This window comes from Serratia sp. (in: enterobacteria) (genome assembly GCF_051654945.1).
Taxonomy (GTDB): Bacteria; Pseudomonadota; Gammaproteobacteria; order Enterobacterales; family Enterobacteriaceae; genus Chania.
Genome location: NZ_JBOFZA010000043.1, coordinates 229550 through 285859, shown reverse-complemented (window position 1 = coordinate 285859; position 56310 = coordinate 229550). Strand labels below are relative to the sequence as shown.

The following is a 56310-nucleotide window of genomic DNA, read 5'->3' as shown; positions in this document are numbered from 1 at the left end:
CAGGAACAGAATGTTGCGGCCCGGCACAAAGGTGCTTGGCAAGGCATCCGTCTGCGAACTGTCGTAGGCGGGCACCGGAATGTTATCGCGAGTCAGGCTGCTAATCGCCAACTCATTGAGCAGTCCCACGTCCAACACCTTGTGCGCCTTGGCTCCCAGGGTTTGGCACAAAGCCTGGGCCACCTCGATTTCGGCACGATGACGCTGGCCATAATCGAACGTGATGCAGTGAACTTCATCATACTGTTGCAATGCCTGGATCAAGCAGGTCGTGGAGTCTTGTCCACCGCTAAAAACGACGACTGCGCGCTTCATAAATCTACCTTTTCTGTTGGGCCACTCCCGATGCACACTCGGGCGGCCGGTTTATGCCAGGCTACGGCGTGACTTGCCTGAACCTGACGCTACGGAGGGGATGCTATCAGAAATGGCAGATAGAACGTAGAGCAACCTAATCATCCAGCGGTGGGGGCAACCAGGCCTGACAAAAATCAAACCAGCCATAGGCGGTGAGCATGACGCCATGTATGCGGGGAGGGGCGCTGACCTGATATTGATAATTGAATAAGGGGGTGAGGATCGCGGCCCCCATCAGCTGTTGATAATACCCTTTTAGCTGGCTGTAACGCTGTTGCGGCGCGGGGTGCTGCTGGATCTGCCGCAGGATCCGCTGTTGCAGCTGCCAGTCCTCTTCCCGCAAGATCCCCCGCCACAACAAATCGCGCCGCAGCCAACTCTCCAACGTCGCCTCCGGGGCCTCACCAATCAGGTTATCGGCCAGCAACAGATCGGCTTGGGCTATCTGCTCGGTACTTTGCCAACGTTTGCCGGAATAATAGCGGATCTCCAATTGGCAGCCATGCTCGGCCAGCAATTGCTGCAAAGCCTGCGTGACGCTCTCCAGTTCGATCGGTGGATGGTACAACAGCGTCAATCGAGAGGGCAGCTCAACGTCCTGGTGTACATCATGCTCGGGGATCGCCCAGCCGGGCAGCATTTCGTGGCTTGGCGTGATCACCCCTTGTTGGATTGGCAGACTGGCCAATAATCCTGAGCGCTGGATGAGCATCAGCAACTTTTGCCCCTGAGCTTCACTCAGTACGCCACGGCGCTGGTTAATTGCCAGATAGCACCATCCCAGGCTCATACTGCGTTGTACCGGCCGCGCCTGTGCCAGCTCTTCCTGTTGGCCGATGGTGATACGAACCGGGTGCAGGCAGCTGGTGTCGCTACTGTTAGTTGGCAACTCCGGTGTGATCCAATATTCGATGCTTTCCAGATAAGGATGTTGCAGATGGTAATAGGGGTGTTGTTCCAGCCTTACCATATGCGGTTCGTTGAGCACCAATTTAAAGGGGCCAGCGCCGCTGGCCGGTAAATCCGGATGTGTTATCAGGCAGGGCAGCTCTGCCAGCCGATGTGCTAGCCAATAGTCGGGTATATGCAGATCGAACTGGATACATAGCGCATGCGGCAGGCTGATTGCCGCTACGCTGCTCAATAAGGGTTGGCTGCGTGGATGCTGGCGCAGGGTGTTGAGGGTTTGCAACAGCTGTTGGCCGGTCAGGGCTTCGCCGTTATGCCAGCGTAATTGGCTGCGTAGGAAAAACTGCCAACGCAGGCCGTCCTCGCTGATTTGCCAATGATGGGCCAGATCGGGCTGTGGCTCGGGGCAACCGGTATTGAAGCGCGTCAATCCGGCATACACGGTCGCCACCAAATGTTGTTCCGCACGGCCGCTTAGCGTCAGCGGATCGAGCTTTTCCAGCGTGCGGTAATAGGGAATACGCAGAGTTGGGCTGCCTTCCTGCCATTGCCCGCCGAGGTGGGGGCTAAGCAACTCTTGCAGATGCTGTGGCGCAAGCTGCGCCATTTCCAATGCCCCCTGATGATCGCCCAGTTGCAGTAAGCGCTGGAGATGCGCTGCTCGCAGTTCATCGGGGGTTTTCAGGCATTGCAGCTGCGCGCGTTTACCTCGGCCAGCCTGGGAATGCCAACTTAGCCAACCTTGTTCCTGCAACTGCTGCACCAGTGTGCGGGCATGCCGTTCACTGCAATAGAATATCGCTGCCAACTCACCGATAGTGATCGCCACCGGGGCGCTGCCTAGCTGGTGGTACAAACGTTGATACTGACCGAGACGGTGAACCAGACGCATAGCGTTATCCCAAGTGCTGCAAGCGATGAAGTTTAAATCAGGAAGTGTTTATGCAAATTGTTCACTATTACTTCCGTAAATACCACCCCATACTGCGTTGATTGCCATTGTGCTCACAGTTACGAGGTTTCTATGTACCGCCTGGCCGCTTTCGATATGGATGGCACCCTGCTGACCCCCGATCACCGTGTCGGATCGGAAACGCTGAGCGCGTTAAATCAGCTGATCGACCGGCAGATGGTAGTGACCTTTGCCACCGGACGGCATTACCTCGATGCCCAGCCAATCATGGCTCAACTGGGTTTGCAGGGTTATCTGATCACCGGTAACGGCACTCGCGTTTATGACCTGCATGGGCAGCAACTGCACGCCACGGACTTACCCGCGGAGATTGCCGAAGAGGTTTTGCATACCCATTGGCGTACCTCTGCCAGCATGCACGTGTTTCGTGATGAAGGGTGGTTGACCGAACATGCGGTACCGGAAATGCTGGCTGCCCATCATCTAAGCGGTTTTCATTTCCAACTGACCGACCTGCGCCGCCTGTCCGCATTGGGCAACAGCAAGGTCTGTTTCTGTGCCCCCCATGAAGAGTTGGTTGAGTTGCAGTCACAGTTGAGTGAGCATTTTGGGACTCGTGCCGATCTGTGCTTCTCGGCCTACGATTGTCTCGAAGTGCTGCCAAAAGGCTGCAACAAGGGGGCGGCATTGGAGCGGCTCAGCCAACATTTGGGGCTGACGCTGGCGGATTGTATGGCCTTTGGCGATGCGATGAATGACAAGGAAATGCTGGCAGGCGTCGGGCACGGCGTGGTGATGGGCAATGCCTTGCCACAGTTGAAATCCCTGTTGCCGCAACTACAGATTATCGGCCGCTGCGAACATCAGGCGGTGGCTCACTATTTGCAACATTGGCTGCGTTCACCACACCTCACCTATTCCCCCGAATTCTGAGGTATTACTATTACAGCCGGCCGGGTATGACTACCCGGCTTTTTTTATTCCCTGAGTCGAATGATTACTCGCTCCGTAGGGCGCTGCACGCTGCGCCCTTCTGGATAATCCTACTAACTTAATAAGTTATTCACCTGACAAGTTAGCCAGTTGAGCGCGGTAAGGCGTCAAATCACCGATATTATTGCTGACCCAGTCGCTATTGTAATAGGTATCCAGATAGCGCTCGCCGCTGTCGCATAGCAGGGTGACGATAGCACCTTGCTCGCCTTTTTCCCGCATCTGCTTGGCTAATTGCAGCGCTCCCCAGACGTTAGTGCCGGTAGAGGCTCCTACCTTGCGGCCCAGAATGTTTTCCAACCAATAAATGGTGGCAATACTGGCGGCATCGGGTACGCGCAGCATGTTGTCGATCACCGAAGGGATAAACGATGGTTCAGCGCGTGGGCGGCCAATACCTTCAATGCGGCTGCCACAGCTGCCGATGATGGTGCGATCGCCATGATGGTAACAGTCGTAGAAGACCGAGTTTTCCGGATCGACCACGGTGAGCTGCGTATCATGGCCTTGATAGCGAATGTAGCGTCCCAGCGTGGCCGAGGTGCCACCGGTGCCTGCACTCATCACGATGTGTTTCGGGATCGGGTGCGGTTCGCGTTCCATCTGGCGGAAAATGCTGTCGGCGATGTTGTTGTTGCCGCGCCAATCGGTAGCACGTTCGGCAAAGGTGAACTGATCCATATAATGTCCGTTCAACTCTTTGGCCAACTCCTCCGATACCGCATAAATCTGTGCCGCATGATCGACAAAATGGCTGCGGCCACCGTAGAAGGCGATCTGCTCCACCTTACGCTTGGCGGTGCAGGAAGGCATGACCGCGATAAACGGCAGGCCGAGCAGGCGGGCAAAATAGGCCTCAGATACCGCCGTGCTGCCCGAAGAGGCTTCAATAATCGGCGTATTCTGGTTGATCCAGCCGTTGCATAGCCCATAAAGGAACAATGACCGCGCCAGACGATGTTTCAGGCTACCGGTGGGATGGGTGCTCTCATCTTTCAGGTAAAGATAGATGCCAGGGAATTCCGGCAGGTTTAAGCGGATCAGGTGGGTATCGGCGGAGCGTTGGAAATCCGCTTCTATTTCACCGATAGCATATTTTACCCAAGCGTTTGTCATATTCTGGCCTCAATATAGGGGGCTTAAACCCGCCGCCTTGCAAGCCGTAGCTTGAAGTTCAGCAAGGTTGTTTGAGGTGTAGCATAGCGTTTCGCTGAGAAAAAAGGATTGCCATTTTTCCTGTTTAATCGCCTAATGAGAGAAATATTTTCTATGAAAACCCCCTATGCTGGATAAAACTGACCGTAAACTGCTGTGCATGCTGCAACAGGACTGTACGCAATCGCTGCAAGTGCTGGCCGAAGCGGTGAACCTGACCTCAACGCCCTGCTGGAAACGGCTGAAAAGGCTGGAGGATGAAGGTTACATTCGTGGGCGTGTGGCGCTGCTGGATAATGAAAAGCTCGGGCTTGGCCTGACGGCGTTTGTGCTGATAAAAACCCAGCAGCACAGCAGCGAGTGGTATCAGAAGTTTGTCGACCTCACCGCGCAGATGCCGGAGGTGTTGGCGTTTTACCGCATGGCGGGGGAGTACGATTACCTGATGCAGGTCGAGGTGGCGGACATGAAAAGCTATGACAATTTCTATAAACGCCTGGTGACCGGCGTGCCGGGGCTGATCGATGTGACTTCCAGCTTCGCCATGGAAAAAATCAAATACACCACGGCGCTGCCCGTGCCAGAGTGACATCTTCACTCTACTGTTGAATGTTAAGGTTGCAGGGCCGCAACCGGTAATTTGTCGGATACTGTCTGGAATAAAACTGCGTGAGACTCTTTGCTCAAATCGGCTGGTACTTTCGCCGCGAGTGGCGCCGCTACCTAGGGGCCGTGGTGCTGCTGATCGTCATTGCCATACTGCAACTGCTGCCGCCTAAGCTGGTCGGCATCATTGTCGACGGCGTTACCAAGGAACAGATGTCCAGCAAGGTGCTGATGGCCTGGCTGGGCTTGATGCTTGGCACCGCCATTGTGGTTTATCTGCTGCGCTATGTGTGGCGAGTGCTGCTGTTTGGGGCCTCCTATCAGCTTGCGGTCGAACTGCGGGAAAACTTCTATCGCCAACTCAGCCGCCAGAATCCGGCCTTCTATCTGCGCCACCGCACCGGCGATCTGATGGCCAGGGCGACCAATGACGTCGATCGCGTGGTGTTTGCCGCCGGTGAAGGCGTGTTGACGCTGGTGGATTCTTTGGTGATGGGGCTGGCGGTGCTGATTGTGATGAGCACCCAGATCAGTTGGCAATTGACCCTGCTTTCCCTGATCCCGATGCCGATCATGGCGATCGTCATCAAATACTACGGCGATCAGCTGCATCAGCGGTTCAAGTCAGCGCAGGCGGCGTTCTCCAGCCTCAACGATCAGGCCCAGGAGAGCATGACCAGCATCCGCATGATCAAGGCATTTGGCCTGGAAGATCATCAGTCCAACCAGTTTGCCGACGTGGCGGCACAAACCGGCGCCAAGAATATGCACGTGGCACGAGTCGATGCGCGCTTTGATCCCACCATTTATATCGCCATCGGCGCGGCCAATCTGTTGGCGATCGGCGGCGGTAGCTGGATGGTGGTGAATGGTTCCCTCACGCTGGGCCAACTGACCAGCTTTGTCATGTACCTCGGCCTGATGATTTGGCCGATGCTGGCGCTGGCCTGGATGTTCAACATTGTCGAGCGCGGCAGTGCGGCCTATGGCCGTATCCGCAGTTTGTTGGAAGAGGCTCCTGCCGTGAAAGATGGTGAGCTCGATCTGCCCGCAGGGCGCGGTAGCCTGAGTGTGGCAATCAACGCCTTCCATTACCCGCAAACCAACAAGCCAGCGTTACATGATGTGGCGTTGCAGTTGCAGCCGGGGCAGATGCTGGGGCTATGCGGGCCAACCGGTTCGGGTAAATCGACGCTGCTCTCGTTGATCCAACGCCAGTTCGATATTGATGACGGCCAGATCAGCTATCACGGTTTGCCACTCAGCCAAATCAAGCTCGACGGCTGGCGTTCCCGTTTGTCGGTCGTCAGCCAGACGCCGTTCCTGTTTTCCGATAGCGTGGCCAGCAACATCGCGTTGGGCAATCCGGCGGCCACTCAGGAACAGATTGAACAGGCTGCGCGCCTGGCCAGCGTGCATGAAGATATTCTGCGCTTGCCGCAGGGTTACGAGACTGAGGTAGGAGAACGTGGCGTGATGCTTTCTGGTGGCCAGAAGCAGCGTATTTCCATTGCGCGGGCGCTATTGATGGAGGCAGAAATACTGATCCTCGACGATGCCCTGTCAGCGGTGGATGGGCGCACCGAACACCAGATCCTGCATAACCTGCGCAGTTGGGGGCAAAACCGCACGGTGATCATCAGTGCGCACCGCCTTTCGGCCCTGACCGAAGCCAGTGAAATCCTGGTGATGCAACATGGCTCGGTGGTACAACGCGGGCAACATGGGCAATTGGCAACCGAGCCAGGCTGGTATCGCGACATGTATCGCTATCAGCAGTTGGAGGCGGCGCTGGATGAGGCTCCCGAAAACAGCGAAGAGGTTTTGGCCGATGAGTAAGTTACAAAACATGTGGCCAACGCTGAAGCGCTTACTGGCCTATGGCTCTCCTTATCGTAAACCGCTGGGGTTGGCGGTATTGATGCTGTGGGTCGCGGCGGCGGCAGAAGTCGCCGGGCCGATCCTGATCAGCTACTTTATCGATAATTATGTGGCGAAAGGGCAATTGCCGCTGATGATTGTCAGCTCCCTGGCGGTGGCTTATATCCTGCTGGAACTGCTTGCTGCGGCGTTGCACTATTTTCAGGCCATTCTGTTTAATCGGGCTGCGGTTGGAGTGGTCCAGCGTCTGCGTACCGACGTAATGGATGCTGCTCTGCGCCAACCGCTAAGCGCCTTTGATACCCAACCGGTCGGGCAATTGATCTCGCGGGTAACCAACGATACCGAAGTGATCAAAGATCTGTATGTGATGGTGGTATCGACGGTACTGAAAAGTGCGGCGCTGATCGGGGCGATGCTGGTGGCGATGTTCAGCCTGGACTGGCGTATGGCGCTGGTGGCGATCTGCATCTTCCCGGCGGTGCTAGTGGTGATGGGGATCTACCAATATTACAGCACGCCGATTGTGCGGCGAATGCGTGGCTATCTGGCGGATATCAACGACGGTTTCAATGAAGTGATCAGCGGTATGGGCGTGATCCAGCAATTCCGCCAACAGATCCGCTTTGGTGAGCGCATGAGCGCGGCCAGCCGCTCGCATTATACTGCCCGCATGCAGACGCTGCGCCTGGACGGTTTCCTGTTGCGGCCGCTGCTTAGCCTGTTCTCTGCCTTGGTGCTCTGTGGGCTGTTGATGCTGTTTGGCTTCAGCGGCGAGGGCTCGATTGGCGTGGGGGTGCTGTATGCCTTTATCAACTATCTTGGCCGGCTGAACGAACCGCTGATTGAACTGACCGCCCAGCAATCGATTTTGCAGCAGGCGGTGGTGGCCGGTGAGCGTATTTTCGAGCTGATGGATCGCAGCCAGCAGAGCTATGGCAGCGACGATCGCCCGCTGACCAGTGGCCGTATCGATATCAACGACCTGAGCTTTGCCTACCGCAGCGACAAAAAAGTGCTGCAACATATCTCTTTGCAGGTGCCGTCGCGGGGTTTTGTTGCCCTGGTGGGGCATACCGGCAGTGGCAAGAGCACCTTGGCTAACCTGCTGATGGGCTATTACCCGCTGAGCGAAGGTGAAATTCGTCTCGATGGCCGCCCGTTGTCCAGTCTTTCACACCGCACTTTGCGCCAAGGCATCGCCATGGTGCAGCAAGATCCGGTGGTAATGGCGGAGTCGGTGCTGGCAAACGTCACGCTTGGCCGGGCAATCGGCGAAGAGGCGGTCTGGCAGGCGCTGGAAACGGTGCAACTAGGTGAACTGGTGCGTGGCTTGCCTCAAGGGATCCATACGCGTCTGGGGGAGCAGGGGAACAATCTGTCCGTCGGCCAGAAACAGCTATTGGCCTTGGCTCGCGTGCTGGTACAGGCACCGCAGATCCTGATCCTGGATGAAGCGACCGCCAATATAGACTCTGGCACCGAGCAGGCGATCCAACGTGCCTTACGCCTGATCCGTGAGCAGACAACGCTGGTGGTGATCGCCCATCGCCTTTCAACCATTGTTGATGCCGATTCTATCCTGGTACTCCATCGCGGCCATGCGGTGGAGCAGGGGAACCATCAGCAACTGTTGGCGCAGCAGGGGCGTTATTATCAGATGTATCAGCTACAGCTGGTGGGGGAAGAGTTGGCCGCCACCACTCGTGATGAGACTCAACCCGCATAATAGTCAGTAAGGGCTCCGTTCATTCCCGGAGCCCGCACCACCAACAGGCATTCACGCTTTTCAATTCCCTCCTGCTGCACTTTCCCAACGCGCACTGCACCAAAAAAGTGCGGGATCTCTGGGCCGCAATCTCGGCTTTCGCCCGGTATCGGCATTCGATCCCACGAATCCCCACGTAATCTATTGAAGTAAAACAGTTTATAATTTATGGCACAGCCTTTGCTTTATATGACTCGTAGCGGGGGTAGGTTTTTTGGCTTAATCGTGGAGAGGCAATATGAAGCTGGTTACCGTGGTGATCAAACCATTCAAGTTGGAGGACGTGCGTGAAGCCTTATCCTCTGTAGGTATTCAGGGACTGACCGTAACCGAAGTCAAAGGATTTGGCCGCCAGAAGGGTCATGCCGAGCTCTATCGCGGGGCTGAGTACAGCGTCAACTTCTTACCCAAAGTGAAAATTGACATCGCGATTGCCGATGATCAACTGGATGAAGTGGTGGATGTGATTAGCAAGGCGGCCTACACCGGCAAGATTGGTGACGGCAAAATTTTCGTTGCCGAATTGCAACGGGTGATCCGTATTCGCACTGGCGAAACCGACGAAGCGGCTCTGTGATTGCAGGCTCAGTCAACTGAATGGGGATGGATTGATAATGAAAAGACTGTTATCCACGTTAGGCCTGAGTTTGGTAACCCTGGTTCCTTCTTTGGCGTTGGCCGCTCCGGCGGTGGCAGACAAGGCGGACAACGCCTTTATGATGATTTGCACCGCGCTGGTGCTGTTTATGACTTTGCCGGGTGTCGCCCTGTTCTACGGCGGCCTGCTGCGCTCCAAGAACGTCCTCTCAATGTTGACACAGGTGACCGTCACCTTTGCCCTGGTCTGCGTGCTGTGGGTACTTTACGGCTACAGCCTGGCCTTCAGCGAAGGTAACGCCTTCTTCGGTGGCTTCCAGACGGTGATGCTTAAAGGGATCGGGATCGATAGCCTGACCGGTACCTTCAGCCAGATGATCCACGTCGCGTTCCAATGCTCCTTCGCCTGTATCACCGTGGCGCTGGTGGTCGGGGGCTTTGCCGAACGCATTCGCTTCTCTGCGGTGGTGATATTTGCGGCCATCTGGTTCACGATTTCCTATCTGCCGATTGCGCATATGGTGTGGGGCGGTGGTTTCCTGGCAACCGACGGCGCGTTGGACTTTGCGGGCGGTACCGTGGTGCACATCAACGCCGCCAGTGCGGGTCTGGTAGGGGCTTATCTGCTGGGTAAACGTGCCGGTTATGGCAAAGAAGCCTTCAAACCACACAACCTGCCGATGGTGTTTACCGGTGCCTCTATCTTGTATATCGGCTGGTTTGGTTTCAACGCCGGTTCGGCCAGTGCGGCCAACGGCATTGCGGCGCTGGCGTTCCTCAACACGGTGATAGCCACCGCCGGTGCGATCCTCTCCTGGGCCTTCGCCGAGTGGGTGGTACGCGGTAAGCCTTCCTTGCTGGGCGCGTGCTCGGGCTGTATCGCCGGTCTGGTTGCGGTTACCCCAGCTGCGGGTACCGTTGGTGTGGGTGGCGCGCTGATTATCGGCCTGGTAGGCGGCGTCGCTGGCCTGTGGGGTGTGGTGACGCTGAAGAAATGGCTGAAAGTGGATGATACCTGTGATGTGTTTGGCGTACACGGCGTGTGCGGTATCGTTGGCTGTCTGTTGACCGGCGTATTTACCGCCTCATCCCTGGGAGGCACTGGTTATGCCGCTGGCGTCACTATGGGGCACCAAGTGTGGATCCAGTTGTTGAGTGTGGTCGTCACGCTGGTATGGTCGAGCGTAGCGGCGTTTATCGCCTTTAAAGTGGCCGGAGCGGTGGTGGGGCTGCGAGTACCGGAAGAGCAGGAACGCGAAGGTCTGGATGTGAACAGCCACGGCGAGAATGCTTACAACCAGTAAAATGGCTTGAGTCGAAAACGGGGGCGATGGAGACATCGCCCCTTTGCTATTTAAACATCGCGCTTGCGGATCACACCTTCCTGCACCGTAGTGGCTACCAGTACGCCGTCGCGGGTATAGAACTGGCCGCGCACAAAACCACGGGCGCCAGATGCGGAGGTGCTCTCTACCGCGTACAGCAGCCAGTCGTCCATGCGGAACGGACGGTGGAACCACATTGAATGGTCGATAGTGGCGACCTGCATGCCCGGTTCGAGAAAACCGACGCCGTGCGGCTGTAACGCCGTCAGCAGGAAATGGAAGTCAGACGCATAGCCAAGCAGATATTGGTGGATACGCAAGTCGTCCGGCATGGTGCCGTTGGCGCGGAACCAGACGTGGCGATAAGGCTCTTCTACGCTGCCCTTGAGCGGATTGTGGAATTTCACCGGGCGCATTTCGATCGGTTTTGGGCCAATGAACTTGTCGCGCACTTTTTCCGGCAGCATATGCGACAGCTTTTGGGCAATTTCCGACTCTGACATCAATCCTTCCGGCGGTGGCACGTCCGGCATGGTGTTCTGGTGTTCAAAACCTTGCTCTGGGCTTTGGAAAGAGGCCGTCATGTAGAAAATGGGTTTGCCGTTTTGAATGGCGCTGACGCGACGTGCGCTAAAGCTATTGCCATCGCGCAGCGTTTCTACGTCATAAACAATTGGTTTACTGCTGTCCCCTGGGCGCAGGAAATAGCTGTGGAAGGAGTGAACGATACGCTCCGCAGGAACGGTCTGCTTGGCGGCATACATTGCCTGGCCAACGACCTGACCGCCAAATACCTGGCGTAAACCCAGGTCTTCGCTTTGGCCACGAAATAAACCTTCTTCAATTTTTTCCAAATCCAGCAGTTCGAGGAGGTTGTGCAGTGCCTGGCTCATAAAGTGGCGATCCTTTTAGTCATCATGTTGCGCAGTGTGCTGAATATGATGGCAGGACGTCAATATATTGCGTGATCCTTGCTGAGTAGTTAACCATCAACCCAGGCGGGTTTATTGATGCATGAGGTTATTTAAGGCTAGTCTGATAGGGTAAAGTCGGTGTTTTGTGCTAGGTTTAATAGGAGTAGTGGTTTAAGCCACCGATATGTTACTAATAATAAAGGAGACCGACCCATGAAACTCTGGCAAATGGTAGGGGGAGCAGCCGCATTGACGATCACTCTGGCAGGTTGTGCCCACAAGAACGCAGATGTGCCAACGCAGACGGCCAACGCTGCGGCTTCACAGACGCAAATCCAGGGCCCGGTGGTCAAAGGTTCAGTCAATATTCGCCAGCGTATCGCGCTGCCGCCGGATGCCGTACTGACCGTCACCCTGTCTGATGCTTCATTGGCTGATGCTCCTTCGCGAGTGATTTCACAGCGAGCAATCCGCACCGAAGGCCAACAGGCTCCTTTCCAGTTCGTACTGCCTTATAACCCCGCGGAAATTCAGCCCAATGCGCGCATTATCCTGAGCGCCGCGATCACGGTTAATGGTCAGTTGATGTTCATCACCGACACCATTCAGGAAGTGATCAACCGTAACGGGACCCAGGCCGATCTGCTGCTGGTACCAGTACAAAACGTTCCGGTTCCGGTGCAGGATACGCCAGCGCCTGCAATGTAAATATCGTTGCCCGCGCCTAACAGCCTTTGCGCCTTTGGCCAAAGGCTGTTTTTTTACCAGTGCCAGCCGTAAAGCTCAAAATCAACCGTGCTTTGCGGGCCAAAGATAATTCCCTCCGCCAGTAATGCCTGCCGTTGGCGCTGAAAATCTTCGCCTTGCTGTGAGATCTGCCCGTGGCGGTTAATAACCCGGTGCCAGGGTAGGGTGCTGCCCTCCGGTAAACGCCGTAATACGCCACCAACCTGACGTGCCGCACGTGGTGAACCAGCCAGCCGTGCCACTTCGCCGTAGGTGGTGACCTTACCGGCAGGAATGGCGGCCACGATATGGAACACACGCTGGCTGAAGCTGGCATCTTCTGGTTGCATGACTGTCTTCCTGTGCGAGAAAAATCAGACAGCTAGTGTGCCACAGGCGAGATGGGTAAGAAAACAGCGGTTGAGCCCGGCTGGCTTGCTATTTGGTTAGCCATCACCGATAATGCCCACCGCTTCGCAATTTAAGAAGCCGTCAATGGGGGCCCTGTTGGTTCTCCCGCAACACTAACTTGTGAACTCGGTCAGATCCGGAAGGAAGCAGCCGTAGCGAGTGACGTGTGTGCCGGGATGTAGCTGGCAGGGTCCCCACCAATTTCTAGCTCCCCCCCAAAAAAAAGCACCGACCAACTGTCGATGCCTTCTGCTATTGATGTTACTTATGCCGGGGTTTCCCAGCAGGCTACCAGCGGATCGACGATCTGGCGTGTTGTGCCGTCGGTCAGGCCAAGATCGGTTAAATGCGGCCCGGCATTACATGCCAGGCAGGTGCCTTCAATCGCTTTGAACACCCGGTAGGGCGGTTCCCAGTCTGCAACTTTGGCACTCAAATCGCGCAGGTTTTTAAACTGCTGTGCCAACTGTGCGGCAGGGAGATCGGAAAGCATACCGGCGATCGGCATAGCCACCTGCGCCAATATTTCACCGTTCTGGCTGAGGGCCATGCCGCCGCCAGTGGCGATCAGCGCGTTGGCGGCCAGCGCCATATCATGAGGATCGCGGCCCAGCACCACCAGGTTATGTGAATCATGAGAATAACTGGTGGCGATCGCCCCACGCAATTCTCCCCAACCTTCCAGTAATGCCAACTGTGGCCTGGCCGGGTGGCGGGCGTGGCGATGCTGTACCCAGATCAGGCTGAAACCCGGCGGGAGCTGCACCTTGCCATCGCGTACTTCCACCGTGGTTTCATTCCATTGGGTGAAGCGCGCGCCTTTGATATGGCGCAACGTAGCCTGGCCGTGACGAATGGCAGCAATGCGCATGATGAAATCGTCTGCGGCCAATGGCGGCAGGTGTAGCGTGTCACGCGGTGCGGATACGCCTGGCGTCGCTTGCACTGGAGCCAGCATTTTGCCCTGTTCTGCCAGACACTGGCCAGCAACGTAAACCCGCTGGGCCTGAAGGTGCTCCAGAGAGTCAAAGACTACCAAATCGGCAATCCGTCCTGCGGCAATCAGGCCCAGATCGTTACGTTGCAAGCGAATGGCGGCATTGAGCGTAGCCATGCGTAGCGCATCGGTGGCTGGCAATCCGTGTTCGATCAACAGATTGAGCAGGGCGATAATGCCGCCTTTCTCCAGCAGTATATCGGGTGGTACGTCATCGGTGCAGATGGTGATTTGAGAGGAGAAGTGCGGCAGCGATTTTAAGGCCGCAACGATTTCAGGTAACAGGTAAGGATGGGAACCCCGGATCTCCAGCGTCAGCCCGGAGCGTAATTTTTCCAGGGCATCGGCAGCAGAGGTCAGTTCATGATCGGAAGTCACGCCAGCAGCCAGATAGGCTTGCAGCTGCGGGCCGCTCAAACCACGCGCATGACCTTCAATCAATTTGCCGCTGTTCAGCCCAGCGTTGAGGATTTCCTGCATTCGCTCACTGCCGTGCAGCACACCGTGCATATCCATCACTTCCGCCACGCCGCCCACTTCGGGCCAAGCCAACATAGTGTCCATCTCGCAGCCACCAAACTCGGCACCGGACATTTCCAGCCCTGGCGTCGAAGGTACGCTGGAGGGAGCCGCGCAGATCACCCGTAAAGGCAGGTTACGGCTGGCATCCACCGCGTAGCGCACTCCGGCAACGCCAAGTACGTTTGCCAATTCATGCGGATCCCAGAAGATGGTGGTGGTGCCCTGTGCGACGACGATCTCGGCATAGCGTTCTGGCAGCAGGTGGGAACTCTCGACGTGCACATGAGTATCGATCAGACCCGGGCTGAGGTAGGCCCCTGCCAGATCTTGCGTTTGATGGGCCGTTGGCAAAGTGCCACAAGGGTGAACGCTGGCGATCAGTGGGCCGACAATACCAATATCAACCAGACGGATTTCCCCGGTGACCATATCGACCAGATTGGCATTGATCAGCAACAAATCAAACGGTGTATGGCCTGACGCAGCCTGTACGGCACGTTGGCGTTCGTCGTTCCTGACAGAAAAGGTAGCCATTATAATCCCCGTAACAAGAGTAAGGGAGTTACTGTAGGCGGGGGCACAAGCTTTGCACAGATGATTTAATTTATTGTGTGATAAGAAACAGTTATGCTGTGGCAAACGTTTACTTCTTTTCCAGGCAGGTGAAGCTATGTCCGAGCCATGGCGACGATTACCGGCGCTTTCCCTCAAGCAGATTCAGTATTTTGTTACCCTGGCACAGCTACGACATTTCACCGATACCGCCAGCCGTCTGGCGATCAGTCAGCCTGCGTTAAGCAGCGCACTACGGCAAACCGAGGCCGTGCTCGGCGGGAAGTTAGTTAATCGAACGGCCTCGGCGGTTACCCTGACGGAGCTAGGCGCTGCTATCCTGCCGCATGCGCAACGGTTGCTGAATGTGGCTCATGCTAGTTTTGATGATATGCAACGCGTCATGTTGGCCGGAGGAGATGGCACGCTACGCATCGGCCTGGTGCCTTCGGTGAGCAGCCTGCTGTTTCCTGCGGTGCCGCAATTGCTCATGCAGCATTTCCCACGTTTACGCATCGAGTTCCACGATCAAACCAATGATTCCCTGCTGCGGCAGTTGGAAAATGGGCTGATAGACTTTGGCATCGGGGCGCTGGACAGTTCGGTACCAGATACAGTGGAGATCTATCCGTTGCAGGAAGATCCGTTTGTGGCGGTGATGCGCCGTGACGATCCCTTGGCGGATCCCCATCATCTGCCTTGGCGGCAATTGGCTAACCGGGATATTGCGGTATTTTCGAAAGGGAATAGCAGTAGATTGGTGTCGGCATTGGCGGAAAGCCATCGGCTGAACTTGGCAGCTCGCTATCAGGTCGATTTTCTCGAAACGCTGTATGGTTTGGTGCGCTCACAATTAGCGGTGGCTATTTTACCGCAGCTTTATACCACGCATTTAAACGATGAAGAATTAACCGTTATTCAATTACAACAGCCACTGCTTAGCCGCACTGTGGCGCTTATGCGCAGTGCAAAACAAAATCACTCGCCGTTAATTGAAAATTGTTTCCAATTACTACTGCACGATTTTCAGCTCAGAGGCAAGCTAAGTTGATTTTTTAAGATAATGCTTAATTTGAGTTGCCATTGAAGCCGATAATATTATCGGCTCAACGCAAGGCTACTTTGATTATCTTACAAATTTCCAAACGGCGACCGGAATTTTATCGTACAGCTTGTTCATAGTCAGTTCGGCCAGGCGATGATCGGCAGCAGAGTAGAACAGCTCTAGCTCATCGTCAGAGAGTTCGTACTTATTTTTCTCGATCACGCGCTCTAGGGTTTCAATCGTGGTGCATTTACGCAAACGCATCAGATAGTCAATTTTTGTCATGATAACCTTTAGTCTTATTAACCATAAAATTATTTGAGGATAATTATCCCCTAAGTTTTCATCGTGGTACAGATGTCCTCTCCTGAGAACAATCTGAATGTGCGCGCCTTGGTTTTTTGCCAGCGACGCAGATCGGAGTCATTAATACCGTAGCTGCTAAACAGCGTGTAGGTATCGTCGAGGTACTCTTCGACCAGTTCCGATAAGTCACTTTCGTCCATGTATTTAATTTTAAAACTCATTACAAACGAAGCAATATGTTCGATCAGCTCATTAAGCTGAAGATTGACGGCGGACGTTGGATCGTTCACCCAGCCGTGGTGGCTGTCACCCAAGGTGGCTATGCCTTCGTCATACAGATTTTCACACAAGAATTTGAGTTGAGCAATATCGTGCCTTTTAGGCGAATACTCATCCATATCATCCCCCGTCAGTCTTAATTTCGGTGTTGATAACACTCTGTGAGTACACTGATTTAACATCATATACAGTCAAGCTTAGCTCAGGCTTAATAAACTTTCTGCATAATTAATATAAATCATTTTATGCCATCTAGCTGATCACTATTACCGAAACTTACAATTCGTCAGCGGTTGACGGACGCGAGTTGTCGATAACCTCAAACAGCAAACCCTTTTCAGTTACGGAAAATGTGACAGAATCATTTATGTATTCGTCACTGCTGAGATCCAAACATGCGTTAAAAATTGACCATTGATAGCGGTAACTCATTGAATACTCGTTACTACTGATGCAGTTAATCTCAACGATTTCTAATGAACCTTCCGTATAGCGTGCATTCTCGGAGTAAAAGCTTAGCCCACTGGTGAGCGCCGGTACCAATTCAGATAATTGATTAACGATCACTTTCCTTAATTGCTTCACAGAAAGTGTGCCTACTTCGGAACCACGGCTTAGTGTCACTAGCATTTGGATATCTGGTTGTATCACATTCTATGCCGCTATCTTACTCCTTTTCCAGCCTGGGTGGGCAAACTTTTCGTGGAATAACGCTTTTTTACCCAGCTTTGAGAGTTTTACCCTTCAAAAGCTCTGCCAGCCATCCAGTATTCTCGGCTCGATAGCCTGGGAGTGTTACGTTCTGTTGCATTATTCACCCAGGGCGGCTTGAGGTTTGTCAATTTATGTGATGTTATATTATTACAATAACTCCTGTGCTTATCGGCGATAACCATGCTGCCTAACCTCTCCATTACCCTGTTTAGCTCAGCCGCGCTGGTGCGCTGTGCTGCCGTTACCGTACTGCTGCTATTGCTTTGGCTAGCCATTGCCTGGGCGGTTGCGCTGCCATGATAACGCTGCAAAACGCCGTAGTCGGTTATGACCGTACCCCTTTGTTTCCAGCGCTAAGTGGTCATTTTGCCACTGGCTCATTAACGGCAGTGATCGGCGTTAACGGTGCCGGTAAATCTACGCTGTTAAAGTCGTTAGCCGGATTGCACCCGTTGTTGGCAGGCAAACTGAATTTTACGGGGGGTAAAGCACCGGCGATGGCCTATCTGCCACAGTTGGCGGAGCTGGATCGCCAATTTCCTATTCTGGTTCAGGATCTGGTCGCCATGGGCTGTTGGCCGCAAAGCGGTCTGTTTGGCGGCGTTAATAATCGCTCCATGCAGCAAATAGCCAACGCGTTAGCTACCGTGGGCATGAGTTCGCTGGCCCGTGAGGCGGTGGGGGAATTATCCGGCGGGCAACTGCAACGCGCGCTATTTGCCCGTTTACTGGTCCAGCAGTCGCCATTGATTTTACTGGACGAGCCTTTTACTGGCATTGATGCGGCCACCACTCAGCTGTTATTGCAGGTGATTGCGCAGTTGCATCGGCAGGGAAGGACGGTGATCGCCGTATTGCACGATATGTCTACCGTGGCCAACCATTTCCCCGCAGCGTTGTTGCTTACCCCGGAAGGCTGTCATTGGGATCATGCCGAGCGGGTGTTAGCGCATTATTCGACGGCGACTCGTCAGAAAGGAGCTGCGTAATGACGTTACTCCAACTATTAGTCGATCCTTTTGTCTCCTTTGGTTTTATGCGCCGGGCATTGGTTGCCTGTCTGGCAATTTCTCTGAGCGCCGCACCACTCGGGGTCTTTTTACTGTTGCGCCGAATGAGCCTGGTGGGCGATGCGCTTTCTCATGCGGTATTACCCGGTGCGGCAATCGGCTATCTGATTTCTGGCATGTCGCTGGTGGCTATGGGCGTAGGGGGATTTATTGCCGGGTTGGCCGTTGCCATGCTTTCCGGGGTGGTGAGCCGCAAAACCCCGTTAAAAGAAGACGCCAGCTTTGCGGGTTTCTATCTGGGGTCGCTGGCCTTGGGCGTCACGCTGGTCTCTTTACGTGGCTCTAGCGTCGATTTGCTGCACGTACTGTTTGGCTCGATCCTGGCGGTAGATGCGCAAGCGATGGTGATGGTCGGCATTATCGCCAGTGTTTCGCTGGTGATGCTGGCGGTGCTATATCGCGCGCTGGTGATTGAATCTTTTGACAGCACTTTTCTGCGCGTCAGTGCTCCACGCTGGCTGGCGTGGATCCACGGACTTTTTCTTGCGTTGGTAGTGATCAACCTGGTGGCTGGATTTCAAATCCTTGGCACCTTGATGTCGGTAGGGCTGATGATGCTACCAGCGACCTGCGCCCGCTTCTGGGCACGAGATTTACCACAGACATTGGCCGTGGCAATGGGGATTGCGTTGCTCGCCAGCCTGGTTGGTCTGGAGTGGTCCTACTATGCGTCACTCCCCGCTGGCCCCGCAATTGTGCTCAGCGCCAGCGTGATGTTTTTACTGTCGATTTTGTTTGGGACGCGTGGCGGGATGTTGCGCCGTGCGCGTCATTAAGAAGTGCTATCTGCAAGGAGAAATCATGAAATCTTTACCCATTACGCTGGTGGCAGCTGCTCTGCTTGCCAGCCCGTTTGTGCAGGCAAAAACCGTTGAGGCAGTGGCCAGCTTTTCGATTCTGGGTGATATCGTCAAACAGGTGGGGGGCGAACATGTGAAAGTCAGCACCCTGGTTGGCCCGGATGGCGATCCTCACAGTTTTGAGCCATCACCGCAAGACAGCAAGCAGCTGGCTCAGGCAGATGTGGTGTTTGTCAGCGGGTTGGGGCTTGAGGGGTGGATCGACCGATTGGTTAAAGCGTCGGGCTATCAAGGGGAGGTGATCACCACCTCCAAAGGGATCGCGTCGCGCAGCATGGAAGAAGAGGGCAAACAGGTCACCGACCCACACGCCTGGAACAGCATGAAGAATGGCGTGCAGTATGCGACTAACGTGATGAATGCGCTGATCGCCGCCGATCCTGAAGACGCAGCCTATTTCCGCCAACGGGGTGGTGAATACATTCAACAGCTTCAGCAGCTTGATGGTTGGGCCAAAGCCCAGTTCGCTGAGGTGCCACAGCAAAAGCGCAAGGTGCTGACCAGTCATGATGCCTTCGGTTATTTTGGGCAAGAGTACGGCGTCACCTTCCTTGCCCCGGTCGGTTTTTCTACCGAGGCCGAAGCCAGCGCCAGCGATGTCGCCGGGCTGATCAAACAGATCAGGCAGGAAAAGGTCAACGCCTACTTTATTGAGAACCAAACGGATCCGCGTCTGGTGAAGCAGATCGCGGCGGCAACGGGGGCAAAAGCAGGGGGCGAGCTGTATCCTGAAGCGCTATCCAAGCCACAAGGCCCGGCAGCCAGCTACGTTCAGGCGTTCAAGCATAATGTCGAGGCCATTGCGGGCAGCATGAAGTAGCTTTTATCCCCATCGGTTGCGGTGGGGCTTTCTCTTGATGATGGCACCGGGCAATAAAAAGCCCCGTTGAGCAGCAACGGGGCTTTGGTTAGTTATGACACTGTGGTTTAACGCTTCTTCTTACGTCCCTGTACCGCTTTAAAACGCGGGTTGGACTTACAAATCACAAAGACGCGGCCATGACGGCGCACCACTTTGCAATCTGGATGGCGGCCCTTCGCCGAACGTAGTGAACTCAATACTTGCATTATCAACCCCGATTTTTTCTACTGTTAACCAAATGACCAAACCGCTGCTGGAAGCGCGCGGTACTGCCTTCTTTTGAGAACTCCTTCTGCTTACCGGTGTAGTACGGGTGTGAAGCGGAAGAGACGTCTATGGTGACGTAGGGCCAGCTTTTGCCCTCAAGTTCGATGGTGCGATCGGTTTTGATGGTCGATCCCACCTTGAAGTAGGTATCGGCACTGAGATCGTGAAATACCACGGTGCGGTAGTCTGGATGGATGCCTGCTTTCATGATGACCCTAATTGTTATGTTATACTATAACATTTATTATACACCTCTCCGGGATCGGGATCAACCCCAAATTGGCGTTAATCCTGGTTGGGGTTGTTGGCTGGATAACAGGCAAAAAAAAGGCCGCTTGCGCGGCCTCAGACGATTGATGAACCTCATTGGGTTCACAAAACGTTGGGGCGCAGCATGCTGCGCCCGTTTGGAGCATCAGTGATGCTTAACCGGATGGGTATGTTCCAGATCTTCAGTCTTTTTGCTGAAGCGGCGGCGAACCACCACGAAGAACACCGGTACAAAGAAGATTGCCAGGACGGTTGCTGTCACCATCCCGCCCATTACGCCGGTACCTACCGCGTTCTGTGCGCCGGAGCCTGCACCGCTGCTGATAACCAGCGGCATAACCCCGAGGATAAAGGCCAGTGATGTCATCAGGATTGGACGCAGACGCATACGCACCGCTTCCAGAGTTGATTCAACCAGCCCTTTACCTTCTTTATCCATCAGGTCCTTGGCAAATTCCACGATTAATATCGCGTTCTTCGCCGACAACCCAATGGTTGTCAACAGGCCCACCTGGAAGTAAACGTCGTTTTCCAGCCCACGCATGGTCGCGGCCAACAGGGCGCCTATGACCCCCAATGGTACAACCAACATAACGGAGAATGGAATCGACCAGCTCTCGTACAGAGCAGCCAGACACAGGAACACCACGATCAGTGAGATGGCGTACAGTGACGGAGCCTGGTTACCGGACAGACGTTCCTGATAGGACATACCGGTCCAGTCATAGCCCACACCGTTTGGCAGTTTCGCCGCCAGTTGCTCCATCATGTCCATCGCTTCACCGGTACTCTTACCTGGTGCCGCCTGGCCGAGGATTTCCATCGATGGCAAGCCGTTGTAACGTTCCAGACGCGGTGAACCGAATTCCCATTTCGCCGTAGCGAAGGCGGAGAACGGTACCATCTGCCCGGTGCTACCACGCACATACCAGTTATTAATATCCTCCGGCAGCATACGGAACGGGGCTTCAGCCTGTACGTAAACCTTCTTCACACGACCGCGGTCGATAAAGTCGTTCACGTAGGAGCCGCCCAGCGCGGTGCCGATGGTGGTATTAATATCGCTCAGGGAAACGCCCAACGTCTGTGCTTTTTCCTGATCGATGACCAGTTTGAACTGAGGTGTATCTTCCAGACCGTTAGGGCGCATACCGGTCAGCAAATCAGAGTGTTCTGCCGCCATGCCCAACAGTTGGTTACGCGCTGCGGTCAGTTTTTCGTGACCAAGGTTAGCCTGATCGATCAACTGGAAGTCGAAGCCGGTCGCCGTCCCCAGTTCCACAATCGCTGGCAGGTTAAAGGCGAAAACCAAACCGTCTTTAATCTGCGAGAAAGCGCCCATGGCACGGGCTGCAATCGCTGGCACCTTGTTCTCTTCGCCTTTACGCTCAGACCAGTCTTTCAGGCTGACAAACGCCAAACCGGTGTTCTGACCCTGGCCGCTGAAGCCGAAGCCATTAACGGTAAACACCGAGTTGATGTTGTCTTTTTCGTTTTCGTGGTAATAGCGGTTAACTTCATCCAGGACTTTCTGGGTACGTTCCTGTGTGGCACCCGCTGGCATTTGTACCATGGTCAGCAGGATGCCCTGGTCTTCGTCCGGCAGGAACGAGGAAGGCAAGCGCATGAACAGCACGGCCATACCAACCACAATCAGCAGGTAGATCACCAAGTAACGCCCGGTGCTACGCAGGATGTTCGCTACGCTGTCGGTATAGTGGTGGGTGCTCTTGTCAAACAGGCGGTTAAACCAGCCGAAGAAGCCGGTCTTGATGCCATGATCGCCTTTCGGGATCGGTTTGAGCATGGTGGCACACAGCGCCGGCGTCAGGATCAACGCCACCAGTACGGACAGCACCATGGCGGAAACGATGGTGATCGAGAACTGACGATAGATGGCCCCGGTTGACCCGCCAAAGAAGGCCATCGGGATAAATACTGCCGACAGCACCATGGCGATACCGACCAGTGCGCCCTGGATCTGTTCCATCGATTTCTTGGTGGCTTCTTTCGGCGGCAGGCCCTCTTCGGCCATGACGCGCTCGACGTTTTCTACCACCACGATGGCGTCATCCACCAGCAGGCCTATCGCCAACACCATGCCGAACATCGTCAGGGTGTTTATCGAGAAGCCAAACGCTGCCAGGATAGCGAACGTCCCCAGCAATACCACCGGTACGGCGATCGTTGGGATCAGCGTAGCGCGGAAGTTCTGCAGGAACAGATACATCACCAGGAATACCAGGATGATTGCTTCGATCAGCGTTTTGACCACTTCGTTAATAGAAATCTTAACGAACGGTGTGGTGTCGTAAGGATAAACAACCTTCAGGCTTGCAGGGAAGAACGGTTCCAGCTTGGCCAGTTCCGACTTGACTTCCGCCGCCGTGTTCAGGGCGTTGGCACCGGTTGCCAGCTTGATGCCGATACCGGCAGCAGGTTTACCGTTATAACGGGCAATGATGTTGTAGCTCTCACCGCCCAGCTCAACCCTGGCCACGTCTCTCAGGCGTACCTGCGAACCATCCGGGTTAACTTTCAGCTGGATTTTGCTGAATTCTTCCGGTGAGGTCAGACGGGTTTGCGCGATGATCGAGGCGTTCAACTGTTGGCCTTTCACCGGTGGGGTACCACCGAGCTGGCCTGCAGCAACCTGGTTGTTCTGCACTTTGATCGCGGCGATAACATCGCCTGGGGTCAGTTGGTAGTTGTTCAGTTTGTTGGGATCGAGCCAGATACGCATCGCGTACTGGGAACCAAACAGCTGAACGTCACCCACACCAGAAGTACGGCTGATAGGATCCTTGATGTTGGAACCGACATAGTCCGCGATATCTTCCTGCGACATGCTGCCGTCGTCGGAGATAAAGCCCGCTACCATCAGGAAGCTGCTGCTTGATTTCTCGACGCTGACGCCCTGTTGCTGCACTTCTTGCGGCAGCAGTGGCATGGCCAACTGCAGCTTGTTCTGCACCTGCACCTGAGCGATATCAGGATCGGTACCGGAGTTGAAGGTCAACGTAATCTGAACGTTACCGGACGAGTCACTGTTGGAGGACATGTACAGCAGGTTATCGATACCGTTCATATTCTGTTCGATAACCTGTGTCACGGTATCCTGCACCGTTTTGGCGTCAGCGCCCGGGTAGTTGGCGGCGATCGTGACTGCTGGTGGCGCAATGGTCGGATATTGCGCAATAGGCAGCTTCATAATCGACAAGATGCCCGCCAACATAATGATGATGGCGATTACCCACGCAAATATGGGGCGATCTATAAAGAACTTAGCCATGTATTACCGGCTCCTTTTTATGACTTCTTCTCGGGTTCAGACGCCGTCTGCGGCTTGCTATCCGCTTCTTGCGCTTTCACCTGAACGCCAGGTCTGATTTTCTGCAGGCCGGTAACAATGACGCGATCGCCCGGTTTCAAACCAGCCGTCACTAACCATTTGTTGCCAATGGCCTGTGCGGCGGTCAGCGTACGAACTTCCACTTTATCGTCCGCACCGACAACCATCGCGGTAGCTTCACCACGTGGGTTACGGGTGATACCTTCTTGTGGCACCAGCAGGGCATCGCTACGCACGCCTTCGTCCAGACGGGCACGTACGAACATGCCTGGCAGCAAGGCATCGTTCGGGTTAGGGAAGATGGCGCGAATAGTGATAGAACCGGTGGTTTCATCAACGGTTACGTCGGAGAACTCCAGCGAACCTTCCTGTGCATATTCCTGACCGTTTTCCAGCAGCAGCTTCACTTTAGCCTTGCCGTTTTCCTGTTTCAGGGTGCCGTTAGCCAGCTCCTGTTTCAGGCGCAGGTAATCGTTGCTTGACTGGGTCACGTCGACATACATCGGGTCCAGTTGCTGCACCGTAGCCAGCGCGTTGGCCTGACCGGAAGTTACCAGTGCCCCTTCGGTTACCGATGAAAGCCCGATACGGCCGCTGATCGGTGAAGTGACCTTGGTGTAAGCCAGGTTGATACGCGCGGTTTCCACAGCGGCCTTGGCCGCTACCACGGCGGCGTTAGCCTGCAGCAGGGTAGAGTTGGCGTTATCGAAGTCTTGTTTACTGATGTAGTTGGTACCCAGCAAAGGCTTGTAGCGGTTAACCGTCAGACGCGCAATTTCTGCCGCGGCCTGGGCTTTGGCCAGATCGCCTTTGGCACTGTCGTAGGCTGCCTGATAGGTCGCTGGATCGATTTGATACAGTGAAACACCGGCCTTGATATCGCTGCCTTCGGTAAAGTTGCGTTTCAGGATGATGCCACTGACCTGAGGGCGAACTTCGGCGATGCGATATGCTGCGGTGCGGCCAGGAAGATCGGTAGTAATATTGAGAGGTTCAGCCTTCAATGTCACCACACCCACGGCAGGGGCTGGGTGTTGAGCACCTTGTTGCTGGGTTTCTTTATCGTTACATCCTGTAAGCACTAAGCTGCCTGAAAGCATCAGAACTGCCGCCAGAGGCGTTAACCCTCTGTTTTTGTTCATAGAAAAACCTCAAGTGTCCGATTTCAAATTGATCAATGGATCACAAGCTTTAAAACCCATTGCTGCGTTAATTATATGTGCGTGCTATGGTACATACATTCGCGAATGTATGTAAATCACACTCCCCCTAAAAAACAACATCATGGCACGAAAAACCAAACAGCAGGCGCAAGAAACACGACAACAGATCCTCGACGCCGCGGTGAGGGAGTTCTCCGAGCGTGGCGTTTCAGCTACCTCGCTGACTGATATCGCTACCGCTGCCGGGGTTACGCGTGGTGCTATTTACTGGCACTTCAAGAATAAGGTAGACCTGTTTAATGAAGTTTGGGAGCTCTCAGAGTCGAAAATAGGCGATCTGGAGATAGAGTATCAGGCAAAGTATCCCGATAATCCACTGCGTATTTTAAGAGAGATTCTGATTTACATACTGACCGCGACGGTCGACGACGGCCGCCGCCGGGCATTGATGGAAATCGTGTTCCATAAATGCGAATTTATCGGTGAAATGATGCCGTTACATGACGCTCGCAAGGTGCTTTACCTTGAAGGCTATGAGCGTATCGAACGTGTTTTGCGTAACAGTATGGCTCATGGTCAACTCCCTGCCGATCTGCACACGCGCCGGGCCGCAATTACCCTACGCGCCTATCTCACCGGCCTGATGGAAAACTGGCTGTTTATGCCCGAAAGCTTTGATCTGAAAGCCGAGGCGAGTATCTTGGTCGACAGTTTCCTCGAAATGGTGCAGCTCAGCCCTTCTTTACGTATGAACGCGCCAGCTCGTTAGACCTTAGATAAGGAGAATCCTCATGTCATCTCTGTTACTGATTGCCAACGGTGCGGCCTATGGCCAGGAATCGTTGTTCAATGCGCTACGTCTGGCTATCACCCTGAAAGAGCAGCAGACCGATCTGCAACTGAAGCTGTTTCTGATGTCCGATGCCGTCGTGGCTGGCCTTGCCGGGCAGCAGCCGCGCGAAGGCTATCATTTGCAGCAGATGCTGGAAATTCTGACGGCGCAGCAGGTCCCGGTAAAACTGTGTAAAACCTGTGCCGATGCCCGTGGCATCAGCCAACTCAAGCTGGCCGATGGCGTAGAGATTGGTACGCTGGTGGAGTTGGCTCAGTGGACGCTGGCGGCGGATAAAGTGCTGACCTTCTGATCGCTTTACAGTACATCCTGCAACGCTTTTACTATTCTTGCCAACCTGCGATCGTGATAACCTTGGCGCTTCATTGTTAAACCGACGTTAAATCATGAGTCGCAGGCGTATTCTCCCCGCAGTCCGAACAATTTCCTTCTCTTGCGTTGTGGGTCAATTGCGCATTTTCACGCTATGGCTGTTGTTATTACTGGCTTTGCCTTTGGGTGCCTTCGCAGCGCAAAACGGCGATCTTCCTGCACGCAGCGACATTCAAAGCCAGATTGAGACGCTGAACAAACAAAAAAATCTGACGCCGGTCGAAAAGCTGTCTTTGCAGGATTTAAACCGCACGCTGGAGTTGCTTGACGGCATCGATCGCATCAAGCAAGAGGTCAATCAGCTTAAACAGCAGGTTCAGCAGGCACCGGCCAAATTACAACAGGTCACGCGGGATCTGGAGTCGCTGAAAAATCCGGCTGATGAAGCGGTGACGCGAGCCGAACTGTTGCCGCTTTCCCTGCGCCAACTGGAAAGCCGCCTGTACCAGACGTTGGACGAACTGCAGGACACGCAGGAAAATCTCTCGACCTACAATAGCCAGCTTATCTCATTACAAACCCAGCCCGAACGTGTACAGAGCAGCATGTACGCGGCTTCCCAACGCCTGCAGGAAATTCGTAACCTGCTAAGCGATCGCGCACCGGGGCAACAGATGTTACGCAGCACGCAACAGGTCATGCTCACTACGGAGCAGGTGTTGCTCAATGCCGAGATCGACCTGCAGCGCAGAAGCCTGGATGCCAATACGACGTTACAAGACCTGCTCCAGAAGCAGCGCGATTACACCACCATGAACATCGACGCCCTGGATCGCCGGGTACAGGTGTTGCAGGACGTGGTCAACAGCAAACGGCTGACGCTGTCGGAAAAAACGGCCAAAGAGGCGCAGAACCCGGAGGATGCCAGCGATATCCAGAGCAACAAGCTGGTGAGCAAAGAGCTGAACATCAACCGGCAAATCAGCCAGCGGCTGATCACCGCCACGCAAGAAAGCAACACTCTATTCCAGCAAAACATTCAGGTAAAAAACTGGCTCGATCGTGGTCTGCAATCGGAACAGAACCTGAAAGAGCAGATCCAGGTGCTGAAGGGTAGCCTGGTGCTGTCGCGCATCCTTTATCAGCAGCAGCAAAACCTGCCGCCGGGCACGCTGGTGGCGGATATGAGCACCCAAATTGCAGACTTACGGCTGGAGCAGTTTGAGATCAACCAGCAGCGCGACGAGTTGTTCAAGGGCGATGAATTTATCGACAGGCTGGTGGCCGACAGTAAGGAAAAGGCCAACGGTGACGTGCTGGATGCCTTGAATGAAATTGTTGATATGCGCCGTGAGCTGCTCGATCAACTGAACAAACAGCTCAATAACCAGCTGTCGCTGGCCATCAACCTGCAAATTAACCAGCAGCAACTGACCAGCGTCTATAGCTCGGTACAGGACACGCTGACCCAGCAGATTTTCTGGGTCAACAGCAACAAGCCCATTGATTTCGCCTGGCTCAAGGGACTGCCTGGCGCGGTGAAGGAACAGCTGGCCGGGCTGGATTTCAAATTCGAGCCTGGGCAGATGCTGATGGGGGGGCTGCATGCGCTGGTGTTCCTGATCCCATTACTGATCGTGATTGGCCTGCTGCGCTGGCGCTATCGCCTGATTGACCGGCATCTGCAAAAGCTGGCCAATGATGTCGGCCAGCTAAAGCGCGATAGCCAAATGCATACGCCGAAAGCCATTCTGCTGACCTTGTTAAAGGTATTACCGGGTTCGTTACTGCTGCTCGGTGCCGGGTTCTGGTTCTATCGGGCCGAGTTCAGCATCAGCGATTTTATCTGGGCCTTGTCACAACAGCTGGCGCTGTTCTGGCTGGTGTTTGGCTTCACCTTTCGCATGCTGGCCCCGGGGGGGATTTCTGAGCGGCACTTTGCGACTCCGGCCGATCGCTGTGCGCACTACCGCCGCCAGACTTTCAGGCTGGGGCTGGCCTTGCTACCGCTGATCTTCTGGTCGGTTTTGGGGGAGAAAGCCCCGCTGAGATTGGTTGAAGATGTGATTGGCCAGGTGGTGGTGATCCTGACGTTGACGCTATTAGCGGTACTGGTATTCCCTATTTGCCGCGATCATTGGCGTGAAAAAGACTCCCACAAGGTGCGGCTGCTGATGGTCACCGCGTTGGCTGCCACACCGGTGATCCTGCTTGGGCTGATGTTTGCCGGTTACTTCTACACCACGTTACGCTTGGCTGGCCGTTGGATCGACAGCCTGTATCTGTTCTTCCTGTGGAATATCGTTTACCTGGCGGCTATCCGTGGCCTGAGCGTCGCTGCTCGTCGGCTGGCCTATCGCCGTGCCCTGGCGCGCCGCCAAAACATGGCCAAAGAGGGGGCCGAAGGGAACGAACCGCTGGAGGAACCGCCGCTGGCGTTGGATCAAATCAACCAGCAATCGTTGCGTTTGACCACTATGGTGCTGTTTCTGATCTTCGCCAGCGCGTTTTATGCGATTTGGTCGGATTTGGTCACGGTGATCTCTTATCTCGATAGCGTTACCCTGTGGCATTACACCAGCAACGTGGCGGGCAGTGTGATCCCACAGGCGGTAACGCTGGGCAATATGATGGTGGCGGTGCTTGCGGTGATTGTGGCTTACGTCATGACGCGCAACCTGCCGGGTTTGCTGGAAGTGTTGGTATTATCAAGGCTGCAGTTGCGGCAGGGGGCGTCATACGCCATAACCACTGTACTGACCTACCTGATCACTGCAGTGGGCACCATCACCGCGTTAGGGTCGCTAGGTGTCTCGTGGGATAAACTCCAGTGGCTGGTAGCGGCGCTGTCGGTGGGGTTGGGCTTCGGTTTGCAGGAAATTTTTGCCAACTTTGTTTCCGGCCTGATCATCCTGTTTGAACGGCCGGTGCGTATCGGCGATACCATCACCATCGGCACCTATTCCGGTACGGTCAGCAAGATCCGTATCCGCGCCACCACCATTACGGATTTTGACCGGAAAGAAGTGATCATCCCTAACAAAGCGTTTGTCACCGAGCGGCTGATTAACTGGTCATTGTCAGACACCATTACCCGCGTGCTGATTAAAGTGGGGGTAGCCTACGGTTCGGATCTGGACAAGGTTAAGGCGGTACTGTTGCAAGCGGCACATGAAAACCCGCGCGTGATGACGGATCCAGAGCCGACGGTGTTTTTCCTCAACTTTGGTGCCAGCACGCTGGATCATGAGTTGCGGTTGTACGTGCGGGAGCTGCGCGATCGTAGCTTTACCGTGGACGAACTGAACCGGGCGATCGATCGCCTGTGCCGTGAGAACGAGATCAATATTGCCTTCAACCAGTTGGAAGTGTATCTGCATAACCAGCAGGGTAATGAAGTGCAGGAGGTCAAGCGGGGGCAGGCTCCGGGAGACGGTATTCAACCGGCGGTGTAGGAACCTGACGCTAAAAGCTGGCGGGCCATGATCATTGGCCCGCAGGCAAATACGGTGAGGTGATGCCTGCGCGCTGCATCTTTTCCTGATAATCTTTTCTGACGATATCCAGCGCGGCCAGCGCCGTTGCCGGATCGATCTCGTTGCATTCCAGCAGGTAAATCAAGTCTACCGCCAGTTGTAATTCTGGGGAGGCATTATCTAGCGACATAAGTCCAACGTTTGTATGAGTGAAGGAGTCATCCCATGCGCTAAACGCAGGAGAGACGCAGTTGTGCTTTGGCTGAGTATAGTGAACATGATGCGGGGAAGGGAATAATCATTAAAATAATGTGACAAATATTCAAAAACCGTTTTCTTTTCGCTCGATGCTGCGCTCTATACGCGCCAATGCTTGCCGACAACGCACTAATCTGCCTTCGAAGGCGGCCAGCTCGTGCTGCAATTTCTTCTGCGCGGCGAAAGTGGTCTGTTGCCCCAACAGGCTTTCGCGATCCTGGATCATGGCGATCAGGCGGCGTTCATAGTCCTGATGTTCGGCGAGCTTATGGTACAAATCGACTACCGCCACTTCCTTCGGCTGATTTTTACGCCGTATCGTCAGGGTAGCCATTTCGCGCTGTAACGCCGTGAGCTGTGCCACCAGCTTTTCCGCCAGAAAGGCAACGTGCGCGGTCCGGTTGTCTTTTACCGCCGTTTGTAGCTGGGCAAAGTTCCTCTGTACCTCGGCCAGATAATCCCGTAACCGGGTGCCGTGGTTGGAGAACAGTGCCACGTCAAAGCGTGCCTGCGAGATGGGGACATCGCCTCGGGGTTGGATTTCGCTGGCCAGAGCGACGATCTGTTGTTCAAGCGCCTGTAATAAGCGGTGCGTAGTCACGTGAGATCCTTCGATAAGGCAGTCGGTGCCTAAGCTTGCCCGTGAAAGCGTCATGAAACAAGCTTCCAATGGATAAACCCGCCAACTGGCAGCAATATGGCCAGGGATGATACAGTAAACGGGCTATCATGACAGGTAAGGACAGGCATGACTCGTTGGTTGTTGATTATACTGGGATGGTTGGCCGTGGTGCTGGCCACGCTGGGCGTAGTGTTGCCACTGCTGCCAACGACCCCATTTCTACTATTGGCTGCCTGGTGCTTTGCCCGCTCATCGCCGCGCTTCCACTATTGGTTGTTGTATCGCTCCTGGTTCGGATCGTATTTACGCCATTGGCAACAGCATAAGGCGCTGCCGCCTGGAGCCAAGTGGAAAGCGGTAGTGCTTATCGTGCTGACGTTTGCCGTTTCCCTATGGTTGGTGCCACTTTGGTGGGTGCGCGTTTTACTGCTGACGATCCTGGTTATCCTGCTGACTTTTATGCTCCGGCTGCCAGTTATTGACCTGTCGCAACAAAAACAGCGCTGATCGTGCGGCGTCAGTTGCATTTATCCGCCTTTTTGCATAGATTTGGGCGTTTTCGTGCGCAGGTTTCCTCCCGCCGTTTTTTTGTTCATGGCGTGGCAGTTGAAGGCCTGTGTGGAAGTTATCAGGTAGTTTTATCAGGCAACAACTATGACCGCGACTGCGCAACAGCTTCAGTATATTAGAGACAGTATCAAAACCATTCCCGACTATCCGAAGCCGGGTATTCTGTTCCGTGATGTGACCAGCCTGCTGGAAGATCCGCTGGCGTATGCTTCGAGCATTGAACTCCTGGTTGAACGTTACCGCGATACGGGCATCACCAAGGTGGTGGGTACTGAAGCGCGTGGTTTCCTGTTCGGCGCACCGGTAGCGTTAGCGTTGGGCGTGGGCTTCGTGCCGGTTCGCAAGCCGGGCAAACTGCCGCGTGCGACCCTGAGCGAAAGCTATGAGCTGGAATACGGCACCGATAAGCTGGAAATTCACACCGACGCTATTGTCGCCGGTGATAAAGTGCTGGTTGTTGACGATCTGCTGGCCACGGGCGGCACGATCGAAGCCACCGCTACGCTGATCCGCCGTCTGGGTGGTGAAGTGACCGGTGCGGCATTCATTATTAACCTGCCGGATCTCGGGGGCGAAACGCGTCTGAATAATCTGGGGATTGATTGCTACTGCCTGCTCGACTTCGCCGGGCATTGATATTCTGGACGGCAACCCCGTGGCTCGCTGCGGGGTTGGTGTTTAGCCGCCGCTTCTTGGTATTCCTCTATTCTTTTAACTCCCCACGTTATCGTTGAGCGTTCCATCAGGCATCGCTGACATGTACTGCGCCCCTGTTAATCGGGGCGAAGATAGACAAGCTTAATAAACTTAAACCATGCGCGACAGGATCGGGTGCTTGTCAAACAGCTGATGTTTGATCACGGCACAGACATGCATCAGCAGCATCAGGCCGAGCGAGATGCAGCTAATGCGATGCACGGTGAAAAAGAAGCGGTTAACTTCCAGGTTCTCCAATGGTTGTGGGATCTGGATCAGGCCAAACAGGCTGTAGCCATGTTCCAACATCAGGAACCCACTGATCAGCACCGCAAAGATGATGAGATAGAAAATCTCGTGCAGCAGGACAACCAGCCCTTTCTTGTGCCCAGTAATATGGCTGCCGTAAGGCACGGAAGGGCGGAAGAAGCGCCAGATAAAGCGCACGACCATCAACGTAGCCATCACTGTTGCCAGCGACATGTTCAGTTCGGAAAAGAACCTGAACACCTGTGGGTCTGAAATAAAGTGCAGACCGTAACCCACGATGGTGGCGTAAATGATCCCTATGGCCAACACCCAGTGCAAGATGCGGGAGAACAGGTCATAGCGTGTTTTATGAGTCGTCATTATGGGATTCCGTAAAACAGGATAATACTAACAGCGGCCCAGGAAGGGCCGCTGTTGGCAGGGGTAAAACGTTTCAGACGCTTATTTCAGTGTCCAGGCGTCCTGCCAGTTGCTGCCCACACCCGGTTCAAACTGAGAGGTGGTTGCAGTCCACTGGGTGCAGTAGCCGTTATAAGGGAAAGGCTTGCACTGGTAGGTTTTGCCATCTTTAGGCTGCAAGACCACGGTCCCGGCAACGTACGAGGTGATATTCTCCGGGAAGATATGTTGGTATTCACCGGTACCACCGTTGTTGGCGTTCTCTACTTGCAGATCGATCACGTCCTGCTTGACCAATTTACCGTCTTTATTGGTCGCAAAGTATTTGAGCATGTGATGGCCAGCCGTCACGTCTTTCAGCATGATGCTGAACGGCATGTTGCCATCGGCGATATCCTGTTTCACGTAGCCCTTTTCACTGCCGTGGTGGTTGATCACCGTGGCTTCGAAGCGGATCTCGCCTTTGGCCTGCACGTTGAAGTCCAGCTTGGCCTGGCCGTCCTGGATTTTGCTGACCTGCACACCGGAAACGGTCACTTCTTCAGTAATTTCAGGCGACTGTTCTTCATAAGAGATCACCACTTTATTCAGGCGGCTATCTTTCTTCACGAACACGCTGTTATTGCCGAAGACCGGGTTGACATTACCTTGACCGTCTTTTACCCCAACGCGAACGTCGCTGTGGGTGCTGTTGATCTGGGTGGCCAAATCGTAGGACCAACGGTTTTTATCCGTCTGCTCCTGGGTGGCGATAGTCATTTCAGTGCGCTTGGCCTGCACTTCACCTTGATCGTCGAAGAAACGGGCGATGACTTTATCGCCTTGACGCAGATCTTTACCGACAATCTGGCCTGTAAGCTGAGTTGCCCACTCTGAAACCACGCCTTCTTCACCACCGAAGTCGACGTCAACGACTTGATAGAAGCTGTTGATGGTATCGAAAATTTCCCATACGCCATAGATGACCTGGGAACCGGTGCGTTGCGGAACATCACAGCTGTGGGTAACGCGTGTCGCAGGCAATTCCTGATGGCCTTCAACCTGGCAGAAAGGCGTGCTTTCGAAAGAGGCGCGCGTCAGCGGCTGGTTCTGATCCCAATCCTGCTTGGTGATGTAATAGCGCCAGTTGTTGGTTTTATGCGCAGCCGTGTGGTACCAGGTAAAGTTGTTCATACCGGCTTTGATTGGGTTCTTCGCCCAAAGGTTGGTACTTTGTTTGTCCAGCGGAGAGAATTGAGAAAGGCTGGCGCTAGCCAATTCACCATCCAGAGGCAAAGGCCCTGTTGGGAAGCCCGAGTCTTTCTCAATGCTTTGTGGCTCGTATTCCGCCTGGCCACAATCGTAGTTCTGTTGCATCTTGCATTTATAAGCCCGGCTTTCTGGGAACTCAATATAGCCGTGTGCCCAGGAACCCGAAGAAATAATTAAAGCAGAAACTGCTAATGCAACTTTTTTCAATCTCATTATATTATCCGAATAAAATCAAATTGGTATAATTAAAAGGATGTATAAAGATATTCCCTTTAGTCTCGGAGTGTACTCCATCGTCTCCGTGAAAACATGTTAGCGATTTTTATCGATCTGACATCTTATAATCGATTAAAATAAGGTCTTTTAATATTAAGTGGCGGGCGCTAAGGCCGTTGCTTAATGAAGTTTAAGAAGTTAATAGTGTTAACATTAGCCGTAAAACCTTAAAATAGTCACCTTGCTTGCTAATGAAATATGACGAAATCAATATGAAAAAATACACGCTGCCTTTGCTGTTGGGGGCAAGTTTACTGACCGGTTGTTCACTTTCTACTTCTGAGCAAGAGGCGCCCTTGGCACAGCCACCGCAGGTAGAGCAATTGGCTACGCTGGTGGCCTCCAGCGGGTTTTTAAGGGACCACTGTCAGCGCAGCGATGTGCCCGCAGAGAGGAAGCTGATCCTGGCTGCGCATTCACAGGCGAAAAGCAAAGGATGGGCATTGAACGGTGCGGCAGAGCAACAGCTTGCGGCACGAGCCAACAGTATTTTAACGGATCTGGATCAGGACGGGTCGCCGTTGGCGGAGAAATGTGCTTACTTTAACCAGCAGTTGGCATCGTTTATTGAGCTGGCACGCCGCCAGTAATATTGGTTGCTACAGGATAATTGAGGGGGCGTAATTAGCTGTGTTAAATAACCGCTACACCCCAAGTTTGAGACAGGGGGAAGTCATTGCAGGTTAGCCGACCGTTGAGCGCAGGGATGCGCGATTGCGAGCCCCCAAGGACGGGTTCACGGCGTGTCGGCGTTCTGCATGACTTACACCTGTAGCACTATTCGGTCAGCTATAAACTGACAATCATCATCCAGAATCCCGCCACCGCCAGCCCTGGGCCAAAAGGTAATGGCCGTAACCAAACCTTTTGTGCATTGCGCCAGTAAGGGAGTTGGGTCAATAACGTCGCGGAGGCTGCGATCAGCAAAATTTCAGGCAGTTGTTGCCAGCCAAACCAGGCCCCCAGTGCCGCCAGCAGTTTAAAATCACCGTAACCCAATCCTTCCCGGCCGGTCAGTAATTTGCCACCCCAAAAGATCAACCATAGCGTCATATATCCAGCGATGGCGCTAAAAATGGCGGTTGGCAGAAAATCACGATCGTGGAAACAATGCCAAATCAAGCCTAACCATAATAGCGGGTAAGTCAGCGTATCGGGCAATAATTGACAATCGAAGTCAATCGTTGCTAGCGTGATTAATAATGCACTAAAAGTAAATAGCAATAACCAATGGCTGCCTGGTGGGAAATAACAGGCCAGAACAGAGGCGATTAACATCATCACCATTTCGATTATGGGATAACGCCAGGAAATCAACGACTGGCAATGGCGACAACGTCCGTGCAATATAAGCCAACTAACCAGGGGAATATTGTCATAGCAGGCAATCGGTGTTTGACACTTTGTACAGTGCGAGTGCGGTAAGAATAGGTTGAAGCGCGCAGGAGTGGGGGGACTCTGCCGGCCAAGCTGGTTGGCAGAATGAATATCCTGTTGCTGTATCATCAGCGGTAAACGGTAGATAACCACATTTAACAAACTGCCGATACACAGGCCAAACAGGCTGGCCAGCAGCGGCCAACCGAACATGTTGAATTCAAATAACATAGGGAATACCGGTAATCTCAGTGTGAAAACGGACGTTGCAAACGTAACGTATCAATGCGGATCGTTCCCGGAGCCGGGAGGGCGGTTACTTCTAACGTTTGTACCCTGATAGCCTGTTCTCGCTGTAATTCTGCCAGCCAGACAATGAGACGGTCGAAAGGCATTGGGGCCAGGGCAAGGCTGATTTCATCCTCATCCGGCTCCATGGTTATCAGGGGCAGTTGGTGGCGCAACGCCGATTGTTCAATCACGGTGGTGAGTGACAGCAGGGGGCTTTTCACGCGGGGCTGGGCCGATTGTAAGCGAGCAAGCCGTTGTGCATGGTGTTGCAACTCGACGTTTTCGGCTGCGGCCTGCCGTGCCTGAGCCTGCTGGTAGTAATAACCCATCAGCAGGCCAAGCCCTAACAGAGCGACGAAAGCCAGGGCAAGCTTTGTGCCATAGGGCTGGAGTTGCAGGCTCATAGATCCTCCTTCACGGTGAGTATTGCTGAGTTTTCCCCGGCGATAGGTTGTAGCGAAATCCGGTTACCTTGCTCATTCACGCGGCTGAAGGGTTGAACTGCGGCGGCATTGAGAGTGATCGACAATTGGCCATGATCGCCATCAAATTTCAGCTGCTGAAGGCCGTTTTGATACCGATCAGGCAGCGCCTGCCGTAGCTGTTGTGCCAGCTCGAAAAACTGCGGTTGCTGCTGCTGGTGTTGCAGGAACCTGATCCGATTTTTGATCGCCGCCAACGGTTTTGCCGGCGTTTCTTCGCCGGAGAAAAGTTGAGCATGGGTTTGAGCCATCTGCTGGCGCAGGGCTTTTGCCTGCTTATAGTGGTGGAAACATCCCATTGCTAATGCGCCCAAGACGAGCGCCAAGCCAGCGTTCAAGGCCCAGTAACGCCAGATGCCAGAAGTTCGCCATTGGGCGCTGGGGGCAAATTCGCCTTTGAGCAAGGTGGTCGCGATATCGATTTCAGTTGTGGCGCACAACCACAGGGTTGAAGTATCGGTAACGGCAGGGGGTGGGTGCCCGACATTAAACTGCGGCAAAGACCAGTGTTGGGGCAGACAATAGCCGGACCACTTGCCCGTTCGCCACAGCGCATGTTGGCGGAGCAGGTGCCGGGTAGGATAACCTGCATAGGGGAAAGCCAGCACGTCCGGCAGCATAACGGTGGGGCGAATATCCAGCGAGGCCAGCAATTCCTGCCAGTTTTGCATCTCCGTTCGGTGAAAACCGGCCAAGGCGTAACTTGCGCCTTCGTGGCCCAGGATCACCCAATGCAGTTCCTCTACCTCCTCAAGTAATTCATCTTCACATTGAAATGCCATCGTCTGCGCCTTGGCTAGCCGGGGTGAACCGTGGAATTGTGTGCTTCGTAACACCACATGCTGCCCAGGGACCAGAACGATAGCCGGAGCCTGACGAATTTCCTCCGGCAATTTTTCGCCCTCGGATAGCTGGCCTTGTTGCTGGCAATCGTCCTTTGCCGGATCGCCCCAACTCCACAGGATGGGATCCCGCGCTCCTCCCAGTGACAGTATCAATCGCTTGGTTTCCATGCTCATTACGGCTCCCCTCCATATGTTAACTGGCGCTCGATCACGCTTATTTGTTTTCGTTCATAACGCAGGAAACTCTGTAAACGGTAGCCAGCGTTTTCACCTTCGGTTGTCAGACGGGCGTAAAAGTAGTGGCTACGGGTAGCCAACAGTTTTTCACCCTCCAGAGGGGGGAGGCGAAGCGTTTGCAGGGTTTGCTGAAAAGCGGGATCGCTGATGCTGTTCCAACCGTTCAAGGGCCGGGCTGTCAGCAACTGCTGTAGCGTATTGTGGGTGGCCCTATTGAGAAAAAGTGCCTGTAATAGCGGCAGCTGTTGCTGGTCTAAGGTATTGATATTGATCTGCGGTTTTTGCTCCGGCAGAGCGCAAAGCAGGGGGGAGAGCCGCAAAAAGCGTTCGCGCTCAACACCCGGCATTGGGCGAAGTTCGGAAATGTCAGCAAATGCCACCGAGCCCGGTGCTAATTGTGCCTTGATGCTGTCGCTTAGCTGCCGGGCTTCGGCTTCGCTAAAGCCAAGATTAGCTAATAAGGCATTGAAGACTTGATGTGCGATATCGGGCTTGAAAACGGGGGCGGGGCTGTCCTCTGTTGCGGGGGGCGTTTTTTCAACCGGTTGCTCAGCCGTGGGAACGCGATAGTTCAAGCTATTGATATTAAAACAGGCTTGAGCATCGCTGAAGGTGATGGCGATGTTGCCGTCTTCGGTACGTAGTGCTTGGCCGGGTTTGGCCCAGCGCTGGCCAAGATGCACCACCGGTTCGCTTTGCAGGCTTTCCGCCAGCCACTGGCGGGCGAAGGTTTCGCCGCCCAACAACGTCCATTTGGCCTGAATACGTGACTGCTGGTTGAAGGTGCGGTTAAACGCCGAGAACCAGAATTGGTTGATCCCCACGGCGATTGTCGCCATCAGTGCCAGTAACAGCATCACCATCAGTAGTGCGACTCCTTGCTCTCGCTTCATAATCCCTGCCTAGCCAATAAGATAATGCGGCGCAGGCTGCCATATTCCGGCAGTTCAACGGTGACTTCGATAGCCTGCGGTAACACGGCGCTGGCATACCATCCGTTTTGCCAGGCCCCTCCCTGCGAGAATCGCAGTTGAAAACGTACAACGCCCTGCAGTACTGGCACCACCCGCGCTTGCGAGAGAGAGGCTCCGGGAGTAGGGAAGCTCAAACGCTGCAACTGGCCATCCCTCAGACGGTACTTGACTCGCTCCAGGGAAGAGCGATCAAGTATGGCCCCCGGATTTGCCCAGTGGCGATGTACCAGCTCAATTTCGTCCGACCTGCCTTTCACCACGATGAAATCGGCCAGATTTGGGCGGGACTCATCGGCGGCCGGTCTTACCGTAGCCTGGCTGATATCCCGCTCCATTAGCGCCAGGGCCAATTGAATTTGCGCCATCTCTGCGGTCTTGTCCTGTACCCGCTGATGAGTTTGCAAAATGCTGCGCAATATCTGCGTTGCCATCAGTGAAAGCAGCGCAAAAATTGCGATCGCCAGCATCATTTCAATCAGCGTAAATCCCTTTTGCCGCTGGCGGAGGAGGGTTATTTCATCCATGTGCGAACCTGTACCGTTGAGCGAGTGAATGCGGGATCATCGGTGACTTCGATATCGACGGCATACAGCTGGGGATTGGTGGTTTGCAGGCTGCGATAGCGCCAGAACCAATCGCGATCGCCCATACTCTCACTGCCTTGCTGCCACAGCGGCGACGGGCGCACCCCGCCAAGAGTCACTAATGCCAATTGGTTATCGGCCACCCAGCCAGCGAGGATTTTTTTGTCCAGCTCACTCAGGCTGCGAATTTGCTGACCGGTGGTGCGGGCCACGGCCATGCAGCCGATTGCAAACACCACTAACGCCACCAGAACTTCCAGCAAGGTCATGCCGCGCTGTGTTTTACTCCTCATCGCACCGCACCTCTTCGCGTTGAAAAGTCATAAATCCGTTGGCGGTGAAGCGCTGGCTACAGTTGCCCTGTAGCAGGCTCAAGCTAAACACGCTGGTTTCACCGCCAGGGAAGATCCAGAGTTGAGGTTCGGCTGCGGAGGTCAGCCTTGCTGGCAGGGCAATGGGCTGTTGTTCAATCTGGAGCGCCATGTCCAACTGCTCAGGTAAGGAGAATGCCGGTTGCTGAGCCTGATGCCACCGATCGCCGCGATAGATCATCAACTGCCAGCCGTTATGCGCCAGGGCCAGGCCGTAAAGCGCCTCTTGCTGTGACGCCTGCTCGCGCGCATGGTACAACGTGGCCATCAGCGTTGCCGCCGGGCGAGTAAACAGACCCCGGTCGGTGGACAGGCGGCCAAGCGCCAGCGTACCAGTGATGCCGATCAACACCACGACCAGCATCATTTCCAGCAACGTAAACCCTCGCTGGCGGCGATCAGTCTGAGGTGCCATTGGTAATGTCGTCTTCGGTGTCGAATTCGCCGTCCTGGCCAGCGGAAACAATTTCTATCTTGCTGGTTTTCCCTGGATTACGCAGTTGGTAATCGTTGCCCCATGGATCTTGTGGCAGGCGACGCAGATAGCCCTCTTCGGGATAATTGCGTGGCGTAGGCGGGGTGGTCGGCTTGGCAATCAGAGCCGCCAAGCCCTGTTGGTTATTGGGATAACGGCCATTGTCCAGCCGGTACATATCCAGCGCATTTTCCAGTGCGACGATATCGCTCACGGCCTTTTGGCGGTCGGCCTTGTCTTTATTGCCCATCAGGTTCGGCACGATAAAGCTGGCCAGCAAGCCGAGGATGACGATCACCACCATGATTTCCAGCAGGGTGAAACCACGCTGTTTTGCCTGCTGTGGTGAAGGTTGGGTTGAATACATTGTGTTCTCCATGGGTTAACCAATCAGGCTGTTGAGTTGAAGGATGGGTTGCAGTATGGCCAGGATGATGAACAGCACGACGCTGGCCATGCTCACCACCAGCAGTGGCTCAAACAGGCTCAATGCCAGGGCGATCCGCTGGTTAAGCGCATCCTGCTGCATATCGGCGGCGCGCTTTAACATGGTGTCCAGTTCGCCACTGCGCTCACCGGAGGCGATCATGTGGCGCATCATCGGTGAGAACAGCGCGGTGTTTTCCAACGTCTGATACAGCGATTCGCCCTCCCGCACGCGCGCCATGGCGTTGAGAAGCTGCTCGCGCGCATATTCATTGTCCAGCACCGAGGCACTGATTTTCATACTGTCGATTAAGGGCACCGCGCTGGCGTTCAAAATGCTGAGCGTATGGGCATAGCGTGCGGTGTTGAGCGTGATAAACAGCGGCCCGAGCACGGGCATTTTCAACAGACGCTGGTCCCAGGCCAGCCGCAGGTAGGGTTTTTTCAGCAGTTGTCTGCATCCCAGCCAGGCAATCACCATTGTCAGCAACAGCGCCAGCCCCCATTGGCGTAAAAAGTCACTACAGGCAATCAGGATGCGGGTGGTTACCGGCAATGCCTGCTTCATATGCATGAACTGCTCAATCACCTTGGGTACCACGGCGGTCAGCAGCAGGCTGACCACGGCAATCGCCACCAGTGTCAATACCACCGGGTAGGTCATGGCCTGGGTCATTTTGTTTTTGATTTGTTGCCGTTGCTCCACGTGGTCGGCCAACTGGGTGAGGATCAGGGGCAACTGACCGGTGGCTTCACCAGCGGCCACCATGGCGCAGAACAGCCGGTCGAACACGGCGGGATACTGGCTAAGCGTTTGCGCCAGCGGGAATCCCTCCAACACCCGGCTGCGGATCTGCATGAGCAAGGTCGCGACCGATTTCTTTTCCGATTGCCGGGCCACCGCGAATAACACCTCTTCCAGCGGTAGTGCGGCGGCGATTAGGGTGGCCAATTGACGAGTGAGCAAGGCCAGATCGCTACTGCTGAGGCGCAGCCGCTTATCGCTGGCTTGAAGGCGTGCCAGCAAGCTTGGCCGGGCAGGTACCATGTCCAGCACCGTGAGCTTTTTTTCACGCAGCTGTTGGCGAGCGCGCCGCACCGATTCCGCCTCCAGCGTGCCTTTACAGGTTTTTCCCGCGCTGTCGCAGGCGCGATAGCTAAACTTCGCCATGGTTTTCTTCCCCGGTGGCGCGTAGTACTTCTTCCAGGCTGGTCTCGCCAGCCAGCATTTTACGGATGCCGTCCTGGCGCAGGGAGGTGCGCTGCTCGCCAGCCAACCGTTCAATATTCAGTTCGCTATCGCCCTGATGGATCGCTTTACGCACGCTATCGTTAACCAGTAACAGCTCATGAATAGCCAAGCGGCCACGGTAGCCTTGGTCATGGCAGCGCTCGCACCCCATGGGCCGCCAGGCGATAGGCGAGTCCTGCGGCGACAGCTGCAGTAACCTACATTGTTGCTGATTGAGGGGATAAGGCTGTCGGCAATGCTGGCAGAGTTTGCGCAGCAGGCGCTGGGCCAGCACGCCACTCAGGGAGCTGGCGAGCAGAAAGGGTTCGATCCCCATGTCACGTAAACGGGTGATCGCGCCGATGGCGGTATTGGTATGCAGCGTCGACAGCACCAGATGGCCGGTCAGCGAGGCTTGCACGGCGATTTGTGCGGTTTCGCCATCCCTGATCTCACCGATCAGTACCACATCTGGATCCTGACGTAACAGCGCACGTAAACCGCGAGCAAAGGTCATATCGACCTTGGGATTGACCTGGGTTTGCGCGATGCCGCAGAGCTCAAACTCCACCGGATCTTCGATGGTCATGATGTTACGGCTGTCATCATTGATCTGATTGAGCAGTGAATAGAGCGTGGTGCTTTTGCCAGAGCCGGTCGGGCCGGTGACCAGGAGAATGCCATGCGGCAAGTTAACCAGGCGCAGCAGTGCCAGGAGTGCGTCCGGATCCATACCCAGGTGGGGTAAATCCAGGCTGACGCTGCCTTTATCCAGCAAACGCATCACCACGCGTTCACCATGGCTGGCCGGGATCACGGAAACCCGGACGTCGATCGCCCGGCCACCAATTTTCAGCGTGATGCGTCCATCCTGCGGTACCCGTTTTTCGGCGATATCCAGTTTCGACATCACCTTGATGCGTGATACCAATAAAGCGGCTAACTGGCGCTGCGGCGTGAGGATTTTCTTCAACACGCCGTCAACACGAAAGCGGATCACCAGCTCGCTTTCATAGGTTTCGATATGGATATCGGAGGCGCGTTGCTTGATTGCCTCGCTCAACATGGCGTTGATCAGGCGAATGATCGGCGCATCATCCTGCTCATCCAGCAGATCTTGCTGTTCAGGCAACTCTTCCGCCAGGGTGTAGAAATCCAGTTCGCTACCCAGATCCTCCATCATCTTTTGCGCATCGCCGCTGTGCTGTTGGTACTTGTACAACAGTTTCTGCTCGAAGGCCGCCGCATCCAGCGGGAGCAAATGGCAGGAGGCCGGCAGCAAGCGGGCAAGCTCAGCCAGCGTCAACGGATTAACGTCATGCCTGCACCACAGCGTCAGGCCGTCGGGTTCCTGAGACAGCACCACCTGTTGCTGGCGCGCCCAGTTGAACGGGATATGCAGCTCACTCATGGTTGTTGATGTCCATAGAAGGCCGCGATTTGCTGCTTCGCCCGCTGGAAGGCGGCGGTATTGGCCGAAGAACGCACGCTGCTCAGCTTGTCTTGCATTTCTGCTTTTAACGGCCGGACCTGGTCATGCTCCTGCTGAAAGCGTTGTGCCTTGCGGGCGCTTTCCAGGCTGTAACCGTCCGCAGAACGGATAATGGTCGGGCGGATAAACAGGATCAGGTTACGTTTGTTGTCTTTGTGCGCGGTGGAACGGAATAGGGTACCCAGCAGCGGGATACGGCTTAAATAGGGCACGGCGCTTTTGCTGTCGGACTGTGACTTGTCCAACAGGCCACCAACCACCACCGTTTCACCACTTTCAACCAGTACGGCGTTATTGACGGTGCGGATGTTGAAGGTGGCCCCCAGATTGTCTTTGTCTACCGAGCTGTTTTCCGCCACGCTGGAGACTTCCTGCTCAATCTGCAACAGCACCGACTGGCCTTTGTTGATCTGCGGTTTGACCTTGAGTTTGATGCCCACCGTTTTGCGCGAAACGGTGTTGAATACGTTATCGCTGTTGGTGGTTTGGGAGCCGGTCAGGATCGGCACATCCTGGCCGACGCTGAACTCGGCATCTTCATTATCCAGCGTGACAATGCTCGGCGTGGCCAGAATATTATTTTGGCTGGTGCTGCTGATGGCCGTCAGCAATCCCGCCCAGTTGCCGCTGTAAAAGCCGGTCACCAGCCCGTTGGCGTTTTTGAAGACTTCGCCCATGCCGCCTTTGAAACCAGGGGCAATCTGCGTCTGGGCGTTGGCGAACTGGGTGCCGCCCGCGTATTTATTGGCCCATTGAATGCCGAAGTTAAGGCCGTCAGCATCCTGCATCTCGACGATCACGGCTTCCACCAGCACCTGCGCCCGGCGCACATCCAACTGCTCGATCACCGCTTCCAGATCGCGCATGACGTCAGGAGCGGCGCTGATAATCAGGGCGTTGGTCTGTTCGTCGGCTTTGATGACGACGTTTTTAATCACTGAAACGGCCGCCCCGGCGGCGGAAGGCTTTTCGTTTTGCAGGCTGGCGCTGACGCCGGTCAACACTTCTACCAGGCTGGCTGCTTTGGCATATTTCAGCCGGATCACTTTGGTGTTGCCCTGCGAGGCTTTTTCCTGATCCAACTGTTCGATCAAATCGCGCAGATAATCTTGCATTACACCGTCACCGGATACCAAAACCGTGTTGGTGCGCTCATCGGCAACCACCTGGGTGTTGGCTGCGGCGCCACTTTTTTGTTTACCCTCATCACGCAGCAACGTAGTGATAATGCGTACAATCTCAGGCGCGGAAGCATGTTCCAGAGCGATCGATTCCACCGCGGTCTGATCGTCGTGATCCATTTCTCTGGCCAGCTCAACCAGACCATTGACCACATCGGCCCTGCCAGTGATCAGCAGCGCATTCCCGCTCTCATAGTGGGCAACGTTGCCGACTCCGATACTGTCATTCAGTTGCCGCAACAGGGGCGCAATATCCTTGGCAGCAGTATTGCGCAGCGGAACGATACGCATCACCAGCTCATCGCCAACTCCCTCAGCGCTCAACTGAGTTAACGTGGCTCTCTTTCCTTGCTTGGCAGGGATCACTTTCAGCACGTTATTAGGCATGCCGATCACGGCATAACCGTAGACATCCAGCACGTTGAGGAAGAACTGATAGTATTCTTTGGCGTCTAATTGCTCATAGCTGCGGACGGTGACTTTTCCCTTGACCGAGTCATCGAGAATGATGGTTTTCCCCAGGTTTTTACTGACGGTGTTGATAAACTCGTGGATATCCGTTCCCTTGAAATTGGCGGAGAAAGTTTCTGCTCTTACGGGGGGGGGCGAAATCAAGACGATGAAAAATAAGGTAAAAAACCAGCGCATTCCTGTGTCCATTCAGCAAAGTAATCAGGTGTATTAGTGGAAATAACTTGAATTTAATTGGGTTTTATCATCAGTCGGCTAAAATCAGCGCCGCGTAAAATCCGTTTTCATTAATCACGACCCGATCGGGCAATATCCGCAAAATGATAAATTTATCGTCGATACGATCGCTCAGCGCGTAACTGGCCTGTTTACCGCCACTGTCGATAATCGCCATGTTTTTTGCTGGATTACTGCTGATCAGCACTCCTACCAGACTATCTCTCAGCTTGGCGCGGGGGGCAGCCAGCAGCAGGGCGTCATCTGCCGCAGAACCCTGGATACGAAAGCGTTCATGGCTGTCTGTTACCGATGCCGGCGTGGTGGAACCGTATAAACCGAGCAACTCCTTTTCCAGCGAAATACTGGGGAAAGGGGAGGGAGTCGTAGGGCGTGGCAGGGGAATCTGTTCGGTATTGGTGGCCGAAAAGGTTATGGTTTTCCACCCCATCCACAGAAAGCCGGCTAAACCCAAAAGCAGGATGCCAATAGCTCCACAGGCCGAGAGATCCGCTTTCTGGCGGTAAAGATCTGACAATGTTTTCTGCATTGTTAAAATTGAAGACGTCATCCATTAACCTTGCTGCTCGTTATCCTTCGGGGGCAATCAACTTATCATTTCGTAAAATGTGAGGCTGCTCATGACCAGAAAAAACAAGCCCCAATGGATCTGCTTTCTTGTTAGTGCTGACACAAGTTTTGATTCTTTTTTCGCTTCGTCAGTGGTTGTTTCAACCGGATTTTCATCATCGCCCAAGGCCGAGTAATTAAATTTCGCACCGTGGCGCGGTATCGTTTTTAGCACGTGAGAGGGAATGCCATGACGGTTAAACAAGGCTCTGCACTGGTAAATCAGTTGGTGATAGTTATTGTCAGTAATTGAAACATGGTTATCCTGCCATACCATCCTGATAATATCCCTTTTACTTGTCACGCCAGTCAGCAAGATGAAAATCAATCTTCCTTGCAGCTCGGTAAGCGTAATGACAACCTTATCCCTTTTAAAGGTGATGGTGTTTTTATCTATATCGAAATAAACGCTTTCATTCTCTAGCACTGAGTCACTTTCAGCCAGTAACATTATAATGCCCACTGTTAGTAATTAAATGTAAGTTCACGATAGTCATCGCGGCCTATAAGAAAACACATGGCCAAGGGCAAGTCAAATCGTGGTGGTGTAATCGGAATTTTAGCAATAGTATAAAAATATAACCTTATAAAACAGGGTGTTGATGATATCTTGCTAATGGGTTTTTATAACAAATAAGCGTTTTATAATTAATTAAATGACAACGTTATCATCTTTACATAATTGCTGTTGTCAGCAGGCACTAAATAACAGAAAGGGGCAATGCCGCGCCACTGAAGCTTGAGGCTGGTGGGGGAATGCAGGTTAGCCGAGCATTGAGCGCAGGGGGAACCTCCAAGGGAGGATTTATTACGTGTCGACGTTTTGCATGCCCTACGTTAGCAGGTGCAGTTATCTCGCTGGATTACTGAGTGATATTACAGACTTGCATCGGGGAGAACATATTGCTTAACAGCAGGTTTTTATCATCCAACCAACGGATTTCAATATGGGTACCCACCTTGGTGAACAGCGTATTGAGTAGTTTGCTGGGGGCCTCATCATCGCTCTGTTGTGTTAGCGGTTTGAAGGTGAACTCATAGAACATTGGTTTGGGCAGGTAGCTGAAATTGTAGGTTCGCTTGAATTTGTAACGGTGGTTATTATCAGATATCAGGCCACCAATAATAACGACGCCTTGCTTATTGCCGGTGAAAGCAAAGTTGACTGACGCCGTCATATCAATCACCTCCTGTGTGCCATCGGTGTCTTCCAGCGCGTGGCTCAAATATAATGAGGATTCGCAATGGATCCCGGACAACGGATCGTCAACTTGATACAGATAGAAGTAATACAGGGCGGATAACAAGCAAAACAGAGCCAGCAGCACCAGTGGGATTTTTAGTTTGACGGCCATAAAGTGGTGTACTCATTCTCACAGTGATAATAGTTTCCTTGCGTATCAACCGAGCATTTGGCGATAAACTGATGGCCAATACCCTCTGACATATTCAACCGGCGGCTGGCCTGCGCCAATATGACCTCATCTTTAAGACATCCTTCCGTTAGCAAACTGTTGGTGGCTAAATAGTTGAGGTAGCGCTGTTGATCCTCATCACGCAGTTGTGTGAGAAAATAGATCGGACAGCTATTTATACTGCCGATATATATCACGCCCTGGGACTTGTGCAGCTCTTGATAGCGCTTGTTGATCAGGAAACAGAGCAGACCGGCAATGACCAGCAGCAGGATCAGCAGATTGATAGATAGCATAGAGGACGCTAACGGTTTTTTCTTGATGCTGACGGGAAGTTGTTCGGCAGAGTGGGAGTTCGCCGTGGTGGCAACCGCAGCGGGGACATCTGGCGGGCTTTCCGTTTCGATATGAATGCTGCTGTTGAGACGATAACCCGTTTTGGCAACGGTAATAATAAGGCGTTCCTGCAGGCCAATGGAAACCAATGCTCTGCGGGTGACGCTGATATACTGATTTAACGTTGCAGGGGCCGGGGTGAGGCCATGCTGTTGCCAGACCTGTTGCATTAGCTCTTCTCGTCGCAGACAAACCGGGCCTGCTTTGAGCAACTGATGAAGGATCCGGGCGTTCAGGCTGGATAAAAAAACCTCTCGGTCATTGACCACGTTTTTCAGGCTGCCATTGTCAGGATTAAAAGCCACGATCCTGTTAATCAAGTAGATCATACAGTTACCTAAGAGCGGCGAATGCCTCTTTAACTCAGTTCTTTCCGTTTCAATCTGTCGTTGTGGACAACATGCCTCGTTATTTCGCAACGAATAGTAACATAATGCCACTTTCAGACTCATCTGACCACCGCATAAAAAGTGAAAAATGTAACATTAAATGTTGGTGAAATAACACGTCTTCCTTTGCCCTGGGCCTGACAGTCATGATGCAAAGTTATAGGAATGACGGCGGGCGTCCTGTTAAACTAATATAGTGTCAGTTTTACTGTTATTGTAAGTGGCCGTCAGACGATAAAGGGTATTGGTTCAACCTCGCTACCTTGCAGGCCGCACACATGGCAATGTCCTTGACGTTGTGATGTACTACTTGGGTTGAAATTACTCTATAAATCAGTGATGAAGTCTTAATGAGCTATCAGGTTCTTGCCCGTAAGTGGCGCCCCCAAACGTTTGCCGAGGTTGTCGGACAAGAGCATGTCCTGACGGCGCTGGCCAATGGCCTCTCCCTGGGGCGGATCCATCACGCCTATCTGTTCTCCGGCACGCGCGGCGTGGGTAAGACCACCATTGCGCGGTTGCTGGCCAAAGGTTTGAACTGCGAAACAGGTATCACCGCGACGCCCTGTGGCCAATGTGATAACTGCCGTGAGATTGAACAGGGGCGTTTTGTCGATCTGATCGAGATCGATGCCGCCTCCAGAACCAAAGTGGAAGATACCCGCGATCTGCTGGATAACGTGCAATACGCCCCGGCGCGTGGCCGTTTCAAGGTCTACCTGATCGACGAAGTTCACATGCTCTCGCGCCACAGCTTCAATGCGTTGTTGAAAACGCTCGAAGAGCCGCCCGCACACGTCAAGTTCCTGTTGGCCACCACCGATCCGCAGAAGCTGCCAGTCACGATTCTTTCCCGCTGCCTGCAATTCCATCTTAAAGCGATGGACGTGGAGCAGATCCGTACGCAGTTGGAAACCGTATTGCTGGCTGAGCACATCACCAGCGATGCCCGCGCGTTGCAACTGTTGGCACGCGCCGCCGATGGCAGCATGCGTGATGCCCTCAGCCTGACCGATCAGGCGATTGCCATGGGGCAAGGGCAGGTGACGACCGACACCGTCAGCCAAATGCTGGGGACGTTGGATGATGAGCAACCGCTGGCCATCCTGGAAGCCCTGGTGAGTGCTGATGGCGAAAAAGTGATGGCCCAGGTCGCCCAGGCAGCGTCACGCGGCGTGGACTGGGAAAACCTGCTGGTGGAAACGCTGGCATTGCTGCATCGCATTGCGATGGTACAGCTGCTGCCCTCGGAGTTGGATAATCACTACGCCGCCATTGAACAGCGGTTACGCGAGCTGGCGCGCACCCTGCCGCCAACGGACGTCCAGCTTTACTATCAAACCTTGTTGGTTGGCCGCAAAGAGCTGGCTTATGCCCCGGATCGTCGCATGGGGGTTGAGATGACCCTGCTACGCGCACTGGCGTTTCATCCAAAAGCGGTGATCCCAGAGCCGGTGGCCATGGTGCAAATTGCGCCCGCGCAACCGCAGGTGAATATGGCCGTTGCGCCACCGTCTCCCTATCCGGATGCACCACCTCCCTTAGGGCAGGCCGCACCGCCACAGAACACTCAGCCAACCAATTTACCGGATGCTACCGCGCAGCTGCTTAAGGCGCGAACCCAGTTGCTGCGGCAGCAGGGGGCATCCACTGCAAAAAAGAATGAGCCGGTAGCGCCAGGAAAATCGCTACCGGCCAACTCGGCACTAGAGCGTTTAGCCTCGGTCACCGAACGCAGTCAGAAGCGTCAGGCCGAAAAGATCGTGACGGAGACACCGGCCAAGCCGGAGGCCTACCGCTGGCGTGCGCTTACTGAACCTGAGGCCGCGCCGGAACCGCGTGCTACGCCCAAAGCGTTGCGCACGGCGCTCGAACATGAAAAAACGCCCGAGTTGTCGGCTAAACTGGTGGTTGAGTCCATCGAGCGCGATCCCTGGGCGGCGGAAATCGACCAGCTAAAAATACCGAAACTGGTGCAGCAACTGGCGCTCAACGCCTTTAAGCAACAGCTGGCACCGGACAGCATTTGTCTCCACCTGCGGTCTTCGCAGCGTCATCTGAACTCGCCCTCGGCGCAGAAGACGCTCGCGCAGGCACTCAGTGAGTTACATGGCCGCACGGTTGAACTCAGCGTGGTGGAAGACGATAATCCGGCGGAGCGGACTCCGCTGGAGTGGCGGCAAGCCATTTATGAAGAAAAACTGGCGCAGGCTCGCCAGTCCATCGTTGCGGATACCCATATCCAGACCCTGCGCCGGTTCTTCGACGCGGATCTGGATGAAGAGAGTATTCGCCCTGTTTAATGCGGCGCACAGTGCGCGGCCAATGCTATGAGAGACGACTATGTTTGGTAAAGGCGGTATGGGTAACCTGATGAAGCAAGCCCAGCAAATGCAGGAAAAAATGCAGCAGATGCAGGAAGAGATTGCCAAGTTGGAAGTCACTGGCGAATCCGGCGCTGGCCTGGTGAAAGTCACCATCAACGGGGCACATAACTGCCGTCGTGTAGAAATTGACCCAAGCCTGATGGAAGACGACAAAGAGATGCTGGAAGATCTGATCGCTGCGGCGTTCAATGACGCGGCACGCCGCATCGATGAAACCCAGAAAGAGAAGATGGCGTCGGTTTCCAGCGGGATGCAGTTGCCACCTGGCTTTAAGATGCCGTTCTAATGCAAACCAGCCCGCTCCTTGAATCATTGATGGAGGCACTGCGCTGCCTGCCGGGCGTTGGCCCGAAGTCGGCGCAGCGTATGGCATTCCAACTGCTGCAGCGCGATCGCAGCGGTGGGATGCGGTTAGCGCAGGCGTTGACCCGTGCCATGTCGGAGATAGGCCACTGTGCCGATTGCCGCACCTTCACCGAGCAGGATACCTGCACCATCTGCAATAACGTGCGTCGTCAGCAAAACGGCCAGATTTGCGTGGTGGAGAGCCCGGCGGATATTCACGCCATCGAGCAAACCGGCCAGTTTGCCGGGCGCTACTTTGTGCTGATGGGCCATCTGTCACCGTTAGACGGCATCGGCCCTGGCGATATTGGCCTGGATCGGCTGGAGCAACGGCTGGAGAAGGAAACCATCACCGAGGTGATCCTGGCCACCAACCCGACGGTAGAAGGGGACGCCACGGCCAACTACATCGCCGAGATGTGTGGCCAGTATGGCGTGCTCGCCAGCCGCATTGCCCACGGCGTGCCGGTAGGCGGCGAACTGGAAATGGTGGACGGCACCACGCTGTCACACTCCCTGGCCGGACGCCACGCGATCAAATTCTGATGGTTCAGTGCGGGGCAGCCTTTTGCCCCGCAATCAGTTGTCAAAAAATTCCCTGCCAGCCGCTTGAAAAACCTCAAAGTTAACCCCACTTAATCCCCATGTCCGATTTGGTCGTTACTGTCTTTGAGGTAATCAATGAGTATGAAAGGTCAAGAAACCCGTGGGTTCCAGTCTGAAGTAAAACAACTGCTTCATTTGATGATTCATTCGCTGTACTCCAATAAAGAAATCTTCCTGCGTGAGCTGATCTCCAACGCCTCCGATGCGGCGGATAAGCTGCGTTTCCGCGCGCTTTCCACCCCTGAGCTGTATGAAGGTGATGGCGAACTGCGTGTGCGTCTGTCCTTCGACAAAGAGAAGCGCACCCTGACGATTGCCGATAACGGCATCGGCATGAGCCGCGAAGAAGTGATTGAAAACCTGGGGACGATTGCCAAGTCCGGCACCAAAGCCTTCCTGGAGTCTATCGGCTCCGATCAGGCGAAAGACAGCCAGTTGATCGGTCAGTTCGGCGTGGGCTTCTACTCAGCGTTCATCGTAGCGGACAAAGTCACCGTACGTACCCGTGCGGCCGGTGCTGCGCAAGATCAAGGGGTGTACTGGGAGTCTGCCGGTGAAGGCGACTACACCATCGCTGATATCAACAAGGCCGATCGCGGCAGCGAAATTACCCTGCACCTGCGTGAAGGCGAAGATGAATACCTCGACGGCTGGCGTCTGCGCTCGGTGATTGGCAAATATTCCGATCATATTGCGCTGCCGGTAGAGATCGAAACCAAGAATGAAGAAGACGGCACCGTCACCTGGGAGAAGATCAACAAGGCGCAAGCATTGTGGACTCGCAGCAAGTCAGACGTGAGCGAAGAAGAATACAAAGAGTTCTACAAGCACATTGCCCATGACTTTACCGATCCGCTGAGCTGGAGCCACAACCGGGTGGAAGGCAAGCAGGAATACACCAGCCTGCTGTATATCCCGGCCCAGGCGCCGTGGGATATGTGGAATCGCGATCACAAACACGGCCTGAAACTGTACGTTCAGCGCGTGTTTATCATGGATGACGCCGAGCAGTTCATGCCGAACTATCTGCGCTTTGTGCGTGGTCTGATCGATTCCAACGATCTGCCGCTGAACGTATCGCGTGAAATTCTGCAAGACAGCCGTGTTACCCAGAACCTGCGTGGCGCGCTGACCAAACGCGTGCTGCAGATGTTGGAGAAACTGGCAAAAGACGATGCCGAAGCCTACCAGAAGTTCTGGCAGCAGTTCGGTATGGTACTGAAAGAAGGCCCAGCGGAGGACGGCGGCAATAAAGAAGCCATCGCCAAACTGCTGCGCTTTGCTTCTACGCATAACGACAGCTCGGCGCAAACCGTCTCGCTGGAAGAGTACGTTGGCCGTATGGCGGAAGGCCAGGACAAGATTTACTACATCACCGCCGACAGCTATGCCGCTGCCAAGAGCAGCCCGCACCTGGAGCTGTTCCGTAAAAAAGGCATCGAAGTGCTGCTGCTGTCTGACCGCATCGATGAGTGGATGATGAGCTACCTGACCGAGTTTGACGGCAAGGTGTTCCAGTCGGTCAGCAAAGCGGATGAAGCGTTGGATAAGCTGGCGGATGAAACCGAAGAGCAGAAAGAAGCCGAGAAGCAGCTGGAGCCGTTTATCGAGCGGGTCAAGACGCTGCTGGGTGAGCGCGTGAAGGACGTGCGTCTGACACATCGCCTGACGGATACGCCGGCAATTGTAACTACCGACGCTGACGAAATGAGTACTCAGATGGCCAAGCTGTTTGCCGCTGCGGGCCAGGCTGCGCCGGAAGTGAAGTATATCTTCGAGCTGAACCCGGAGCATGCGCTGGTCAAACGCGCATCTGACGTGGGCGATAACGAACAATTTGCCGAATGGATCGATCTGCTGTTGGATCAGGCCCTGCTGGCCGAGCGTGGTACGCTGGAAGATCCTAACCAGTTTATCCGCCGCATGAACAAGCTGTTATCGGCTTAATCAGATAAATGCGCCCCAGACCTGCGGGTTTGGGGCGTAATCTCTTCTATTTCCTTTAAATTTTTCCGTTGCTTGCCTCGTTTCAGCCCGGTTTTTCCGCAATCGATTTCCTCCAGCTACCTTGAGCCAACCCCATCAGAAATGGTAAGGTTGAGTGTTTTCGAAATTTAATAAAAACTCAAACCCGATAAACTTCCGGCTACGGCCCGAAGAATGAAGGGAAATACATAGCAAGGGGATTTACGCAATGCGTATCATTCTGCTGGGCGCTCCAGGCGCTGGTAAAGGCACTCAGGCTCAATTCATCATGGAGAAATACGGCATTCCGCAAATCTCTACGGGTGATATGTTGCGCGCAGCCGTCAAGGCCGGTTCTGAACTGGGTCAAAAGGCGAAAGAAATCATGGACGCCGGCAAGCTGGTGACCGATGAACTGGTTATTGCGCTGGTTAAAGAGCGCATCACCCAGGAAGACTGCCGTAACGGTTTCCTGCTGGACGGTTTCCCACGCACCATTCCACAGGCCGATGCCATGAAAGAAGCCGGCATCAAAGTGGATTACGTGCTGGAATTTGACGTGCCGGACGAACTGATCGTCGATCGTATCGTTGGCCGCCGTGTACATGCGCCATCTGGCCGCGTGTACCACATCAAATTCAATCCGCCGAAGGTGGAAGGTAAAGACGACGCTACCGGCGAAGAGCTGACCACCCGCAAAGACGATCAGGAAGAGACCGTGCGTAAGCGCCTGGTGGAATACCATCAGATGACCGCGCCACTGGTGTCTTACTATCATAAAGAAGCCGAGGCGGGTAACACGGCTTACCACAAGATCGATGGCACCCGTAAAGTGACAGAAGTGAGCGCTGAGCTGGCGGCCATTCTGGGCTAATCGGTGTTTACGCTGTAAAAAACGCTGGGCTTGCTGTTGCTGCCCGGCGTTTTTTTTGCCGCTGCATGCTAGCTTGACAGTGGCACCATGAAGCCCAGAGGAAGAGCCGCATGCCCAGGCAGACAAATTTTTTGCAAGAAGCGACAGCGCGTCAGATCGTACAGCGTGCCATGAGCATCATTCACCACTCGGTCAACGTGATGGATAGCAACGGCGTGATTATCGCTTCCGGCAACGCCTCACGCCTGTATCAGCGCCACGAAGGCGCGGTATTGGCCTTGACCGAAAACCGGGTGGTAGAGATTGATGAGGCGACGGCACAGCATCTGAAGGGCGTGCAACCGGGCATCAATCTGCCGTTCAGCTTTCGTAACCAACTGGTGGGGGCGATAGGGGTTTCCGGCGATCCGGCCCAGGTGCGCGCCTATGGCGAGCTGGTGAAAATGGCGGCGGAGCTGATGGTCGAGCAGGCAGCGATGCTCGATCAACATCAGTGGGAAAAGCGTTATCGGGAAGAACTGGCTAACCAACTGCTGCAAGGGCGTAGTGAGCCCGGTTCGCGCGAAGCGATGGCGGCCTATCTTGAACTGGATCTGCAACAGCCGCGCATTGTCTGGTTGCTTGAGCTGTATGAACCGCAACCTCAAGTGTTAAGAGGTCTGTTGGCAGAGTTGGAGGTCACTCAACGTGAGGCACTCATCACCCTGACCAGCTTTAATGAACTGGTGCTGTTACGCCCGGCTTGCATGAAACAGGGGGGGTGGGATGTGCAGCAGGAGCGCAAGCTGGCCCAACAGCTCCAGCATGAACTCCGGCAGCGCTTTGGCCTGCGGCTGATCGTCGGCGGCTTTTACAGTGGCGAGGAGGGCGTCTACCGCTCTATTCAGACCGCGCGGGCAGTACAAACCATGGCGCGCCGCCTTAATTTGCTTCAGCATACGCTGTTCTATAACGACTACCCGCTGCCCTCACTGTTGTGTGATTTGGGGGAGGATTGGCGCGCTCAGGAGCTTTCCCGGCCCTGGCAGCAATTGAGCACCCAGGATGAGAAAGGGGTGCTGAGAAACACGCTGCGCCACTATTTCAATCACAACTGTGACCAAACCAAGACGGCGGCGCAGATGCATATTCACGTTAACACCCTGCGTTATCGCCTACAGCGCGTCGAAAAAAATACCGGCCTGAAGATCAACCAATTGGCGGACGTATTGCAACTGTATATCGGCATGTTAATGCATGATTAAGTTGTGTGAATACACATAAATAATGCCGTTTTTGGCCATCTTGTTTGTAATTAACGCTAAAGAATTTCCCGTGTCGGCAGAGTATGGTAATCACTAACCGATGCAGTGGCATCTTCTGAAGACTAAGGCGCTGATGATGAACACCCTCAAGAAAGTGGTAATTGCCCCCGACTCCTTTAAAGAGAGCCTGAGTGCTCAGGGTGTCGCAGAAGCGATCGAACGTGGTTTCCGGCAGATCTACCCGCACGCGCACTATGTCTTGCTGCCCATGGCCGATGGCGGCGAGGGCACCGTCGATGCGATGGTGGCCGCAACCGGCGGGGAAATCATTGATGTGCAGGTGAGCGGGCCGCAGGGTAAATCAACCGCAGCATTTTATGGTCTGCTGGGGGAAGGGAAAACCGCTGTTATCGAAATGGCGGCCGCGTCCGGGCTGCATCTGGTGACGGGTGACGAGCGCGATCCGTTAGTGACCAGCAGTTTCGGCACCGGTGAGCTGATCCTGGCGGCCCTGCAACGGGGTGTGCAATCGATCATTCTGGGCATTGGCGGCAGCGCAACCAACGATGGTGGGGCGGGCATGATGCAGGCGCTGGGAGCCAGGTTGCTCGACGCTCAGCAGCAAGAACTACGGCCCGGCGGGGCTGCATTGGCGCAATTGGCACATATCGATCTCAGCCACCTCGATCCCCGTTTGCAGCAGGTGAGTATCACGGTAGCCTGTGACGTGGATAATCCGCTGTGCGGCGATCACGGAGCTTCGGCGATCTTCGGCCCACAAAAAGGGGCCACGCCGGAGAAGGTGCAGCAACTGGATCAGGCGCTGTATCATTACGGTACGCTGCTGGAGCAGACCACCGGGCGCAAGGTGTTGCAGGTGCCGGGTTCGGGCGCTGCCGGGGGGATGGGGGCTGCCTTGATCGGTTTTCTGGCCGCCGAGCTGCGGCCTGGTATCGATATCGTGATCGAAACGCTGCAGCTGGAAGACGCGGTGCGTGATGCCGACTTGGTGATCACCGGCGAAGGGCGGCTCGATAGCCAGTCGATCCACGGCAAAACGCCGATCGGCGTCGCGCGGGTTGCCAAATGCCATCAGTTACCGGTGATCGCCATTGCCGGTAGCCTGTCGAAAGATTATCAGGTAGTGCATCAACACGGCATTGACGCTGCGTTCTCAGTGATCGATCGTATCGTGACATTGCCAGAGGCGCTGGCGGAGGCGGCCCATAATCTTGAAGTCACGGCACGCAACGTGGCCGCCGTCTGGCAACTGGCGCAAAAATAATCCCAACCTGCCTGTTGTTGATATAGGTTCCGGTCCCGCGCTTTTCCGTTACAATAGGCCGCATTAATGGCGGTTAATACACTGAGAAATAACAGGGTATTTACCGGGAAGGATAAGGGGATCGGAATGAAACAAGAGAAACACGGGGTTTTGCTGGTGAATCTGGGGACGCCAGACGCACCTACCCCGCAGGCGGTAAAACGCTATCTGAAAGAATTTCTCAGTGACAACCGGGTGGTCGACACTGCGCCGGCGATCTGGTGGCCTATTCTCAACGGCATCATTCTGCCCATCCGTTCACCGCGTGTGGCAAAGCTTTATCAA

57 protein-coding genes, 1 other RNA gene and 1 other annotated feature (2 of these 59 only partly in view) are annotated in these 56310 nt (G+C 54.4%); of the genes, 26 read left to right on the top strand and 32 right to left on the bottom strand.

What is annotated here, in order from left to right; translation table 11 throughout:
• Both queC and ACRDCA_RS07410 read right to left on the bottom strand, forming a co-directional pair.
• A protein-coding gene (gene queC / locus ACRDCA_RS07415; protein WP_438688946.1) for a 7-cyano-7-deazaguanine synthase QueC crosses the window boundary here: on the bottom strand, positions 1-315 show its 5' end (the start). It extends 384 nt beyond the left edge of the window; 315 of the gene's 699 nt are visible here — the first part of the coding sequence; it begins with the start codon at positions 313-315; its stop codon lies beyond the left edge, outside the window.
• A 136-nt stretch (positions 316-451) separates the two neighbouring features.
• Positions 452-2158, bottom strand: a complete 1707-nt coding sequence (locus ACRDCA_RS07410) for an SgrR family transcriptional regulator (protein ID WP_438688945.1) — start codon at positions 2156-2158, stop codon at positions 452-454.
• Positions 2159-2290: 132 nt separating this feature from the next.
• Here ACRDCA_RS07410 and cof point away from each other — a divergent pair, with 132 nt between their 5' ends.
• Complete coding sequence (gene cof, locus ACRDCA_RS07405) at positions 2291-3112, top strand: HMP-PP phosphatase (RefSeq protein ID WP_438688944.1); 822 nt, start codon at positions 2291-2293, stop codon at positions 3110-3112.
• 126 nt (positions 3113-3238) lie between these two features.
• Here cof and ACRDCA_RS07400 read toward each other — a convergent pair whose 3' ends face one another.
• The gene (locus ACRDCA_RS07400) at positions 3239-4288 is read right to left on the bottom strand and encodes a PLP-dependent cysteine synthase family protein (protein ID WP_438688943.1); all 1050 of its coding nucleotides are present in this window, start codon (positions 4286-4288) and stop codon (positions 3239-3241) included.
• 166 nt (positions 4289-4454) lie between these two features.
• Here ACRDCA_RS07400 and ACRDCA_RS07395 point away from each other — a divergent pair, with 166 nt between their 5' ends.
• The 5 genes from ACRDCA_RS07395 (at position 4455) to amtB (ending at position 10483) form a co-directional block, all read left to right on the top strand.
• On the top strand, positions 4455-4916 hold the full coding sequence (locus ACRDCA_RS07395; protein ID WP_025120356.1) for an Lrp/AsnC family transcriptional regulator: 462 nt from the start codon (positions 4455-4457) through the stop codon (positions 4914-4916).
• Positions 4917-4996: 80 nt separating this feature from the next.
• A complete protein-coding gene (locus ACRDCA_RS07390; protein ID WP_438688942.1) occupies positions 4997-6772 on the top strand; it encodes a SmdA family multidrug ABC transporter permease/ATP-binding protein in 1776 nt (591 codons plus the stop codon).
• Positions 6765-8543 carry a SmdB family multidrug efflux ABC transporter permease/ATP-binding protein gene (locus ACRDCA_RS07385; RefSeq protein WP_438688941.1) on the top strand — a complete coding sequence of 593 codons (1779 nt, stop codon included), beginning with the start codon at positions 6765-6767 and terminating at the stop codon, positions 8541-8543. Before ACRDCA_RS07390 ends, ACRDCA_RS07385 begins: the two co-directional genes overlap by 8 nt.
• Positions 8544-8820: 277 nt before the next feature.
• On the top strand, positions 8821-9159 hold the full coding sequence (glnK, locus tag ACRDCA_RS07380) for a P-II family nitrogen regulator (RefSeq protein WP_004949337.1): 339 nt from the start codon (positions 8821-8823) through the stop codon (positions 9157-9159).
• Between the two features lie 37 nt (positions 9160-9196).
• Entirely contained in the window at positions 9197-10483 is a 1287-nt protein-coding gene (gene amtB / locus ACRDCA_RS07375; RefSeq protein ID WP_438688940.1) for an ammonium transporter AmtB, read from the top strand.
• A gap of 50 nt (positions 10484-10533) precedes the next feature.
• Here amtB and tesB read toward each other — a convergent pair whose 3' ends face one another.
• On the bottom strand, positions 10534-11397 hold the full coding sequence (gene tesB, locus ACRDCA_RS07370; protein WP_438688939.1) for an acyl-CoA thioesterase II: 864 nt from the start codon (positions 11395-11397) through the stop codon (positions 10534-10536).
• A 234-nt stretch (positions 11398-11631) separates the two neighbouring features.
• Here tesB and ACRDCA_RS07365 point away from each other — a divergent pair, with 234 nt between their 5' ends.
• Positions 11632-12126, top strand: a complete 495-nt coding sequence (locus ACRDCA_RS07365; RefSeq protein WP_438688938.1) for a YbaY family lipoprotein — start codon at positions 11632-11634, stop codon at positions 12124-12126.
• A gap of 53 nt (positions 12127-12179) precedes the next feature.
• Here the strand turns inward: ACRDCA_RS07365 and ACRDCA_RS07360 are convergent, their stop codons facing one another.
• Positions 12180-12494, bottom strand: coding sequence for an MGMT family protein (locus ACRDCA_RS07360; RefSeq protein WP_438688937.1), 315 nt, complete (start codon positions 12492-12494; stop codon positions 12180-12182).
• A gap of 155 nt (positions 12495-12649) precedes the next feature.
• Between ACRDCA_RS07360 and ffs the strand changes: the two genes are divergently transcribed.
• Positions 12650-12746: signal recognition particle sRNA small type (gene ffs / locus ACRDCA_RS07355), an RNA gene on the top strand.
• Between the two features lie 74 nt (positions 12747-12820).
• Here ffs and ACRDCA_RS07350 read toward each other — a convergent pair.
• Complete coding sequence (locus ACRDCA_RS07350; RefSeq protein WP_438688936.1) at positions 12821-14608, bottom strand: adenine deaminase; 1788 nt, start codon at positions 14606-14608, stop codon at positions 12821-12823.
• Positions 14609-14744: 136 nt separating this feature from the next.
• On the opposite strand from ACRDCA_RS07350, the gene ACRDCA_RS07345 reads away from it, so the two are divergent.
• Positions 14745-15677 carry a LysR family transcriptional regulator gene (locus tag ACRDCA_RS07345; protein WP_438688935.1) on the top strand — a complete coding sequence of 311 codons (933 nt, stop codon included), beginning with the start codon at positions 14745-14747 and terminating at the stop codon, positions 15675-15677.
• Positions 15678-15752: 75 nt separating this feature from the next.
• Here the strand turns inward: ACRDCA_RS07345 and ACRDCA_RS07340 are convergent, their stop codons facing one another.
• The 3 genes from ACRDCA_RS07340 to ACRDCA_RS07330 form a co-directional block, all read right to left on the bottom strand.
• On the bottom strand, positions 15753-15956 hold the full coding sequence (locus ACRDCA_RS07340) for an HHA domain-containing protein (protein WP_021180142.1): 204 nt from the start codon (positions 15954-15956) through the stop codon (positions 15753-15755).
• A 50-nt stretch (positions 15957-16006) separates the two neighbouring features.
• A complete protein-coding gene (tomB, locus tag ACRDCA_RS07335; protein ID WP_438688934.1) occupies positions 16007-16375 on the bottom strand; it encodes an Hha toxicity modulator TomB in 369 nt (122 codons plus the stop codon).
• 157 nt (positions 16376-16532) lie between these two features.
• Positions 16533-16886: a hypothetical protein gene (locus ACRDCA_RS07330; RefSeq protein ID WP_438688933.1), complete on the bottom strand. Its 354-nt coding sequence runs from the start codon at positions 16884-16886 to the stop codon at positions 16533-16535.
• A 380-nt stretch (positions 16887-17266) separates the two neighbouring features.
• Here ACRDCA_RS07330 and ACRDCA_RS07325 point away from each other — a divergent pair, with 380 nt between their 5' ends.
• The 3 genes from ACRDCA_RS07325 to ACRDCA_RS07315 are packed head-to-tail and all read left to right on the top strand — an operon-like array spanning position 17267 to position 19720.
• Positions 17267-17959, top strand: coding sequence for a metal ABC transporter ATP-binding protein (locus ACRDCA_RS07325; RefSeq protein ID WP_438688932.1), 693 nt, complete (start codon positions 17267-17269; stop codon positions 17957-17959).
• Positions 17959-18816 carry a metal ABC transporter permease gene (locus tag ACRDCA_RS07320; protein ID WP_438688931.1) on the top strand — a complete coding sequence of 286 codons (858 nt, stop codon included), beginning with the start codon at positions 17959-17961 and terminating at the stop codon, positions 18814-18816. The genes ACRDCA_RS07325 and ACRDCA_RS07320 overlap by 1 nt, the downstream gene beginning before the upstream one ends.
• Positions 18817-18841: 25 nt before the next feature.
• Entirely contained in the window at positions 18842-19720 is an 879-nt protein-coding gene (locus tag ACRDCA_RS07315) for a metal ABC transporter substrate-binding protein (protein WP_438688930.1), read from the top strand.
• 107 nt (positions 19721-19827) lie between these two features.
• Here ACRDCA_RS07315 and ykgO read toward each other — a convergent pair whose 3' ends face one another.
• From ykgO to sdeX, 4 genes are all read right to left on the bottom strand, one after another.
• Complete coding sequence (gene ykgO / locus ACRDCA_RS07310; RefSeq protein ID WP_071998220.1) at positions 19828-19968, bottom strand: type B 50S ribosomal protein L36; 141 nt, start codon at positions 19966-19968, stop codon at positions 19828-19830.
• Positions 19969-19970: 2 nt separating this feature from the next.
• Positions 19971-20237 (bottom strand): type B 50S ribosomal protein L31, encoded by a 267-nt coding sequence (locus tag ACRDCA_RS07305; RefSeq protein WP_438688929.1) that lies wholly within the window; start codon positions 20235-20237, stop codon positions 19971-19973.
• A gap of 207 nt (positions 20238-20444) precedes the next feature.
• Positions 20445-23591, bottom strand: a complete 3147-nt coding sequence (acrB, locus tag ACRDCA_RS07300) for a multidrug efflux RND transporter permease subunit AcrB (RefSeq protein WP_438688928.1) — start codon at positions 23589-23591, stop codon at positions 20445-20447.
• A 17-nt stretch (positions 23592-23608) separates the two neighbouring features.
• On the bottom strand, positions 23609-24793 hold the full coding sequence (gene sdeX, locus ACRDCA_RS07295) for a multidrug efflux RND transporter periplasmic adaptor subunit SdeX (RefSeq protein WP_438688927.1): 1185 nt from the start codon (positions 24791-24793) through the stop codon (positions 23609-23611).
• 142 nt (positions 24794-24935) lie between these two features.
• On the opposite strand from sdeX, the gene acrR reads away from it, so the two are divergent.
• From acrR to mscK, 3 genes are all read left to right on the top strand, one after another.
• Positions 24936-25583: a multidrug efflux transporter transcriptional repressor AcrR gene (gene acrR, locus ACRDCA_RS07290; RefSeq protein WP_438688926.1), complete on the top strand. Its 648-nt coding sequence runs from the start codon at positions 24936-24938 to the stop codon at positions 25581-25583.
• A 22-nt stretch (positions 25584-25605) separates the two neighbouring features.
• Positions 25606-25959, top strand: a complete 354-nt coding sequence (locus ACRDCA_RS07285) for a DsrE/DsrF/TusD sulfur relay family protein (RefSeq protein ID WP_438688925.1) — start codon at positions 25606-25608, stop codon at positions 25957-25959.
• A gap of 94 nt (positions 25960-26053) precedes the next feature.
• Positions 26054-29434, top strand: a complete 3381-nt coding sequence (mscK, locus tag ACRDCA_RS07280; protein WP_438688924.1) for a mechanosensitive channel MscK — start codon at positions 26054-26056, stop codon at positions 29432-29434.
• Positions 29435-29465: 31 nt separating this feature from the next.
• Here mscK and rsmS read toward each other — a convergent pair whose 3' ends face one another.
• Together rsmS and priC are read right to left on the bottom strand one after the other, a co-directional pair.
• Positions 29466-29645, bottom strand: a complete 180-nt coding sequence (rsmS, locus tag ACRDCA_RS07275) for a pleiotropic regulatory protein RsmS (protein WP_411752608.1) — start codon at positions 29643-29645, stop codon at positions 29466-29468.
• A gap of 132 nt (positions 29646-29777) precedes the next feature.
• A complete protein-coding gene (gene priC, locus ACRDCA_RS07270) occupies positions 29778-30314 on the bottom strand; it encodes a primosomal replication protein PriC (RefSeq protein WP_438688923.1) in 537 nt (178 codons plus the stop codon).
• Positions 30315-30461: 147 nt separating this feature from the next.
• On the opposite strand from priC, the gene ACRDCA_RS07265 reads away from it, so the two are divergent.
• Complete coding sequence (locus ACRDCA_RS07265; protein ID WP_438688922.1) at positions 30462-30842, top strand: DUF454 family protein; 381 nt, start codon at positions 30462-30464, stop codon at positions 30840-30842.
• A gap of 147 nt (positions 30843-30989) precedes the next feature.
• Positions 30990-31541 carry an adenine phosphoribosyltransferase gene (gene apt, locus ACRDCA_RS07260; RefSeq protein ID WP_025120381.1) on the top strand — a complete coding sequence of 184 codons (552 nt, stop codon included), beginning with the start codon at positions 30990-30992 and terminating at the stop codon, positions 31539-31541.
• A 171-nt stretch (positions 31542-31712) separates the two neighbouring features.
• Here the strand turns inward: apt and ACRDCA_RS07255 are convergent, their stop codons facing one another.
• Positions 31713-32231, bottom strand: a complete 519-nt coding sequence (locus ACRDCA_RS07255) for a cytochrome b (RefSeq protein ID WP_438688921.1) — start codon at positions 32229-32231, stop codon at positions 31713-31715.
• 81 nt (positions 32232-32312) lie between these two features.
• Positions 32313-33734, bottom strand: a complete 1422-nt coding sequence (gene gbpA, locus ACRDCA_RS07250; protein WP_438688920.1) for an N-acetylglucosamine-binding protein GbpA — start codon at positions 33732-33734, stop codon at positions 32313-32315.
• Positions 33735-34009: 275 nt separating this feature from the next.
• Here gbpA and gspS point away from each other — a divergent pair, with 275 nt between their 5' ends.
• On the top strand, positions 34010-34387 hold the full coding sequence (gene gspS, locus ACRDCA_RS07245; RefSeq protein WP_438688919.1) for a type II secretion system pilot lipoprotein GspS: 378 nt from the start codon (positions 34010-34012) through the stop codon (positions 34385-34387).
• Between the two features lie 199 nt (positions 34388-34586).
• Here gspS and ACRDCA_RS07240 read toward each other — a convergent pair whose 3' ends face one another.
• From ACRDCA_RS07240 to ACRDCA_RS07170, 15 genes are all read right to left on the bottom strand, one after another.
• On the bottom strand, positions 34587-35405 hold the full coding sequence (locus tag ACRDCA_RS07240) for a prepilin peptidase (RefSeq protein ID WP_438688918.1): 819 nt from the start codon (positions 35403-35405) through the stop codon (positions 34587-34589).
• A gap of 17 nt (positions 35406-35422) precedes the next feature.
• On the bottom strand, positions 35423-35869 hold the full coding sequence (gene gspM / locus ACRDCA_RS07235; protein WP_438688917.1) for a type II secretion system protein GspM: 447 nt from the start codon (positions 35867-35869) through the stop codon (positions 35423-35425).
• Positions 35866-36966: a type II secretion system protein GspL gene (gene gspL, locus ACRDCA_RS07230; protein ID WP_438688916.1), complete on the bottom strand. Its 1101-nt coding sequence runs from the start codon at positions 36964-36966 to the stop codon at positions 35866-35868. The genes gspM and gspL overlap by 4 nt, the downstream gene beginning before the upstream one ends.
• Positions 36966-37922: a type II secretion system minor pseudopilin GspK gene (gspK, locus tag ACRDCA_RS07225; protein WP_438688915.1), complete on the bottom strand. Its 957-nt coding sequence runs from the start codon at positions 37920-37922 to the stop codon at positions 36966-36968. The genes gspL and gspK overlap by 1 nt, the downstream gene beginning before the upstream one ends.
• Positions 37919-38527 (bottom strand): type II secretion system minor pseudopilin GspJ, encoded by a 609-nt coding sequence (gene gspJ / locus ACRDCA_RS07220; protein WP_438688914.1) that lies wholly within the window; start codon positions 38525-38527, stop codon positions 37919-37921. Before gspJ ends, gspK begins: the two co-directional genes overlap by 4 nt.
• Positions 38515-38880, bottom strand: a complete 366-nt coding sequence (gene gspI / locus ACRDCA_RS07215) for a type II secretion system minor pseudopilin GspI (protein WP_438688913.1) — start codon at positions 38878-38880, stop codon at positions 38515-38517. Before gspI ends, gspJ begins: the two co-directional genes overlap by 13 nt.
• Positions 38870-39373, bottom strand: a complete 504-nt coding sequence (gene gspH / locus ACRDCA_RS07210) for a type II secretion system minor pseudopilin GspH (protein WP_438688912.1) — start codon at positions 39371-39373, stop codon at positions 38870-38872. The genes gspI and gspH overlap by 11 nt, the downstream gene beginning before the upstream one ends.
• Positions 39357-39800 carry a type II secretion system major pseudopilin GspG gene (gene gspG / locus ACRDCA_RS07205; protein ID WP_438688911.1) on the bottom strand — a complete coding sequence of 148 codons (444 nt, stop codon included), beginning with the start codon at positions 39798-39800 and terminating at the stop codon, positions 39357-39359. The genes gspH and gspG overlap by 17 nt, the downstream gene beginning before the upstream one ends.
• Positions 39801-39815: 15 nt before the next feature.
• A complete protein-coding gene (gene gspF / locus ACRDCA_RS07200) occupies positions 39816-41030 on the bottom strand; it encodes a type II secretion system inner membrane protein GspF (protein WP_438688910.1) in 1215 nt (404 codons plus the stop codon).
• Complete coding sequence (gspE, locus tag ACRDCA_RS07195) at positions 41017-42501, bottom strand: type II secretion system ATPase GspE (RefSeq protein ID WP_438688909.1); 1485 nt, start codon at positions 42499-42501, stop codon at positions 41017-41019. The genes gspF and gspE overlap by 14 nt, the downstream gene beginning before the upstream one ends.
• Positions 42498-44411 (bottom strand): type II secretion system secretin GspD, encoded by a 1914-nt coding sequence (gene gspD / locus ACRDCA_RS07190; protein WP_438688908.1) that lies wholly within the window; start codon positions 44409-44411, stop codon positions 42498-42500. The genes gspE and gspD overlap by 4 nt, the downstream gene beginning before the upstream one ends.
• Before the next feature lie 70 nt (positions 44412-44481).
• Entirely contained in the window at positions 44482-45021 is a 540-nt protein-coding gene (locus ACRDCA_RS07185; RefSeq protein WP_438688907.1) for a type II secretion system protein N, read from the bottom strand.
• Positions 45022-45057: 36 nt separating this feature from the next.
• Positions 45058-45531, bottom strand: a complete 474-nt coding sequence (locus ACRDCA_RS07180) for a winged helix-turn-helix domain-containing protein (RefSeq protein WP_438688906.1) — start codon at positions 45529-45531, stop codon at positions 45058-45060.
• Between the two features lie 412 nt (positions 45532-45943).
• Positions 45944-46435: a hypothetical protein gene (locus tag ACRDCA_RS07175; RefSeq protein WP_438688905.1), complete on the bottom strand. Its 492-nt coding sequence runs from the start codon at positions 46433-46435 to the stop codon at positions 45944-45946.
• A complete protein-coding gene (locus ACRDCA_RS07170) occupies positions 46420-47220 on the bottom strand; it encodes a winged helix-turn-helix domain-containing protein (RefSeq protein ID WP_438688904.1) in 801 nt (266 codons plus the stop codon). The genes ACRDCA_RS07175 and ACRDCA_RS07170 overlap by 16 nt, the downstream gene beginning before the upstream one ends.
• Positions 47221-47630: 410 nt before the next feature.
• Between ACRDCA_RS07170 and dnaX the strand changes: the two genes are divergently transcribed.
• The 8 genes from dnaX to hemH form a co-directional block, all read left to right on the top strand.
• Positions 47631-49583 carry a DNA polymerase III subunit gamma/tau gene (gene dnaX / locus ACRDCA_RS07165; RefSeq protein ID WP_438688903.1) on the top strand — a complete coding sequence of 651 codons (1953 nt, stop codon included), beginning with the start codon at positions 47631-47633 and terminating at the stop codon, positions 49581-49583.
• Positions 48916-48980 (top strand) — a sequence feature (DnaX frameshifting element). It overlaps the preceding gene by 65 nt.
• 40 nt (positions 49584-49623) lie before the next feature.
• Positions 49624-49953, top strand: a complete 330-nt coding sequence (locus ACRDCA_RS07160; protein WP_025122516.1) for a YbaB/EbfC family nucleoid-associated protein — start codon at positions 49624-49626, stop codon at positions 49951-49953.
• Positions 49953-50558, top strand: a complete 606-nt coding sequence (gene recR / locus ACRDCA_RS07155; RefSeq protein WP_024484410.1) for a recombination mediator RecR — start codon at positions 49953-49955, stop codon at positions 50556-50558. The genes ACRDCA_RS07160 and recR overlap by 1 nt, the downstream gene beginning before the upstream one ends.
• A 141-nt stretch (positions 50559-50699) precedes the next feature.
• On the top strand, positions 50700-52565 hold the full coding sequence (htpG, locus tag ACRDCA_RS07150; protein WP_438688902.1) for a molecular chaperone HtpG: 1866 nt from the start codon (positions 50700-50702) through the stop codon (positions 52563-52565).
• 247 nt (positions 52566-52812) lie between these two features.
• A complete protein-coding gene (gene adk / locus ACRDCA_RS07145) occupies positions 52813-53457 on the top strand; it encodes an adenylate kinase (RefSeq protein WP_025122518.1) in 645 nt (214 codons plus the stop codon).
• A gap of 110 nt (positions 53458-53567) precedes the next feature.
• Complete coding sequence (locus ACRDCA_RS07140) at positions 53568-54701, top strand: sugar diacid recognition domain-containing protein (RefSeq protein WP_438688901.1); 1134 nt, start codon at positions 53568-53570, stop codon at positions 54699-54701.
• A gap of 136 nt (positions 54702-54837) precedes the next feature.
• Complete coding sequence (locus ACRDCA_RS07135) at positions 54838-55986, top strand: glycerate kinase (RefSeq protein ID WP_438689027.1); 1149 nt, start codon at positions 54838-54840, stop codon at positions 55984-55986.
• Positions 55987-56112: 126 nt separating this feature from the next.
• Positions 56113-56310: the start of a ferrochelatase gene (gene hemH / locus ACRDCA_RS07130; protein WP_438688900.1), read on the top strand. It continues 765 nt past the right edge of the window; only the first 198 of its 963 coding nucleotides appear in the window; the start codon lies at positions 56113-56115; its stop codon lies off the right edge, out of view.

Bases quoted from the DNA above. Each gene is read 5' to 3' on its own strand.
- gspF (WP_438688910.1), bottom strand. From the start codon at position 41,030: ATGGCGAAGTTTAGCTATCGCGCCTGCGACAGCGCGGGAAAAACCTGT.
- ACRDCA_RS07180 (WP_438688906.1), bottom strand. From the start codon at position 45,531: ATGTTACTGGCTGAAAGTGACTCAGTGCTAGAGAATGAAAGCGTTTAT.
- ACRDCA_RS07240 (WP_438688918.1), bottom strand. From the start codon at position 35,405: ATGTTATTTGAATTCAACATGTTCGGTTGGCCGCTGCTGGCCAGCCTG.
- ACRDCA_RS07170 (WP_438688904.1), bottom strand. From the start codon at position 47,220: ATGATCTACTTGATTAACAGGATCGTGGCTTTTAATCCTGACAATGGC.
- apt (WP_025120381.1), top strand. From the start codon at position 30,990: ATGACCGCGACTGCGCAACAGCTTCAGTATATTAGAGACAGTATCAAA.
- tesB (WP_438688939.1), bottom strand. From the start codon at position 11,397: ATGAGCCAGGCACTGCACAACCTCCTCGAACTGCTGGATTTGGAAAAA.
- gspK (WP_438688915.1), bottom strand. From the start codon at position 37,922: ATGAAGCGAGAGCAAGGAGTCGCACTACTGATGGTGATGCTGTTACTG.
- ACRDCA_RS07305 (WP_438688929.1), bottom strand. From the start codon at position 20,237: ATGAAAGCAGGCATCCATCCAGACTACCGCACCGTGGTATTTCACGAT.
- gspM (WP_438688917.1), bottom strand. From the start codon at position 35,869: ATGAGCCTGCAACTCCAGCCCTATGGCACAAAGCTTGCCCTGGCTTTC.
- htpG (WP_438688902.1), top strand. From the start codon at position 50,700: ATGAAAGGTCAAGAAACCCGTGGGTTCCAGTCTGAAGTAAAACAACTG.
- ACRDCA_RS07135 (WP_438689027.1), top strand. From the start codon at position 54,838: ATGAACACCCTCAAGAAAGTGGTAATTGCCCCCGACTCCTTTAAAGAG.
- recR (WP_024484410.1), top strand. From the start codon at position 49,953: ATGCAAACCAGCCCGCTCCTTGAATCATTGATGGAGGCACTGCGCTGC.
- ykgO (WP_071998220.1), bottom strand. From the start codon at position 19,968: ATGCAAGTATTGAGTTCACTACGTTCGGCGAAGGGCCGCCATCCAGAT.
- ACRDCA_RS07350 (WP_438688936.1), bottom strand. From the start codon at position 14,608: ATGGCTACCTTTTCTGTCAGGAACGACGAACGCCAACGTGCCGTACAG.
- gspD (WP_438688908.1), bottom strand. From the start codon at position 44,411: ATGCGCTGGTTTTTTACCTTATTTTTCATCGTCTTGATTTCGCCCCCC.
- cof (WP_438688944.1), top strand. From the start codon at position 2,291: ATGTACCGCCTGGCCGCTTTCGATATGGATGGCACCCTGCTGACCCCC.
- ACRDCA_RS07410 (WP_438688945.1), bottom strand. From the start codon at position 2,158: ATGCGTCTGGTTCACCGTCTCGGTCAGTATCAACGTTTGTACCACCAG.
- gspE (WP_438688909.1), bottom strand. From the start codon at position 42,501: ATGAGTGAGCTGCATATCCCGTTCAACTGGGCGCGCCAGCAACAGGTG.
- ACRDCA_RS07265 (WP_438688922.1), top strand. From the start codon at position 30,462: ATGACTCGTTGGTTGTTGATTATACTGGGATGGTTGGCCGTGGTGCTG.
- amtB (WP_438688940.1), top strand. From the start codon at position 9,197: ATGAAAAGACTGTTATCCACGTTAGGCCTGAGTTTGGTAACCCTGGTT.
- sdeX (WP_438688927.1), bottom strand. From the start codon at position 24,793: ATGAACAAAAACAGAGGGTTAACGCCTCTGGCGGCAGTTCTGATGCTT.
- gspI (WP_438688913.1), bottom strand. From the start codon at position 38,880: ATGAGGAGTAAAACACAGCGCGGCATGACCTTGCTGGAAGTTCTGGTG.
- gspJ (WP_438688914.1), bottom strand. From the start codon at position 38,527: ATGGATGAAATAACCCTCCTCCGCCAGCGGCAAAAGGGATTTACGCTG.
- ACRDCA_RS07160 (WP_025122516.1), top strand. From the start codon at position 49,624: ATGTTTGGTAAAGGCGGTATGGGTAACCTGATGAAGCAAGCCCAGCAA.
- ACRDCA_RS07285 (WP_438688925.1), top strand. From the start codon at position 25,606: ATGTCATCTCTGTTACTGATTGCCAACGGTGCGGCCTATGGCCAGGAA.
- ACRDCA_RS07175 (WP_438688905.1), bottom strand. From the start codon at position 46,435: ATGGCCGTCAAACTAAAAATCCCACTGGTGCTGCTGGCTCTGTTTTGC.
- tomB (WP_438688934.1), bottom strand. From the start codon at position 16,375: ATGGATGAGTATTCGCCTAAAAGGCACGATATTGCTCAACTCAAATTC.
- ACRDCA_RS07385 (WP_438688941.1), top strand. From the start codon at position 6,765: ATGAGTAAGTTACAAAACATGTGGCCAACGCTGAAGCGCTTACTGGCC.
- dnaX (WP_438688903.1), top strand. From the start codon at position 47,631: ATGAGCTATCAGGTTCTTGCCCGTAAGTGGCGCCCCCAAACGTTTGCC.
- acrR (WP_438688926.1), top strand. From the start codon at position 24,936: ATGGCACGAAAAACCAAACAGCAGGCGCAAGAAACACGACAACAGATC.
- gspH (WP_438688912.1), bottom strand. From the start codon at position 39,373: ATGGCACCTCAGACTGATCGCCGCCAGCGAGGGTTTACGTTGCTGGAA.
- ACRDCA_RS07255 (WP_438688921.1), bottom strand. From the start codon at position 32,231: ATGACGACTCATAAAACACGCTATGACCTGTTCTCCCGCATCTTGCAC.
- ACRDCA_RS07360 (WP_438688937.1), bottom strand. From the start codon at position 12,494: ATGCAACCAGAAGATGCCAGCTTCAGCCAGCGTGTGTTCCATATCGTG.
- gspS (WP_438688919.1), top strand. From the start codon at position 34,010: ATGAAAAAATACACGCTGCCTTTGCTGTTGGGGGCAAGTTTACTGACC.
- ACRDCA_RS07320 (WP_438688931.1), top strand. From the start codon at position 17,959: ATGACGTTACTCCAACTATTAGTCGATCCTTTTGTCTCCTTTGGTTTT.
- ACRDCA_RS07345 (WP_438688935.1), top strand. From the start codon at position 14,745: ATGTCCGAGCCATGGCGACGATTACCGGCGCTTTCCCTCAAGCAGATT.
- ACRDCA_RS07140 (WP_438688901.1), top strand. From the start codon at position 53,568: ATGCCCAGGCAGACAAATTTTTTGCAAGAAGCGACAGCGCGTCAGATC.
- ACRDCA_RS07325 (WP_438688932.1), top strand. From the start codon at position 17,267: ATGATAACGCTGCAAAACGCCGTAGTCGGTTATGACCGTACCCCTTTG.
- glnK (WP_004949337.1), top strand. From the start codon at position 8,821: ATGAAGCTGGTTACCGTGGTGATCAAACCATTCAAGTTGGAGGACGTG.
- acrB (WP_438688928.1), bottom strand. From the start codon at position 23,591: ATGGCTAAGTTCTTTATAGATCGCCCCATATTTGCGTGGGTAATCGCC.
- adk (WP_025122518.1), top strand. From the start codon at position 52,813: ATGCGTATCATTCTGCTGGGCGCTCCAGGCGCTGGTAAAGGCACTCAG.
- ACRDCA_RS07185 (WP_438688907.1), bottom strand. From the start codon at position 45,021: ATGACGTCTTCAATTTTAACAATGCAGAAAACATTGTCAGATCTTTAC.
- ACRDCA_RS07400 (WP_438688943.1), bottom strand. From the start codon at position 4,288: ATGACAAACGCTTGGGTAAAATATGCTATCGGTGAAATAGAAGCGGAT.
- gspG (WP_438688911.1), bottom strand. From the start codon at position 39,800: ATGTATTCAACCCAACCTTCACCACAGCAGGCAAAACAGCGTGGTTTC.
- ACRDCA_RS07315 (WP_438688930.1), top strand. From the start codon at position 18,842: ATGAAATCTTTACCCATTACGCTGGTGGCAGCTGCTCTGCTTGCCAGC.
- ACRDCA_RS07395 (WP_025120356.1), top strand. From the start codon at position 4,455: ATGCTGGATAAAACTGACCGTAAACTGCTGTGCATGCTGCAACAGGAC.
- rsmS (WP_411752608.1), bottom strand. From the start codon at position 29,645: ATGTCGCTAGATAATGCCTCCCCAGAATTACAACTGGCGGTAGACTTG.
- gspL (WP_438688916.1), bottom strand. From the start codon at position 36,966: ATGAGCATGGAAACCAAGCGATTGATACTGTCACTGGGAGGAGCGCGG.
- mscK (WP_438688924.1), top strand. From the start codon at position 26,054: ATGAGTCGCAGGCGTATTCTCCCCGCAGTCCGAACAATTTCCTTCTCT.
- ACRDCA_RS07340 (WP_021180142.1), bottom strand. From the start codon at position 15,956: ATGACAAAAATTGACTATCTGATGCGTTTGCGTAAATGCACCACGATT.
- gbpA (WP_438688920.1), bottom strand. From the start codon at position 33,734: ATGAGATTGAAAAAAGTTGCATTAGCAGTTTCTGCTTTAATTATTTCT.
- ACRDCA_RS07330 (WP_438688933.1), bottom strand. From the start codon at position 16,886: ATGCTAGTGACACTAAGCCGTGGTTCCGAAGTAGGCACACTTTCTGTG.
- ACRDCA_RS07365 (WP_438688938.1), top strand. From the start codon at position 11,632: ATGAAACTCTGGCAAATGGTAGGGGGAGCAGCCGCATTGACGATCACT.